Raw genomic sequence first — 57,671 nt, forward strand, 5'->3', positions numbered from 1 at the left:
ATGCGGTTCCCATGAGGGTCATGAGAAAGCGATTTTTCAACCAAGCGCATGCCTGCAATACCATCCACCATCGCGTGATGAATTTTAAAGTACATGGCAAAGCGATTGCCTTCGATCCCTTCAATGATATTACAAGTCCAAAGTGGTTTTGCCCGATCAATTAAAGCGCTGTGTTCTTGAGAAATATAGGTTAATAATTCACGAATTCGACCCGGATGAGGAAGCGCAATATGACGGAAATGATGATCTAAATCAAATTCTTCATCTTCATCCCAAAAAAAACCATTGAGTTTATTATTAAAAGGAGGCACTGGGATAGATTTAGAGTTACGAATATCGGCAACTAAATCTTGAATAAAAGTTTCAGGGGCATTGTCAGGGATTTGAAATAGAAAAAGTCCCCCAACATGCATGGGTTGTTGTCTTTTTTCTAGTGATAGAAAAATAAAATCAATCGGATGTAAAGGACGCATAGCGTGGAATGCCTCACTGCAATTTCATAGGTCGTTCTTATATGAACAAACTTGTTAGAATTATAAAAACCGTTTTTCAAGTATAACTTTTTTCAAATAGAAAGAAACAGGTTTCTGTATAATCGGTTAAAGGTGAAAACCAGAAACCACCATGATCGATGGTTTCTTAAAAGTTATTATTTTAAGTTACCCGCATGCAAACCGCATTCTTTATGGGTCGCTTCTTCCCACCACCAACGACCTTCACGTTCATGCTGATTTGGAAGAACAGGGCGAGTGCAAGGCTCGCAACCAATTGAAATAAAACCACGTTCATGTAATGGATTATAAGGAATTTCCATCATGCGAATATAACTCCAGACATCTGCACTTGACCAGTTTGCCAATGGATTATATTTAATCAGCTGTTTACCCAAGCCAGAAAATCCAGCATCGGCTTGTACCACAGGAATTTCATTACGCGTACCCGGGCTTTGATCTTTACGTTGTCCCGTAATCCAGCCATCTAGAGTCGCCAATTTTTTGCGTAAAGGCTGAACTTTACGAATACCACAACATTCCTGATGGCCATCTTCAAAGAAACTGAATAATCCTTTTTGTTGAACCAGATTTTCAATCGCTTGAGTTTCAGGAAAACAAATTTCGATATCAATTTTATAGTGTTTACGCACTTGTTCAATAAATTGATAGGTCTCTGCATGTAATCGTCCTGTATCTAGGCTGAAAACACGAAAAGGCTTACCCAAATTTGATGCCATATCAATCAACACTACATCTTCAGCACCAGAAAATGAAATAGCAATTTCACCATCTTGGTTTAACGCCAATTCTAAAATTTCACTGGGTGATTTATCGGCATATTCAGATGCGAGCGCATCGACAAGGTCAATGGTGGGGATTGTAGTCATGATCGTTCCTGGCTAATAGGCTTGGACACTTAAAAACCTATATTAATTTAATTCACAACAATTTTAATAGAATTAGAATAATCTGCTTAGCACTAAAAAATAAATACTTATGAATTAAATAGATTTAAAAAACAACATTTCATTGACCTATTTTTAAGCTATGATAACGCAAAATTTATTACTGACGTTGGGAGAACCCATGGAAATCGTATGTCTTGATCTTGAAGGTGTGTTAGTTCCAGAAATTTGGATTAACTTTGCCAAAAAAACTGGCATAAAAGCATTGGAAGCGACCACACGTGATATCCCTGATTACGATGTGTTGATGACCCAACGCCTCAATATTTTAAAAGAGCATGGTTTAGGGTTAAACGATATTCAAGCTGTGATTGCAGATATGGGGCCTTTTCCGGGTGCTAAAGAATTTATAAAATGGGTCAGTACTCATTTTCAATTGATTATTCTTTCCGATACTTTCTATGAATTTGCTCATCCGTTAATGCGACAGTTGGATTGGCCAACCATTTTTTGTCATAAATTGGAAACTGATGAAAATGGGATGATCTCGGCTTATAAATTGCGTCAACCTGATCAAAAGCGCCAAGCTGTGAAAGCATTACATGGTTTAAACTTCCGCGTTATTGCAGCAGGTGATTCATATAATGATACAACTATGCTTGCTGAGGCAGATCATGGTTTCCTCTTTGATGCACCTGATAATGTCATTGCCGAATTTCCGCAATTTCCACCTATTCATGGCTATGAAGCATTAAAAGAAGCGATTCGTAATGCCTCAGTGCGCGATATTCCAGCTTAATCTTTAAGTCTATAGAATAAAAAAGGCGCTCATAAAGCGCCTTTTTTAATTAAACTAAATTTATATTTCATACAAAATTAGAAACGGTAACCGATTTTCATACCATAACCAAATGCAGTATTGTCTTCAAATTCGGCGACTTTATTTCCGCCCGTTTGTGCAGTTGCATCACCTAGCCAGAAATATTTAACACCCGCTTGAATAAAATAGTTTTCAGCAGGGCTGTATTGGCCACCTAATCCTACGCTCCAATAGCCTTCAGTTGGCCCAAGAGTCGTCACGGGATTTCCTGCACCAGAATCATATCCAATGGCTGCTGTACCTGACCATTGACTGTTAAATTTATGACCTAAACCGACGGTTGCAGACCATTGATCATCAGAATAATCAATGAGATTTTGTGCTTTGCCTCGAGCTTGTTGTGACAGTTGCGCGAGTAAAGGCGGAGTTACCACAAAGTTATCCCAGTGTACCCAACGAATATTGGCGAAGGCTAAAGTGTTTTGAGCAATACCTGTTTGTAAATCAAGATTGACAGATTGTGGCGTAATGGCTTCAGTTTTACCTACTAAACTGAATGGAACAGTAACGATACCACCACCCATTGATGGTGGGAGGGTAATCAACGGTGATGCAGTTTCATGAGAATCTGCATCATGTTTGATTTCTGATCTATAGGTCATTGCCGCTTTTAATGCTATTTCTGGAACTTGATAAGCAAAACCAGCAATCCAGCCAAATGCAGCTTCTTCCTCAACTTTAATATTATAAGTGCCCAGTGCGGCTTTTCCACCATACGCTAGACCACGTAATTTAATGTCTGCTTCTACAGTTTGGTACACTGGACCTGCATAAAAGTTCCAGTTTTTATGAGGTTGATAGCCAATTAAAGCCGTAATATTTTGTGTCTTTACTTCTACACGGGTGCCTTCTATTTGGTCACCAAACATCAAACTATCTTCTGAATATTGAGCATCTGCGCCATAGGGTTGATCGTACAATAAGCCTAAAGAAATTTTATCTGAAGCTTGAACTTTAATCGCTGCAGAAGGGAAATAGTAATCTTCAGCCATATCATCGACTTGATTACCCAATAAATCCGTACCTTCAACACTCGGGTCTAATACAGAAATACCCGCTTCAGCATAATTTTCTGGTTGTAAAAAAGCTGAAATTGACTGGCCTGAACGGTCTAAACCACCCGCAAAAGTTGCTGTCGCTGGAAATAAACTGAGTAAAATAGCGGTTTGAATAGAATTAAACTTCATGGATACTTTTCCCTGATATCACTTTGTAACTTAAAGTGGGTGAAAAGTAACATAAATAAAAAAAGAGTAAATACTCGGTTAAGATAATTTAATGAACTGGCTCATTCAAAAAAAATAATTTGACTGGACTTAATACTTAAATAATATTCATAAATATTATTTGATTGCATGAATTAAATAACATGATAACTTTTTAAATTAAGGGGCTTTATTGTTTATTCCTTTTGGTTGAATTTGAGACATATAAAGAGAAGAGCATAAAAAATTTTATTAGAATCTGATAATAAAAAACCCTAGAAAGCTAGGGTTTTTTTGAAAAATATTGGGCATTAAATTAGAATTTATAACCCATTTTTAAGCCATACGCGATAGCATCATTATCTTCAAAATTTGCTACATAAGAAGCTGTACCAAAGTCCGAAGCAACTTGAGCTTTGGCATCACCTAACCAGAAGTATTTAACACCACCAGCAATGAAAGTTTGTGGTGTTGGGCTAAATTGAGCACCCAAACCAACATTCCAGTAACCTTCAGTTGGACCCAATGTAGATACAGGATTGCCCGCACCAGAGTCCCAACCTATAGAAATATTACCAGCCCATTGTTCACTTAACTTACGACCTATACCAACAGTTGCTGAGATTTGATCATCTGTGTATGCAACTAAATCAAATCCTTGAGATTTACCAGGAATGAATTTTGATGCATGACCAAAATCATTTGGACGAATAGAGAAATCTTTCCAGTTCACCCAACGAACATTTGCGAATGCTACTGTATTTGCCATTACACCTGTTTGAAAATCTAAATTTACAGATTGAGGTGTTGTTATTTCAGTTTGACCTGGTGTGTATCCAAGAACAGGATTAATTGTTGCAGCTAACCCACTAGTACCTAAACTTTCAGTTACTTGTACTTCGTGTTCAATTTCAGAACGATAGGTAACAGATGTTTTTAAAGCAATTTCAGGAATTTGATATGCAAAACCTGCAAGCCAACCAGTAGCACCATCTTCACCAATATTGGCATTGTAATCACCAAATGCTGCTAAGCCACCGTATGCAACACCACGTAATTGAACATCACCTTTTACAGTTTGATAAACGCCACCACCATAAATGTTCCAGTTTTCAGTCGGTTGAAAGCCTAAAATTACTGAAATATTCTGGGATTTTACTTCGACAGCTGTTCCTTCTGTACCATTATGAAATGCACCTTGATTAGCAAATGGAGCTAATGGGCCAGGTAAAGCAGCTGTTTTTTTTGTATCTGTTTTATATTCAGCATCAGCACCAAATGGTTGGTCGTAAATTAAACCAAAAGAAAAGTGATCAGTAAGCTGTAGTTTTAGTGCAGCGCTAGGAAAGTAATAATCACCAGCCATTTCACCAACACTTGTATTTTCAAGCCCGATAGCTACTGCTGGTGCTGCAGGATTTGGAGTCCATCCACTTTTTACATTACCCGAAACATTAGGGTCTAAAACTGAAATACCTGCTTCAAAATAGTTGCCTGGCTGTAAAAAAGCGGCAATTGATTGACCTGAACGATCAAGAGCGGCTGCGAATGCACCTGTCATGGGTACTGTTGCAAGAATAATCGCGGTAGTTAGTGTTTTTAATTTCATTCTTTATCTTCCCTAGAACGATACATATGTTATGACATTTTTTGTGAATGCTTTTTTAATATCTGGAGAAATTAACTTTAAAAGCTAAGATCGATTGTTACTCCATGTGACAAAAATAGCACAATTAAATAAAGAGTAAATGCTCTAGAAAAATAAAAAAATATGAAAAGTTATTTTATTACTTTTTTAAAGTTAATTTTATATAATAAATTTATATCAAATATTTGAAATATAATAAAAAAATATAAATAATTTAAAATATTTTTACACTTTTGATTGGTTAAAAATTACCCAAATTTTATGTGAATACTTAACAATAATTTGTGATTTTAATCACGTTTTATATTTTCTTTAACTTAAAAAAACAGAAATAATTATTTTAAGACATTGAATTTGTATTTTTTTGAAAATTAAATTTTAAATAAATTGGAAAGTCCGACTATCGCCTAGGGCGAATGATGCACTCTATACCAGTTAAAATATTTAAACAGGTTCGTATTGTTATACATTAGTTCTAACAAAAGTATTGGTTAAGGTATTTGCCTACACTTTTTTTAAAATACTGAAACAGCATTGATATAAAGAATTTCTTTTTTTTCTTCACGCTTTATTCACAGCCAGATAAGCTATTTTATAAAAATAAATTTCCAAGGTCACAAAAATGACAAATGTATTTAAATCTTTATGTGCGGGTAGTGTATTGAGTTTGAGTATTTTTACTTTATCTTTTCATACGCAGGCAGAGACTGGAGTACTGAAGGCAGTTGAAAAAATTGACGTGAATCAATACGCGGGTCAATGGTATGAAATTGCGCATTTGCCCATGTTTTTTCAGCGAAAATGTGTCAGTGATACAACAGCTCAATATACGGTTAATTCAGATCAGACCATAGGTGTACTGAATAGTTGTCGCACAGAAACAAATGAAATGATCAGTTCTAAAGGTGTGGCTTATGCTCAAAATGCAGGTAACAGTAAACTGAAAGTGAGTTTTTTGCCTTCAGGCCTAAGATGGCTACCTTTTACTAAAGGTGATTATTGGGTATTAAGAGTGGATCCAAACTATAAAGTTGCCTTGGTTGGTGGTCCAAGCCATAAATATTTATGGATTCTGTCACGTGATTCAAAGCTTGACCAAGCAACGTATCAATCTTATTTGCAGACAGCCCGTGAATATGGCTACGATGTATCAAAGTTAGTTCAAACACCTCATCAACCCTGATATTTCTAATCTGCGGAGCGACTATTTTTCGTGGCTCCATTAAAAAAACTCTGCTTCACATAAATTTCATTCTGACTCGATTAAACTATGTAAAAGAAAATCAAATCATTTATCGATTAGGATTATCCATGTTTAAAAGTCTGATGCGATGGTTGGATAGTTGGTCCACTCCTATTGGGGCGCAGGGCATTTCATCTGAAAATAAGCAAATTCAATGGGTCCGTATTCTCCCTTTTATTCTTTTGCACATTGCTTGTCTTGCCGTATTTTGGGTGGGTATCTCTTGGTTTGCTGTGGTTTTTATGCTGCTGTTTTATCTGATTCGCATGTTTTCAATTACTGCATTTTTTCATCGCTACTTATCACATAAGACTTTTCAAACTTCACGTGTAGTGCAATTTATTTTTATATTGATTGGGACTATGAGCGCGCAAAGAGGCCCTTTATGGTGGGCAGCGCATCATCGTTATCATCATCGATTTACGGATACCGATCAAGATCCACATTCATCAACACATGGGTTTTGGTATAGCCATATTGGCTGGTTTTTAAATGAATACAATTTCGCTCTTCGTAAAGACGTGATTAAGGATTGGCTTAAATATCCTGAATTGGTTTGGCTAGATCGTTTTTGCGTCATTATTGTGTTACTGACGGCAACAGCAATTTATTTTTTAGGCGAATGGGTGGCGATTGTACAACCCCAATTAGGAACATCGGGTTTGCAACTTCTAGTCTGGGGGTTTGTTGTTTCCACGGTCTTGTTAATTCACGCCACTTTATGTATTAATTCACTGGCACATCTGTATGGCAGTCGAGATTTTGATACTGATGACCAAAGTCGAAATAACTTATTTTTATCGATCATTACTTTAGGTGAAGGTTGGCATAACAACCATCATTATTATGCGGGAAGTGTGCGTCAAGGCTTTTATTGGTGGCAGATTGATGTCACTTATTATGTTTTAAAAATAATGTCTTGGTTGGGATTGGTCTGGGGGCTAAAACCGATTCCACAACGGGTCTATGCGGTGAGTAAAATTGCTCAATCCTCCGATAAAGTAAAAAAATTAATCAAAACAAAGCGCAAGAATAGCTCAACTGGAGAGTCTTCATGAAAATTGCGATTATTGGTTCAGGTATTTCTGGATTGTATGCCGCATGGAAACTTTCAAAGCATCATCAAGTGACTGTTTTTGAGAAAAATACTTATTTGGGTGGGCATACTGATACACATGATTTAATCATTGACGGTCAAAAAGTCGCTGTAGATAGTGGTTTTATTGTTTTTAATGATTATAACTATCCACTGTTTAGTCAAATGATTGCTGAGCTTGGGGTAAAGTCACAAAGTAGTGATATGGGATTTTCTGTGAATAATCAGGTCACAGGGCTACAATATAATCCGTCGAAAAAGATCTCTTTACTGAGCAGACCACAAAATTTTTTAAACTCTCAGTTTAGAGCCATGCTGGCTGACCTTTTTAAGTTTTATTCTGCCAACAAAGACATCAATGTCGATGATATCAATACAACGTTAAGCATCGAAGAATATTTAAATCAAAATGGTTATTCCGAAGCTTTTCGCCAAGAACATTTGTATCCAATGTGCGGCGCTTTATGGTCATGTCCAATAGAGCAAGCGGGACAAATTCCCTATAAATTCGTGGTGAGCTTTTTTCAGCATCATCGTATGTTGCAGCTCAAAGATCGCCCACAATGGCAAACGGTAAAAGGCGGTTCTGCGCAATACGTTCAAGCCATTCAGCAACAGTCAACTAATATTGAATTTAAAAACCTTGCTGTAATTAGTGTGTCACGTTTAGCTGATGAGGTGATTGTCAAAACACAACGCGATACTCAACAATTTGATTGGGTGATTTTTGCAAGTCATGCCGATGACAGTTTAAAAATGTTAAGTGATGCGACACCACTTGAACAATCCGTATTGTCCCAATTTTCATATCAAGACAATAAAATGGTGGTGCACAGTGATGTAAGTATTATGCCGAAGCAGAAATCTCAGTGGGCAAGCTGGCATGTGCATGTCACCGCAGATCAGGCTAAATCTAATCCAAAAAAGCACATCCCTGAGGTTCATTATGCCTTTAGCTACTGGATGAACAAACTGCAAAATTTGTCCTGTAAATCTCAAGTTTTTGCCACGTTGAACCCAAATTTTCAGATTAATCCACAACATATTTTAGTCGAGCGACAATATCGCCATCCTGTATTTAATGCAAAAGCGATTGAAGCGCAAAATCGATGGCATGAAATTAATGGGCAATATCGAACCTCATTTTGTGGGGCATATTGGGGTTGGGGTTTCCATGAAGATGGCGCGCGCAGTGCAGCCAACGTGGTCAATCAATTGACACAGCTTTTAGCCGAGCCCGCTTAGGAGCATGTTATGTGGATGAGCTCACTTGCCGTCGCACCCGTGACGATTCGGCATCGACGCTATTTACCCAAACAGCATGAATTTGACGCAAAATTAAATTATTTATGGTTCGATCCCGATCAGATTGAATCCATCACTCAAAAATCTTGTTTATGGTCATCAAATCGGTGGAATTTACTTCAACTTGATGCTGATGACTTTTTAACGATGCAACAGGGTTCAATTCGGCAAAAAGTCCAAAAAATAATCCTAGAACACAGCAATATTCAATTGACCTCAGATACTCAAATTCGAGTTCTTGCATTGCCGCGCACTCTAAGCTTTCGCTTTAACTCTGTGGTTTTCTATATGGTGTTTGATGCCACTGAACAGCCATTATTTATCTTAAGTGAAATAACCAATACGCCATGGAATGAACGCAAAGTCTATGTACATGACTGTCGAGAGAAAGCAGTTCAGCATTCACAGTTTCAGGGCTATCAATTCAAGTTTAAAAAATCATTTCATGTTTCTCCATTTATGCCGATGGAGATGGATTATCGTTGGAATTTTAATTTTTCGGAGCAGCAACAAGTCATTCATATGCAATTGTATCAACAAGATGTACTGCAATTTGATGCCACAATGCGCTTTTCATTGCGCCCCATCACAGTTCCTTCACAACAGCATCGCTATGCTATTTCCAGTGTCTTTGAACCTTTTAAAATGATGGCAGGAATTTATCTGAATGCTTTTCGTTTATGGAAGAAAAAAGTGCCATTTTATCGACACCCAAAGAAAGATAAGGGAAATACCAAATCATGAAAACACTCATTTCCAATGAACAAGATGCGTTACCCTTGGTTTTACGTAGTTTATTTAAATTACGTCACGGTCAAATTATATTTCAAGGGGAATGGAATGGTTTTGTTGGAGACAGTATTGAACTGTGTGCTGTTGTTCAGGTTCATGATAAAAAACTGATGGATTTGGTTTTTAAAAGTGGTGTATTGGGTGCGGCAGAAGGGTATATTCGAGGCTATTGGAGCAGTGATCATCTGGTCGAGCTGATTCAAATTTTAGCCCGTAATCGAGATGTACTTGATAAAATTAATCAAAATGTGATTTCTCAAGCCAGTCAAATTTTTTTAAAGGCATGGCACAAATCTCGTCAAAATTCAATTGAAGGCAGTCGTAAAAACATCGCAGATCATTATGATTTGAGTAATGATTTCTTTAAGTTATTTCTCGATCCCTCCATGATGTATTCCAGTGCTGTGTTTAAAGATGCTGACATGACTTTGCAGCAAGCATCTGAATACAAAAAAGAACTGATTTGTCAAAAACTACAGCTTAAACCGATGGATCATCTGGTTGAAATTGGCAGTGGTTGGGGGGGCTTTGCAATTTATGCCGCACAAAATTACGGTTGTAAAGTCACCACGATTACCATTTCACAAGCACAGTATGATGAAGCGGTTACGCGGATTCAAGCAGCAGGATTAGCGCATCGGGTAGATGTGCAATTAAAAGATTATCGCTTGCTAGACGGTAAGTTTGACAAATTAGTTTCGATTGAAATGATTGAAGCAGTGGGCGAACAATATTTATCGACCTATTTTAAACAATGTCGTCATTTGCTTAAACCAAATGGCTTAGGGCTCATTCAAGCCATCACCATCGAAGATGCACGTTATAAAAAAGCATTAAAAACGGTAGATTATATTAAGCGTTATATTTTCCCCGGCAGTTTTATCCCCTGCATCAGTGTGCTTACCCAAACAGCATCCGAACAGAAATTGCGTTTAAAACACTTAGAAGATATTGGTCAAAGTTATGCCCAAACCTTACATTTTTGGCGAAAAAACTTTTTGGCTGAGCGTGAACAAGTCCTTGCACTGGGATTTGATGAAAACTTTATTCGGATGTGGGACTTTTATTTGTGTTATTGCGAAGGGGGCTTTAAAGAAGGCGTGATTAGCGATGTGCATATGTTATTTGAAGCCAGCGCTTATTAAGTGTTAAACATTCATGAATAGACCAAGGAGCGAGCAAAATGTTACTCAATTTCTTGTTGCTTGATGTTGTGATTATGGCAATGTGTTGGCTGATTGTGACTTATAACCAACGTGCCGGTTTAGTCGATGTCGCATGGAGCTTCTGTATTGCACTTAATGTGATGATTGCTGCATTTTGGTTAGATACTGCACCCATATCAGTACGTATTTTTATCGGATGTGCGAGCAGCATTTGGTTTCTACGATTGACTTGGCATTTATTGCGTCGTTATTGGCATGAATCAGAAGAAGATCGTCGTTACGCCAATATGCGCCGTGCAATGGGACAGTTTAAACACTTGGGTTTCTTGGCTTTTTTTATGTTTCAAGCGGGGTTGGCGATTTTATTTTCCTACCCGATGCTGTCTTTACTGAGCACGACTGTCATACAGTGGAGTGAATGGACCCATTGGGCACTGATTGCTGCTGCCATCATGATGCTGTTGGCATTTATCGGTGAAAGCACGGCTGATCAGCAACTGTATCGTTTTAAACAAAAACCTGAACATCACGGCAAAACCATGGATCAAGGTTTATGGAAATATTCACGACACCCCAATTATTTTTTTGAATGGTTACATTGGTTTGCCTATCCTATTTTAGGTTTAGCCGCAGGGCAATATTTGTTATGGATTTATCCATTGTTGATGTGGGCATTTCTATATTACATCACCGGTATTCCGTTTAGCGAACAACAAGCATTGCGTCATCGTGGGCAAAACTATCGAGATTATCAACAACGCACGTCAATGTTTATTCCGTGGCAACCTAAAGAGTAGATCACACTATGGATTTTATGATTCAACAGTCGTTAAAACTGGTCGAAAGTGGATTGCTTCCCGATCAGGCAATCCGCGTGGCAATCCGCAGCTTAAGTAAAAAACGCTTAATTCAGGAAGGGCGCTATGATCCTGAACACGGTGCCCAGCGTTATATGGATGTTTTGCGCATGCTGAAAAGCAGTGAAATTGCGATTGAAACGGATAAAGCCAATGAACAACATTATGAGCTTCCCACTGAGTTTTTTCAGGCAGTACTGGGCAAACGCTTAAAGTACAGTGCCAGTTTATTTAATGAAGCGCAAACCACGTTAGATGAAGCAGAAGAGTTGGCTTTGGCCAGTTATTGTGAACGCGCACAATTAAAAGATGGTCAACACATTTTGGAAGTCGGTTGTGGTTGGGGATCTTTAAGTTTATGGATGGCGGAGCATTATCCGAATGCCACCATCACTGTGGTCTCCAACTCGGCAACTCAACGTGCGCATATTCAACAACAAGCCAAATTACGACAGTTTAATCATTTGACTGTCATCACTTGTGATGTCAACGTGCTGGAACTTGAAGCCGCATCATTTGATCGTGTCGTTTCAGTAGAAATGTTTGAGCATGTGCGTAATTATCAAAAATTATTTGAAAAAATAAATACTTGGCTTAAACCCGAAGGATTGTTGTGGTGTCATATTTTTTGTCATCGCTTTTTGCATTATCCATTTGAAATCAAAAATGAATATGACTGGATGTCGAAATACTTTTTCAGTGGTGGACTGATGCCATCTGCATCCACTTTTTTACATTTTCAAGACCATTTAAAATTACAACAGCATTGGCAGTGGTCAGGTACGCAATATGAAAGAACGGCGAATGCTTGGCTTGAAAACATGGATCGGCATGAAAAAAGGTTAAAACCATTATTTGAAAAAACCTATGGTCAAGATGCCGCTGCATGGTGGCAACGTTGGCGCATATTTTTTATGGCTTGCGCTGAACTGTTTGGTTTTGAACAAGGACAAGAGTGGGTGATTGGGCACTTTTTGTTTCATAAAAATGCCGTATAAGTTAAATTGAAACTGATAGGTTAAAGATGAGCGAGTGAATCTCAAGCGTTGAAATCATCATTCAGTCATCATACAAGGGATAAGTTTATGATGAGGCTATTTAAGGGCAACCGCGCTCATCCCTTGGGTGAAGTCTTTAATCGTTATTATTGGCTGCAAATTGGACTGATCGCCTTGTCAATTGTGATTGGCATTGCATGCAGTGCTTGGGTGATTAAAGGGACATTACTAAAAACTGCGCTTGAACAGGAAATGGAGCACTATTGGCAGCGTGTGGAGCGTAATCCGAATGCAGATTTGCCTGACACAAAAAATTTATATGGTTACCGATGGAACAGTGTGACCCCGAAAAATTTTCAAAATATGCATTTAAGCTCTGGAATTGGCCGTCATTTTGTGGATGGTAAAGAGCGCATGACGGTTTATGGTGAACGTAACGGACAACATGTACTTTTGGTTTTTGGGGAAAGTAATGTCAATAAACTGATCTGGTTGTTTGGTTTAGCACCATTAATGCTAAGTTTGTTCGTACTGTATAGTGTGCTGTGGTGGTGGAATCGTCGTGCGCGTCGCTATTTTTCTCCGATTACCCGACTGGCCAATGCCTTGGAAAATATTGATTGGGAACATCAGAATAAAGAAGCCTCACCCTTTAAGGACATCAGCACTGAGGCCAATATGGAGGCAGAATATTTAAAACAAGCCTTAGAAAAATATCATCAAGTATTAAGCGACTTTATTTATCGAGAACGTGAATTTAGTGGTGATGTCAGTCATGAGCTGCGCACGCCACTCACGATTTTAAAGGGCAATGTACAATTGTGCCAATCACGTTATGGCGAGAATAAAGTTTTCACCCGTTTGGATAACACCATTGAAGATATGCAGTTGTTGGTTGATACTTTACTCGCAATTGCACGTAATACCACCAATACGCTTACGCCAGAACATCGATCAATTTTCGATATTTTACATGAACTACAAGTTGATTTAGAGAGTGTTGGTCAGGTCAAAGGAATACATATTAATCTTCAACAGCATGGAGATGATCAGATACGTCAATTGTATCCGTCTATGACCAAAATGGTTTTTGGTAATATTTTACGTAATGCTTTGAATTATTCTCAAGGTTCAGCAATTGATATTAGGATAGAAAAAAATAAAGTCCTGATTGCCGATAATGGGATCGGGATTAATTTACCCAATGATGTCAAAGTGCAAGAGTTATCCAGCCCACAATTAAAATTACAAACCAAAGGGCATGGGATTGGGCTGCAATTGGTCAAGAAACTGTGTAAGCAATTGGGATGGCGTGTTGAATTATTTGATCGTCAATATTATTTAACGGTTCATCGCGATATTGATTTAATGCCTTCAACGGGATTGGTCGTGGTGGTATATCTTAATTAAGTGAATCGGATTCAAGCGAAATTTTTAAGCCGATTCCAGACACGGTATGAATTAATTTCTGATTAAAAGGCTTATCAATCATTTTACGTAAGTTATAAATATGACTGCGTAAAGCATCACTCTCGGGTTCTGAATCTCCCCATAATTCCATGACGATTTCTTGTTTACTCATCACTTTGGGTGAGTTTCGCATGAGCAGTTTTAATAGTTTAAATTGAATAGGCGGCAGCTCTATATTTTGGCCTGCACGATTAATATGTTGTCTGGCTGTGTCTAAAATGAGGTCATGAATTTGTAGTTGGCTTTTAGAAACCTCACCCATTGAGCGTTTAATTAAAGCTCGAACCCGCATAACTAACTCGTTAAAGTCAAACGGTTTGACCAAGTAATCATCAGTTCCTGAAGCAAAACCTTTCAATTTATCATCTAAAGTATCGCGTGCTGTCAGCATTAATACGGGCAGGTCTAAGCCTTGTTCTGTCCTAAGCCATTCACATAAATCGTAACCTGAGCCATCAGGTAAATTAATATCCAATAACAGAATGTGATAAGGATGTTGTTTTAAGAAATTTCGCGCTGCATCTAAATTACGGGCATGATCTACGACAAAACCGTGTTCTTCTAAAAACTCACATAGGGTGGATGCCAGTTCGTAATGGTCTTCAACCATGAGAATAAAATGCTTGGTCATTAGAATAAGTTCTGATTTTAATTTAAAAGTTGTTGTTTTAATTTAGCATTAAAAGGCTGTGAACCTAACCAAATTTTAAAATATTGATTGGCTTGATCATTTTGAATCTGTCCTAATGTTTTTTGATTGAGTGAAAGGGTCAGGGTTTGCGAAGAATGTACATAATTTAAAGTATATAAATCACCATTTTTAACGGGTTTATACAGCTGTGTAATACGGTTTAAGACCGATTTTTCGTTAAAATCAGGAATGTTTTTCTTTAAAAAATGTGTGGCTGCACGTTTAAACGCCCATTCTGGAATATCTTGACTATAAGCAAAACGCATTTGAATATTTTGGCTATCCCATGACTGTTTACAAGATTCAGCAAAATAGCTTGCTTGCCCCACTTGTTTTTGAGCAACCAAAATGGGGGCTTGACTACAGGGCTGTATAGGTGCGGCAGAAGTAAAAGTACTGACGGAAAAAACCGTCAGACACATTATACTCAAGGCGATTTTTTGAATGGTAATATCCATGAATAGCCTCCTCCTACATAAGGCAATGAACGATATAGACCATTTGCAGGATCCCAGAAATCTTGTTGGAAAATAATTTGCTTATTTGCATTGATTTTAATTTCACTGATGCCGTAAGACGCCATTTTTTTAGACGTACCAAACATTTTAAAATCATAGGCCATATGCCAATGGATATAGGCAGAGTCTTGATGATGGGTCGCACTCAATAATTTTACGGTCACATTCGAAACACGTTTATTCATGCCTTTGAAATGTTCAACCAGATTTTGTCGCGATGAAAACTGGGACAACGTGTCATTAATAAAAAGCTGGTCTGCATAGAGTGAACTTGCTTTATTGACAAATTCAGGTGTACCTAAAGTATTGAATGTAGTGGTGAAACGTGTACCAATCTCCAAAGCTTGTGCATCTGTTAAGGTGACACCAGTAATGTTGTTTTTGGCGGTACTATAATCGGAAGAATAACTTGGAACACTTTTACATCCAGATAAACATAGAACTGCCAATATAGAGGCAGTGATTGTTTTGGGGTATTTCATGATCATGGTCCGTCTTCAATCTTATTTTTATACTTTAGTGAGTGAGGTGTGAACGAGATGTGAAGATAGCTGAAACCCAATTTTCCTGCTCCTGAGTAGGGTTTTTAAATTCTTTCATCATGAGTTTGGCTATATTAATTTGTATCAGGTCTAGAATAGTGATGTATATCTACTCAAATTCAATGGAATAAGATGTATTTTAAAGCGACAAAAATTACATCTAAAAATCATAATTAAAAGCGGCATAATCACAAAAATTATGCAGGAGATATCAAGAAAGCATGCATACTTTCCCGATATCGAAAAGGATTAAAGAATTATTTTAAATTATTGTTAAAGAACGATGCCAATTTTTCAAATGGAATTAGATCAGTACGGTCATACAAATCAACATGGCCTGCGCCTTTAACGTAATACAGTTCTTTCGATTGTCCTGCACGTTTATATGCCTCTTCACTAAACTCTTTTGAATGTGCCTGATCACCAGTAATAAACAGCATTGGACGTGGTGAAATGGTTTCAATGTCATTGAATGGATAGAAGTTCATAAATTTCACATTACTGGTCAACGTAGGATGTGTGGTCGTTTTTGAGTCGGCACCTTTCGGGGTAAATTCACCGCGTGCTGTACGATAAAAGTCAAAAAACTCACGTTGAATCGGATGCGTATCTGCTGCTAATTCATGAACTGTGCCACTGGTATATTCAGTTTTCCCACCTTTAAATTCAACATAACGTTGTTCTGCTGCATCTGCAATGATTTGTTTTCTCTGCGCTAAAGTCTGAGAATGGTTTAGGGCATTACGGTTTGCAGCACCCATATCGTACATACTGACGGTTGCAATTGCTTTCATACGTGGATCGATTTTAGCTGCGCTAATCACGAAACTGCCACTTCCACAAATACCCAAAGCACCAATTCGGTTACGATCAATAAAATCACGTGTCCCTAAATAATCCACCGCTGCACTAAACGCTTCTGCATAAATATCGGGTGCAACCACATTACGAGCTTGTCCGTCGCTTTCACCCCAAAAAGATTGATCAATCGCCAAAGTGACAAAACCTTGTTCAGCCAGCTTTTGCGCATACAGCATCGAACTTTGCTCTTTTACTGCACCCATTGGATGTCCGATCACAATTGCAGGTGCTTTGCTATTTTTCTTTAAATTTTTCGGAATGATTAAATTACCTACAGTATTCATATTGTACTGGTTTTTAAAGGTCACTTTTTGAATGGTAACTTGAGTGCTTTGGTAAAAGTTATTCGCACCATTTGACATATCTGCTGCCATTGTTGAGGGGATAGAAAATAGACCGATGGTTGCGACTAAGAGTGTACTCGCTGTAGAAACGCGAAGTTTCTGTGTAAATGTTAAAAGTTGCATGATGATTTCCAAGAAACATAAAATTAATAAAAGGACAGTTGAGGCTCTATTTCACTTGGATGATGAAAATCTTCAGCTCATTTTTTTGAGAAAAATCGTTGGGTAATATGTCCATTTTTCCAAGGAAGATTAATCCGTTGGCATATCCAACATCAGAATCTTTATAGAAAAATGCAAGATTGCCCCACGGTGCGAAATAGGTAAGATCACCTGATTTTCCTGCATAGCCTTTAGGTGCGCTTTGAGTTGATAATTTTTGAGGAAGATGAGTAATTTTTTCTGATGCTGCATAGTCTTTTAAGGTCAAAGTTAGAGGCAGTTGTTGAATGAAATCTTGCGTCGTAGGTGAATCAATTAAGGTCACCGAAACGGGCTGTTTTGATCCTTCAATCTGAATTCGAATATTCATGTTTAGACGCTTCTTTTGCAAATGATGATTGACTCGGTTTTTGGCTTTGGCATTTACTACAGTTAAACTGAAAAGAACACAGAGCAAGCTTAAACAGCCAAAAATAACGAAGGAATACTGTGTTTTATTCATGATTGAGATCATCTCAATGTCATTAAACTGAAGGATTCGAATACTTTTAAATCGGTTTTTAACGCATCTAAAATAGCAACTCAAAGAACTTCAATGAATTGAGTGTAAGTGCTTTCAAGAAAAATGATTAGACTAAAAAACAGACATAAACTTATGAGTAAATTTCATCAATTAAGCTAAAATCGCTTTGATTAAGCGATATACTGAAACGTAGACCGGCTTTAATCTTGAGTGGAATACACGGATGATCACCAAAGAAAATTATAATGATTTGTATGCCTTTCTCATGGTGACTCGGGAAGGAAGCTTTACTAAAGCTGCGGGTAAACTGGGGGTGTCCCAATCTGCATTAAGCCATACCATTCGCGGACTAGAAGAACGACTCGGAATTTTATTGCTCACGCGTACCACACGGAGTGTTTCAGTCACTGAAGCGGGTGAGCGGTTACGACAAACCATTAGTCCCAATTTTGACCAAATTGACAATGAACTTTCACTGTTGACCAAATTGAGAGATACCCCAGCAGGTACAATTAGAATTAATGCCAGTAGTCATGCCATCCGACAAATTTTATTACCTAAACTCAAAAATTTGAGTCTGCTTTATCCCGATGTCCATGTTGAATTAACAGCAAACAGTGGCATGGTCGATATTGTAGCGGAACGTTTTGATGCAGGCGTGCGTTTTGGTAGCCGCGTTGCAGATGGAATGATTGCAGTACGTATCGGTCAAGATGTCAATATGGTGGTGGTCGCGACACCCGAATATTTTGAAAAAAATGGGATACCACAAATACCGCAAGAATTGATCCAGCATCAATGTATTGGTTTTAGACTCACCACACAGGGCGGAATTTATGCGTGGGAATTTGTTAAAGATGGTCTAGAGATTAAAATTAAAATACAAGGGCAGTGGGTTTTTAACGAGTCTTACCATAGTGTGGATGCGGTGCGACTCGGCTTAGGAATGGCGTATATTCCTGAAGATATGGTGCAAGACGATTTGGAACAAGGCCGTTTAATTAAAGTCCTCGAACAGTACAGCATTACATTTCCCGGCTATCATTTATATTATCCACATAGAAGACAGCAATCGCCCGCTTTAAAACTGGTTATTGATACTTTACGTGTAACAGATGACGCCAAGTAAATAATGAAAATATTGCACTTAAGACTAGAATCGACGCGCTAAAGATGAATGTGGACTGGTAGCCTTGAGCATCAAACAATACTCCGCCGAGTGTCGCGCCCAATGTAATTGCCAGTTGTATAATGGCCACCATTAAACCCCCACCTAACTCTGCATCATGGGGCAAAGTATGTGTCAGCCATGTATTCCAAGCTACAGGTGCTGAAGTCCCAATAAAGCCCCAGATTGCCATCAACAAAGCGACGATCCAAATTTGATGCCCAAAAAAAACAAGAGCTGTTGCAACCAGAGCCATGCCCATTGGAATAAAGAACAGGTAGCGATATACATGGGCATGTAAAATATGGCTAATCACAAAGGTTCCAACCAATCCTGCTAGACCCAAAACTAGAAGTAGAGTTGAAAGCATATTGGTATTGACCATGGTTACATTTTCGAAGAATGGACGTAAATAAGTAAACAGTGCAAATTGACCCATAAATAAGAACAAAACACCGAGCATGCCTAAAAGAACAATAGGTCTTTTTAACAGTGAAAATGCATGTCCAGATTTTTGTTGCGTATTCAAGGCTGGCAAAGATGGCATACTTTTGAGTTGCCAAAGCAAAGCCATGATTGCAATAGGCACAATACAAAAAAAGGCACCACGCCAGCCAATGATTGAACCTAAAAAACTTCCAAGCGGCGCAGCCACAGTCATGGCCAAAGCATTGCCACCATTTAAAAGTCCCAATGCTTTGGGTACATGGTTAAAAGGTACCAATCGCATCACAATTGCAGTGGAGATGGCCCAAAAGCCACCAATCACAATCCCGAGTAAGGCACGTCCAGTCATAAATAATACGGCATTGTGCGCCAAGGTCACCAAGAGGCCTGAAATAATCATCAGGATGGTCAAAGCAAGAATCACATGACGTCGATCCCAGTGTTTGGTGATTTTGCTGATGGTTAAACTGCTCATCACTGCAAAAATCCCTGAAATGGCAATCGCTTGTCCGACTTGTCCTTCGCGCATATTTAAATCGAAAGCAATCGGTGTAAGTAAACTGACTGGCATAAACTCAGAGGCAATCAAAACAGCGCAGCATAAAGACATCACCCAGACTGCCCCCCAAGCAGGAGGGCTTGATGGTGCCATGACTGGATCAATTTGATGGGGAGAAATAGACATATGACTTCCTGCTTTAAGAACAACAAAGCATTGAGGTGTTCGAAGAAGTCAGCAGATTAACAAAAATTGGGGAAATAGATTAGATTCTGAAAAGCGAATAGAGTTATGAGTTTTATGCATTAATCTTTTGAAAAGTGAATGCATTAAAGTAAATGCACTCTGAATAATAGATTGTGATTTTTTATTGAATCTGCTTGCTAGATCTTGATCTAGCAAGATGAATGCCTTTACTTAGCGTGAAAGATAAAGAACCTGTTTTATTTAACTTTAAAATAATGTTTTTCAGTAATCAGGCTAATTTTTATTTTCTTATAAAGTCGATCTTTAGAATTTTCCATCGATTTTGTGACTTTTTCTGCAAATTTTTGATCTGACATTAATGCTGCATAGGTTTTATAACCTATTTCCAAACGGTCTACTTTATTGCCTTGATGTTCAAATTCTTCAATGAGTTTATTGATCTTTTTAACGCTAATATCATTCATACAATTCAACCACTCAGTTTTGATTTTTTAATTTAAGCTTAAATTATTTCAATTCTATTAAAGTACAGTTTAATACCTGATAAAGACTGAAAATTTGCACAATAATCAGCCTAATTTAATTAAAAAGTATGATTTAACAAATGCTCTTGCGCAATATAGACTGGTTGACCGAGACTTGGTGAACATTGTGTCCATGTTCCATCTGCTTGAAGTTCCCATGCACGACGGTTATCTTGAAGATAATTATTTAAGCCATCTTCCAAAATTTGTTTCCTCAGTTTTTTATCTTCAATGGGAAAACAGGTCTCGATGCGAGAAAATAAATTGCGTCCCATCCAGTCTGCACTGCCGCAATACAGCTTGCTGTCACCCTGATGGTAAAAATAGTAAACTCGGGTATGTTCTAAATAGCGTCCCACAATTGAGCGTACTCGAATGTTTTCGGAAAGCCCCTTAACTTGTGGACGTAAGCAGCAAATGGAACGAACAATTAAGTCAATTTGTACACCAGCTTGAGAGGCTTTATACAACGCATCAATCAGTTGAGGTTCAGTCAATGCATTGACTTTAATAATAATCTGCGCTTTTTTACCAGCTTTACTATTGATAATTTCATTTTCAATGAGTTCAATTAATTGAGAGTGAAGCGTGAATGGTGCATGAAAAATTTTTTTCAATTTGACCATTTTACCCATGCCAGTCAGCTCTTGAAAAATTTTATGAACATCTTCGCAAATATCTGTATCACTGGTCAGCAATCCATAATCTGTATAAATCTTGGCATTGGTTGCATGATAATTTCCCGTACCCAAATGAACATAACGTTTAATTTTATCCATTTCACGACGCACAATTAGAATCATTTTGGCATGGGTTTTATAACCCACAATTCCGTACACCACCACCGCGCCAGCTTCTTGTAAGACATTTGCAACTTCAATATTAGATTCTTCATCAAAGCGGGCACGTAATTCAATCACAGCAGTGACTTCTTTTCCATTTCGGGCTGCCTCTGCAAGGACTTGTACAATTTCCGAATCTGCACCACTACGATAAAGTGTTTGTTTTATGGCCAAAACATGTGGGTCATGGGCGGCATCTTTGAGGAGTTTAATGACAGGCGCAAATGAATGAAAAGGATGATGCAATAAGACATCCTCATTTTTTAATACATCGAAGATCGATTTTTTGTTATATAAGGCTTTCGGCAGTTTTTGAATAAAAGGTGTAAATCTTAAATCAGGTAAATTAAAGTTGGAGATAAAACGTACAAGATTGAGCGGTCCATCAATACGATAGAGCTGCTCTGGATCAAGATCAAATTGTCCAAGCAGATAATCGGTAATATTTGCTGGACAGTTTTTGTTTACTTCTAGTCTGACAGCACGACCAAAACGTCGCGAGGACAGTTCATCTTTTAAAGCGATCGCTAAGTCTTCAACATCTTCTGATACCGTTAAATCTGCATTGCGTGTTACCCGAAATTGATAACATCCAGTTGTGGTCACCCCAGAAAATAATTCATGAATGTGTTGCTGAATAATCGCTGAAAGTAAAATGTAGTGTTCCGCTTCACCAGAAATACTTTTCGGTAATTTGACTAAGCTGGGTAATGAACGTGGCGCAGGGACTATCGCCAAATCAATTTTCCGTCCAAATGCATCTTTACCTTCTAAAGTCACAATAAAGTTTAAGCTTTTATTGACGAGTCTAGGGAAAGGATGGGCAGGATCCAAACTGATGGGGGTAACCACGGGCTGAACTTCATTATAAAAATATTCTTTGATCCATTCTTTGTGTTTTTGCAGAATGTCGCCATGCTGAATGAAATGAATGCCATGTCCTTGGAGTTGCGGTAACACATTATAATTAAGGATTTTATATTGTTCTTCAACGGCTTCATGCGCAAGTTTGGAAATAGTAGTGACTATATCGGACATCAACAAGTCATCTGGACGTGTTTTGGCGTGATTTGAAAATTCGATTTGTTGCATTAAACTGGCAATTCTGATTTCAAAAAATTCATCTAAATTACGTGAAAAAATAATTAAAAAATTTAATCGTTCAAGTAACGGGTATTCAGTATCTTTTGCCTGTGCCAGCACCCGTTTATGAAACTCAAGTAATGAAAGCTCTCTATTTATATATGTTTTTAACGGATGTGTTAAAGAATTTGAAAGCACATTTAAGGAGTTCATTTATGGCTCTTAGAAAGTTAGAGTGAAGCACTGAAAAACTGAATAAAAATTCCTCAAAACCTTTAGATGAGAGAAATTAATTTTATCTATAAATAAACATGTCTGCAGTGGGGAGAAAATAAGCATTGAACTTTATTTAATTTGGCATTTTGTCGTGATTTGATGACAAATTGATGAAATGGGATTTTGTTGTTGTCTTATCGAATAATATTTAGACTTTTCTAGCTAAATTCATTCTCATTGTGAGGATTGGTTAAGAAATAAGAAATAAGGGGTGGGGTAGTTTGAAGGATGCACAAGCATTTTTATTGGATGTAAAAGGCAAATCTGTGAATAAGCAGCCAAAGCAATATTTTAACTCGCCGTAAAATGCTGAAATCATGAGAAGTTCTCATGTATAGAATTACTTAAAATTTATCGAGAGATTATCTAGAGAGATGACAGCTAATTTAAATAGTTGGATCACACATAATAAAATTTTATTGCTGAAAATGAGCAAACTACTTATAAAAATTCAATCAGATCGAAGACTCTTCTTATTTTTATAAGATTAATTTTCTGCTCCATTGAGAAAGACAGAATTTTTAAATTTTTTGTATCATCTAGAGAGTGAATGTCTTAACGAAATTTAAGTTACTTTGCTTTAAAAATCTCCCTCGTGGAAAAAGATAAAATGTCTAGAATCACTTATTATTTTCAAGTGTAGATAAAATTATTTCATTTGAACCCGCAGAGAATATTCAAGAATGACTGAAGCAGTGACTACTAATAATCACGGGGAGAGAGGGTGAATGATTGTGGTAGAGTAAATATATCTATTATTTAGTCAAAATTAAAAAATAACGATTTTTTGGTTGATCAAGCGCTCAATACATTAGCTTCTTGTTATAAGGTAAATCTTTCATCTATCTATTGAAATATCACTATTGAACATTATGGCGTTGATATGAGATTAAAAGAATCATTTTAAAGTAAATCGATAAATAATTAAAAATTCTTTAAAAGTGTATTTAAATCAATCATTCGTATACCACAAGATTCAACATTTAGTTGTATAAACGTTTATTTGGTATGTCTTGAAAAGCACTCTATTGGCTTTATTGTTCAATTTTTTATCTTGATGTTTAACGTGGGTTCACATTAAACATATGACGATTTATTTTCTTGAATAATAATTTTTGAGGTCAATTCGGCCTTTGATCTTACACCGAGTTTTTTCATCAGATTGGCTTTATGAACCTCTATGGTTCGGTGAGAAAGATCGAGCTTTCTCGCAATTTCCTTACAAGTAAAACCATTCACAATCAGTTGCGTTATTTCAGATTCTCTTTTGGTCAGTTTTTGCTTAGAAAGAGAGTTTTGATTTTTACGTTCAAAATGCCAGACCATTAACTTAAAAGGATCTTCTGGCGTTAATGTACGACCATGAGTCTGCACCCAGAATAATTCACCATTTTTATGTTGCATAAAACGTTGATCTGAATAAAACAGACTATGTTTTTTTGAAAAACTATCTAATGCGTCCTGACCTACTTTTTCATAATCTTCAATACTGGGAAAAATTTTGACAATAGACTGATTCATCAGAGCTTCTCGCTCATATCCGAACATATTTGCAAATGCCGTATTAATTTCCACCATATGTCGGTAACTCAAGACAACAAGCGGTGCCGGACTAAAATCAAATGCTAATTTATTATAATCCACAATAAGTATCCTTACTTAGTTGAATAAGTAATATCTGATTCTCCTAGAATTGGCAAGGGTTTAATATGAAGTCATTCACTTATAAGTATTTAAAAAGAAATGAATCTATTGTGATGAATAGATTAACTAATCAATTAAGTAGTTTATTTTTTTCAAAGGTTTGAATTTAATCTTTAGTGTTATATCAAAATATTAAGTTATTGATTTTAAGTATATTAGTAAATTATCAAAAATACTTAAGTAATTAAGGGTCTTGACTCAATCCCTCTGGTTAATCCACATTAAATACTGATTTAGTTTCAGATGTTGTTATTGAAATGATTTAAGGATGCTAAAAAATAGCGTTATGAATTGTTTAAATAAGAAAGTTTAGAAAATCACTTATTTAGAAATAATCAGGATCGATTATAAATAATGAAGTGAAAATGGATGATAAGACTAAAAAATAGAAGGGATCTATATGGAACCAATGCAAGAAGTAAGCATTCAACCTAAGAAGTCATCTCACCGCTTGGCTGGTATATCCAGCATGGTGGGAACAACGATTGAATGGTACGATTTTTTTATTTACGGTGCAGCCGCGGCATTAATTTTTAACAAACTATTTTTCCCAAATCTAGACCCATTAATGGGTGTGATGGCTGCGTTTGCAACTTACGCGGTGGGTTTCATCGGCCGTCCGCTTGGCGGTATTGTATTTGGTCATTTTGGCGACAAAATTGGCCGTAAAGCAATGCTGTTAACCACTTTAATTATGATGGGTATTCCCACTGTTTTAATTGGATTATTGCCGACCTATGAAAGTATTGGTTATTGGGCGACGGTTTGCCTAGTGATACTACGCTTTGTCCAAGGTATGGCTATGGGAGGAGAATGGGGCGGTGCTGTTTTGATGGCAGTCGAACATGCTCCTGAAGGAGGAAAAGGATTTTGGGGAAGTTTACCCCAAGCCAGTGCAGGTGGTGGATTAGTACTTGCCTCCGTTGCTCTAGGCTTAGTCTCTATGTTACCAGAGGCGAGTTTGTTTAGTTGGGGTTGGCGGATTCCTTTCCTGGCCAGTATCGTACTTTTGGGTGTGGGCTGGTATATCCGTGTGAAAGTGCCAGAGTCTCCAGATTTTGAAAAAGTCAAAGAGCAAGCACAAGAAATTAAAGTACCTGCATTACAGGTTTTCAAAAATCATCCTCGGGTACTTTTGACGATTATTTTTGCCCGTGCCGCAGAAAATGCATGGTTCTATATTGCTTCAACCTTTGCTTTAGCCTATACGACCACAACACTTGGTCTTCCGCGTCAAGATATTCTGTTTGCAACCATTTGTGGTGGTGGTCTTATCATGGTGATGACCCCTTTATTTGGATATTTATCGGATAAAGTCGGTCAAAGAAATATGTTTATGTTTGGACTGGTTGTACTTTTATTTTATTGCTATCCCTTCTTCAGTATGTTGAATACAAAAGATCCACTCTTGGTCTGGACTGCAATTGTATTGGCCATTGGTGTCGTATTTCCCATCATGTATGCACCTCAATCGCAGTTATTTGCTCGACAATTCCCAACCGAAATTCGTTATAGCGGTATCTCGATATCTGTACAGTTTGCCGGAGTCATTGGTGGCGGTTTAGCGCCATTGATTGCGACTAAGCTGCTTAGTATTGGTGGAGGAAGCCCACATTTGATCATTACTTACATCATGGGGATGACCATATTTGCGATTTTCTGCACCTTCTTTATGAAAAGTGACAAGGTCAATCTTCAAGCACTAAACACAACGGTTAAGAGTGAATCCAAAGCTGATTTATCGCGTTCTTAATTCGTATAGATCATATTTAATCCATTAAATACTCGAGTATGAATATGAATATTTCTTTTATTGGTCTTGGAAATATGGGGCTGCCCATGGCCAAAAATCTGATTGATGCGCAGTTCAATGTGACTGGATCAGATTTGTCTCCATCTGCCTTAGAGGCATTTAAAAGTTATGGTGGTACTGTCGCACAAGATCATCAGCAACTCATTCAAAATGCAGATGTCATTATCACCATGTTACCCAGTTCAGAAAGTGTGAAAAGTTTCTATCTAGGTGAATTGGGCATCTTGAAGTCACTTAAATCAGGCACCTTGATTATTGATTGCTCCTCCATTTCAGCTTCTGTTAGTCGTGAGGTCGCTTCAGTCGCTCAAAATCTGGGCATAGATGTCGTGGATGCACCTGTTTCTGGCGGCATTATGGCAGCTCAGGCGGGAACATTAACGTTTATGGTTGGAGGAACTGAGGCGCAATTTAAACAAGCCCATCCTATCCTTGAAAAAATAGGCAAAAATGTCTTTCATGCAGGCGCTTCAGGCTCGGGGCAAATTGCGAAAGCATGTAATAACATGTTGCTGGCAATCAATATGATTGGAACCAGTGAAGCATTAAATTTGGCCATGCAACATGGACTTGATCCGAAAGTTATTTCTGAAATTATTCAAAATAGTACAGGGGCCAACTGGTGTATAGAAAAATATAATCCAGTACCGGATGTACTTGAAAATGTTCCTTCAACTCAGGGATATGTCGCTGGATTTATGACAGATTTGATGCTGAAAGATTTGGGTTTGTCTATGGAAGCCGCCGCAGAAGTGAAAAGTCCCGTTCTTTTAGGAGCATTGGCAAGAAATATTTATACCTTGCATAGCCAAAATGGTCATGGAAAAGCAGATTTCAGTAGTATTTTTAATTTAATTTCAAAAGTATAAAAGGGAAAATTCATATGGATCAGATCATTGGACATTATATTTCAGGTCGTTGTATTACAGAAACTCAGCATTCAGGTCCAGTATTTAATCCCTCAACAGGCGAAGAAATTGCGCGTTGTGCATACGCAGATGCGACCACAGTTGATTTAGCAGTTAAAGCTGCGACTTCACCCAATGCAAAAAAATGGGCCAAAGCATCGCATGCAGCAAGGCTACAAGTTTTATTTAAGATGCGAGAGTTAATGGTATCTAGAACTGCGGAACTGGCTGAAATTATTGGTCGTGAGCATGGTAAAACTATTCCAGATGCCATTGGCGAAATTGGTCGAGCGATTGAAGGGATCGAATTCGCTTGTAATGCTCCTCATGTTACAAAAGGGGAATATGCGCATAATGTTGCTGGTGATATTGACGTATTTTCTATACGAGTACCCGTAGGTGTAGTGGGGTGTATAACCCCATTTAACTTTCCAATCATGATTCCCGCAGTCATGATGTCCATGGCTGTATCCGTTGGTAATTCTATTGTATGGAAGCCTTCTGAAAAAGTTCCTTCAGCGGCCTTGTTTTTTGCAAATTTATGGAAAGAAGCTGGATTACCTGATGATGTATTTAATATTGTGCAGGGTGATAAAGTTGCTGTAGATGCTATTCTTGAGCATCCGGGTATTGCTGCGATTAGCTTTGTGGGATCAACACAAATTGGGGAATATGTGTATCAAAAAGGCACCTCATACAATAAGCGAGTTGCGTCCTTTACGGGTGGTAAAAATCACATGGTGGTCATGCCCGATGCAGATCTTGAAGCGGCAGCTAACGCATTTGTTTCAGCGGGTTTTGGTTCGGCAAGTCAACGTTGTATGGCGGTATCTTTATTGATTCCAGTGGGTGCAGAAACTGCAAATAAATTACGTGAATTAATTATTGAAAAAACCAAAGCACTTAAACTGGGTGCTTATAATGACCCCCAAGCAGATTTTGGCGCAGTGATTTCAGCACAATCAAAACAATCCGTTTTAAAAGCCATTGATCAGTGTGTTGCGGATGGTGCTGAATTAATTTTAGATGGACGTGATTACGAGCATCCTGAATATAAAAATGGTTATTACATTGGACCGACTTTATTTGATCATTTGAGAACGGATATGGATTTTTACAAACAAGAAGTATTTGGCCCTGCACGTGGTATTTTACGTGTAAATACGCTTGATGAAGCCATTGAAGTGACAAATAGCCACGAATTTGGCAATGGTTCAGTTATTTTTACACGTGATGGAAAGTCTTCACATCGTTTCTTTATGGAAGTTGAATCAGGTATGGTCGGGGTAAATGTTCCAGTACCTTTACCTGTGAGTTACTTTAACTTTGGTGGACTGCGTCGTTCTAAATTTGGTGAATCTCATCTGTATGGCCCAGATGCAGCTCGTTTTTATACAAAGCTCAAAACGATTTCACAAAAGTGGCCAGCCCCTGAAGAGAATGATCAGACCATTTCATTGGCATTTAAAATTACTTGATTATAGGTAAGCTTAAATATCCTGTTTAATCTACAGCACAAAAGACATAAAAAGCCACATCAGAAGATGTGGCTTTTTATACAAAAATAATCAATAAAATAAAGAAGTGCATGATGAATATCGTACGGATAGCCATAGCATTATTGTCCATTTATTAAAGAGGAAAATACTCTAGAAAAAGGAATAGTGTGCGAAAATGGCTTAATACTTATAACTATCAATTAGGTGCTGTCAGCATGGATGCTAGTGATTGGCATTACAAACATTAGGATATTCACCAACGTATGTATTTTTACTTCATGTTAGAGCGATTAATCCAGTCTGGTGAGAAGACATAACTCAGCCTTAAATTTTACCTGCTGTTGAAAGTATTATATGGAGTAATGCACAAATTTAGGGTGTTAAAAATTTACCTTATCCAACAGAAGATGCGCCCTATATTATTTTAATTCGTATAAGACTTTTATATTAAATAAATAATCAAAAGCCCCATGAATCTAATTTTTCACTTAAGCCGTATTTTATTAATTTTAGACAATCTTAAAATAAATTACGGACACATATTTTTAATACAAAAGATTGATCGCGATAACCCACATGATTAAGCCTATTAGAAAATCTAATATTTTCCATGAAATAGAATTCTGGAATAGGGGGAGTAGAAATTTTGCGCCATAGCCTAAAGAAAAGAAAAATATCCATGAAGATAGAATTGCTCCTATAGCAAATGTATGCAACTCGTCTGTAAAGTTCGTGGAGATAGAACCTACGAGTACAACAGTATCTAAGTAAACATGAGGGTTGAGCCATGTAAATGCTAAACAAGTACCTAGCACATGATAAATATTAGCTTTTTCAATACGACTAGGATCAAGACGTGTATTTTTTCTAAAAGCTGAATAGAAGCTCCTCAAGCCATAAATGAAGAGGAATAAAGCTCCAAAATATTGAGCAAAAATAGTAATTAAAGGAAATTCCACAACTATCTTGGAGAACCCTGTAATGCCTAAATAAATAAGAATAGAGTCTGACAAAGCGCATATAAGACAAACACTCAAAAGGTATTCACGTTTGAGTCCTTGCTTCAAAACAAAAGCATTTTGAGCACCAATCGCCAAGATGAGAGAAAACCCAACACCTAATCCTGTTAAAAATGTGACCATGTTGATTTATCTGAAGTAGCTATTGATTTGAATTATGTGTATTTCTTTTTTTTATTCATTAAAATTAAGAATATTTTGGTTTGGCTAAATAATTTTTATGTTAGAAAAAAAACAATGTGAAGCCTTCTTAGCTGTAGTTGAGACTGGTAGTTTCGATCAGGCAGGAAAAATGCTCTGCCTCACTCCATCTGCTATAACCTTAAGATTGCAAGCTTTAGAAAAAGAATTAGGACAGTTATTAATCATACGCAGTAAGCCTTGCACATTAACCACATCAGGTCAGCAAGTATTTGAATATTTGAAAAAAAGCCAAAGATTAGAAGAAAATTTTTTACATCATTTAATGAATAAATCACAAGCTGAATTTTTCAAAGTGGTTATTGCATCTAATGCCGATAGCTTAGCAACGTGGTTACTTCCAACGCTTAAAGATGTACTGATAAAAAATAAGATATTGCTGAATCTTATCGTTGATGATCAAGCTCATACATATTCCTTACTAGAAAAGGGGATCGTTAATGCGTGTATCTCAATTGAAGCTAAACCGATGAAAGGATGTGAGTCTCAATATCTTGGTGTGATGAAATATAAAATGATCGCAACAAAAGCATTCACACAAAAATGGTTTCCTCATGGCATAAATAGACACGCTTTATGCTTAGCGCCTGCTGTGATATTTAACGAAAAAGATCATCTTCATTTTGATATTCTAATAAAGCAATTCGGCCTAACCAAGGGAAGTTACCCTTTTCACTTAATACCATCTTCAGAATCTTTTTTGACCGCTATACGACTTGGAATTGGTTATGGAATGGTTCCAGAATTCCAATTGAATACCCTCTATGATCAAGAGGAAATGATTGATTTATGTCCAGAATTAGAAAATAAAGTTCAACTCTACTGGCATCACTGGATTCAGCAACCTTGCCACTTAGAAAGTCTTACAGACCATATAATTAAGTACTCAAAATTTGTCTTAAAATAAAATGCTTGAGTCACACTTCTTAGTTATTGAGCTTATGTTTACCTAAAATTCGATTCATAAAACCTTTTTTCATATAGTTAAAATTTTTGAATCGACCTGAAAAACTGGAAAAAGCTGACTTAAAATAAGTCGGCTTTTTTAATCGAAACTGGAATATTTTACCAATAAAAATGATTATTTTTAATCAATTTTGAGTTTTTTCTATGTTATCAACGCACCGAGATCTTAAATTATCCCCAATTTCTGCGGATAAAACAGGGATAGTTTTTACTCAATTTTGTACGCCAAAGCGTACAGCGATTTAGGGGTTTTGCGGCTATACGACTTCGCACTAACCGCCTATTATGGGGACATAGAGAGCAGGATGCTCCAGATAAGAATAAGAAAACACAGCAACGGAGAATGCAGGTACGACAGGAGTTATACCGAAAGTATCAAATACGTAAAAAAGCCCAACAGAATGTTGGGCTTTTTTATTGCCTAGATAATTTTGGATTATCTATAGAATTTTGAAAATTTTTCCACTTAAGGTGCTTTGGAAAAGCATTTCAAAACTAGGACGAATATCTTCACCATCTACTGTAATATGTTTTACATTAGAATAAGAGTTAGTATTAGCAAAATGCTGATCAACTGTTGCTTGAATAGAGTGTTTAACCCCAAATTGATCTTTCACACTGATACTTTGTTTAAGCATTTATATACCTTTAATAATATTGTTGTAGAGAAAATAGTGAAATAAGAACTTGATATAAAAATTATTATCTAAATAACTCTATGATTTAACTTAAATAGTTGATGCAAAGACGTATAAAAAGTACGACCATCTAAATTTAAATCAACCACAATTCCTGACTGAAGAAGAATTCTTTTACCAACTTCAATTTTTTGTAAACCTTGACGTGTATTTTGCATTTTATTTAAGGGAATTAACGATACGATAATTTCAGTACCATTATGAGATTTTGCAACTAAATTATTTATTTTTAACAACTTAAATCCTATTTTTAGAATATTTTTTCCACTTGGAAAACAACTTCAAAATTTAATTTTAAATGATAAAAAAGCACTAATAAGTGCTTTTTTATTACTGCTTATTATTACTTAGATTGCAATAATATTTACAGCATTCGGTCCTTTTTGACCTTGGGTGATACTAAACTCAACCATTTGGCCTTCAGCCAAAGTTTTGAAACCTGAACTAGCGATTTCGCTGAAATGAGCAAAAACATCTGGTCCTGATTCTTGTTGAATAAAGCCAAAACCTTTAGTTTCGTTGAACCACTTTACAGTACCTTTAACAATATTTGAGTTTGACATAATATATCCTACTAATTTTTAATAATTTTTAGCCATTTTATTGACTGAGTATAACTTTGAAAATAATAAAGAATGGAACTTAAAATCTGAAAAAACGAAGGATTATGACTAAAACTGCGATACTTAAAGAAGATTTACCGAAACAAGACTTTTTTCTAGTTGAGTGAACTATACACTATAAATAAAATTAATCAAGTTTTCTTATATGTATATTTATTTTTTTTATAAAAACAGTAGTTCTTTAAAAAATTTATTTATTTCAATAAATTATAATTTTATAGTAATAATGGAGAAATAAGTTTAAGCTGCTGTCCACTCAGATTGATAAGTAATGAATGCAATTATATAGCTCTGTAATAACAATATTGGCGTTTTTAATTTCCGGAATGATGATTTTTTCCCATATACAAAGCATATCTCACCCTCCAAATTTCACTACATATGAAATTCTCAAATAGTTAGATAGAATATAAAGAACCGCCTAACGAGTTAGTAGTCATTTTTTTAATTCGTGATACTGATAAAATAATACACAATATACCTCTTTATTTAATATAATAATTTTCAATATGAAGTGAAAAATATTGGCTTTAAATTACTATTTTTACTCTGGTTTTTGGAAATTTTTTATAAACATTATTATGTTGAATGGCTTTGATTTAGATAGCAAAAGACACCTTGCGAGGTGTCTTTTAGTTGGCTTATTTCTGTTATGAAATTTGAATCACAATCTTACCAAAGTCATCTTTAGACAGATATTCAAAAGCAGCGATTGCCTCTTCAAATTTACATACATGATCAATAACAGGTTTAATTTGATTCGGATTTAAAAAGTCATTCATTCTTTCAAAAGTAACTCCTGGCGCTACTTCGAGTCCACGAAGCTTTGTTTGACGGAAAGCTAAAAGTTATCAAACTCGTTGGTCTTGGCTTAAAATTATCGAGCCTATTTCCCATGCTATTTAACCTAATCAGCGTTATAAGAAACGAGCAGTATAGATCCTCATTTTTTCACTTCGTAGAAGATTTTTATGTTAAATAAATGATCAAAAGGCCCATGAATCAGGCCTTTTGTATAAGGTGTATTATATTAATTTTAGTAAAATTTAAATTAATATAATTTTGTTATAAGTGCAGGGGTATGTGTTGGTATCATTCTTACGGGATTTACTTTTTCAAAAGCTGTGGCAATTTCAAATAACGTTGGCTCATCAAATTCTCTTGCAATAAATTCAATATTAACGTTCATTGGATAAGCACTACGCTTTTCATAATTTACTGTACCTGCTGGTAGTGATAATGCAGGAAATCCAGAAAATGGGCTCATACGGTTATTACTTCCAGTCGTTGGACTAGAAGGAATATTATTCGTTAAACCTGTGATTGATGGATATGCCAAAGCATCGAATCTTTGACCTTTAGAAATACCATTTAAGTGACTATTTTCTAATGCTGAGTTTAAACGAGAACGCACAAAAGGCGCACGTACTAAAGTGTTTAAGTGATAGCGATTAATAAACTCTGCACTGGTTGAATCAGTATCATAACTTTTGAAAGATTGAATCATTCTTCCACTATTCAATAAGTCGATATAGGATTTATACCCTGTAGTAGCTGTTGCTAAATAATCTGTTAAAGATTGCTTGAATTCAGAATTTGAAAGACTTGAAAAACGTCCTGTATAACCTGAATTACTTGTAATATCAGAACTTCCTAAAATAGTACTGAGATCAGATATCTCTACCTCTTCTACTATTGCACCTGCTTCACGCATTTTATCAGCAGCTTTTGTAAGCACCTCTTGAACTAAAAGACCTTCTTCACTATTTGCATAAACATTTTTTACTAAACCAATGTGTTTCCCGGCTAACGAAGCATTTATTGGAACATAATTTTCAAGTTGATTTATTAAAGCTCGATAAGCAGTCTCAGAATTTAATAATGGTGCATCATGTGCAAAATCACTCCGTTGATTTGAGCTAGAGGATGGGTCATATCCAACCATAGCTGTAAATAATTTTGCGCAATCAACACTCTGACGACACATAGGACCGGCTGTATCTTGTGTTGGTGCTAGTGGAATAATGCCGTCTAAACTAAGAACACGTAGGGAAGGCCGTAAACCAACTAAGCCCTGAACTGCTGATGGGACACGGATAGAGCCACCTGTATCTGTACCAATTCCAACCATAGCTAAACTAGCAGAAATAGCAGTTCCTGTACCCGACGATGAACCACCAGGGCCTTTTGTTAGATCATAAACATTCTTTGCTTGCCCTCCTACTGTAGACTTTCCACCAAAGCCAAAGGCAAATTCATCAAGGTTTGCTTTACCAATAATTAGACCACCTTGCTCTTTAATATTTTTAATAATATACGCATCATCTTGTGGAACGTTATCTAAAAGGGCATCTGAACCTGCTGTATTTGGCATATTAACAACATCTATATTATCTTTGGCTAATACAGTGACACAGTGCAAGTTGCCTTTGAATTTACCTGTTTTTTTATAGTACTCATCAAGTTCAACGGCTTCTTTTAATATATTTGGATTTACTGAAATGACACTATTTAGAGTAGGGCCTTGTTTATCATATGCATTGATACGATCTAAATAACTTTGCACAATATTAATGCAATTTGATCCATTACTTTTTAAAGAAACGTGTAAATCAGAGATAGTGGCCTCTAATGGTTCAAATGGAATTGGTTCAATAGAAGGTTGTGAAACTAATTTTTCATCATTATCGGAGCTTCCGCAGGCTGCAATTAGTGTGAAAAGTGATGTAATTAAGGCTGATTTTGTAAAATTATTCAATTGATAAGTCCTTGCATTAGTAAGTAAATATCTAATTCCAGCAAGATCTATACCAATAAAATTTTTACTGAATTGAAAGTGAAAAATCGAAGAATTTAGCATACTAAAAGCAGACATTTCTATTTGGGGTTTACAATCGAATTTCGTATAAGAGGTTTTATATTAAGTACATGATGAAAAGGCCCATACGAGCCTTTTCTATAATATGTACTAGGTTAATTTTCCTTATCCAATATTTCCAAAGCAGGCTAATTTCACAGTTGGTCGTGTTGATTGTTTAGCTTGGAAATCAATTAATCGATTGAGTCTAAGTTGACTAATCGTTGATAATGGGGGAGCTTCGGCTCCTTAGTTTTTGCTTTAGAACTTAATAGAAACTTAAAACAATTAACTATCAAAATCCTTTAATTACACTATGGGTCATTGGGAGGATAAAGCTATATAAAAGGGTATTGGTGAGTTTTTCCCAATATTCTAGACATGAGATAATTTTTTTGAAGCTTGCGTAAAAAGTTTATAAATTTAATTACTAATTGTAGTTAATCATGATTAAAACTCATGAATCAAATACTTTTTCTCACTTTTTATTAATGTTTATATATGACATTTTATTGCGAAAAGAGTTTTCAGTAAAACTACAAATTTAAAAGCAGGAGGAGAGTAAATTTAAGTAAGGATCAAGATTTGAAACTGATGATAACTTATCACGTTTCTATCTCAGAAATGGAAATGTAGGACAAATTAGGAGTGTCCATGAAAATCAAACCATTGCCACCTATGAATAGCCTTATTGTATTCGAGGCAGCTGCACGCCACCTCAGTTTTACTCAGGCAGCAAACGAATTGAATGTTACACAAGGTGCAATTAGTCGACAGATTCGACAGTTGGAAGACTATTTGGGTAAAGAGTTATTTATTCGAGCAAATAGAAATATTTTTTTAACTCCTACAGGATTGCAATACTATAAAACAATTTATAGCGCTTTATTAGATGTTGCACAGGCAACTGCTGAAATAAAGAAATGGAAGGGTGAACATCAAGTTACAGTCGCAACGACTAATGCGATGGCAGCACTTTGGTTACTACCTAAAATTGCTGCTTTTCAACAAAGTGAAGGCATTGATTTAAGAATCTTGACTACAGAAAATATTCAAGATTTATATAAAATGGATTTTGATTTAGCTTTATTTTATTGTCGAGTACCTCCTGTTGATATGAAAGTTACTACTTTATTTCCAGAGGAAGTATTTCCTGTGTGTAGCCCAAGTTATCTCTCACAATTCAATAAAGAGACTGAATCTGAAAATATATTTGCTAAAAGTTTATTGTATTTAGATGATTCTCAAAAGGATTGGATTACTTGGGCAGAGTGGTTTGAAGCTGTACATTATCCAGTGATCAAACCTAAAAACAGAGTGAATATCAATAATTATCCAATGTTATTACAAGCAGCAATTAATGGGCAGGGGGTTGCATTGGCATGGGGCTCTTTAGTAGATGATTATTTAAAAAGTGGTGTATTAGTCCGGCCAATAGAAACGGTATTACGCACTGAAGCAAATTTCAGTATGCTGGAGCCTACGGATAGAGGCGTAGTTCCTCCAAGTGTGAAACAATTTCGTAGTTGGTTGCTGGAACAGCTTCCAGGACAGATTGGGCAAAAGGGCTTGAATTAATTGGATATCTGTTTTTCTCTTAAAGAGAATGGACGAAGAAAGTTCCATTCTCTTAATTGCCTCTTTAATTAATTAAAATAAGCTGGATAAGCTTTAACGAGATGATTTGAGCTGCGGGGTTGAAAGGGGAAGTATGATAGTGTAGTCACAATGCTTTGATTTAGTTCAGCGGTTGCATGCCATGACCACCGCGGATTATAAGCATTCCACGCTCGATACTGATCACAGCCGCTTACTTAGCTTGTAGAATTTTTTCTGCTTGTTGAGTATCAGTGATCAGACCAACAGCAATAATAATTCTATTGTGCAGTTTTAGATGAACAAATTGAATCGGTTAAAAGAGCAAAGACATTTTATTTGCTGATGTATAAATTTAATATGAGATTAATAAAACAGGAATCTAAATGATCCCTGTTTTATTAACGAATACGATTATTTTTCTGATGTGGTGTTATCTTTTTCTGTTTTAAATTCGTCAGGGCGAAGATGATCTGGCATCATTACCCAAGCTTGGGGGTCTTGACGTAAGCTTTTAATCAGTGAGATACACATAAGACAGAGTAAAATTGAAATTGGAAAACCTGCGATGACACATGCTGTTTTAATGGCCTGAAGTCCCCCTGCTAATAAGAGCCCACCACCAATCAATGGAATAATGATACTCCAAATTAATCGTATCTTGATGGATGGGTTCGGATCCCCATTAGAATCTAGAAAGCACAGTACTAATGTTCCAGAATTAACCAATGTAATCACATGAATTGCCAGTAATAGACAGAGTAATGCACTGAGAAAGACTTGAGTATTATGACTTGGTGTTAAATGATCAAAGAAAACAAATACTGCACGTGCGGGATCTTGTTTGGTTGCTTCGGCAATCGACATTTGATGTGCCGTCGACTTTTCTATAGGAGCAGTAGTTGCTTGAGCTCCCTTCACTACAATTTCCTGTGCAGTGGGTTGATGATTGGCTTTTTCAATATTGAGCGCAGCACCACCAAAAGCGGCAATCCATATAAAAGTCAGTAAGGTGGGTGCCGCAAGTGAACCGAGAATAACTTCACGAATAGTACGGCCTTTGGAAATGCGGGCAATAAATAAACCAACAAAAGGTGCCCAAGTCATCCACCATGGCCAATAATAGGCTGTCCACCAGTTTTGCCAACCTGTATCTTTTTGCGCATCACTCCATAAGCTCATACTTACAATATGCTGTAGATAATCACCAATCCCTTCAAAAAAGGTATTAAAGATATAGCGAGTTGAGCCAATAAAAATAATAATAAAGACTAAAAGGTAAGAAATAATCATATTGCCTTCAGCAATAATCTTAAAACCTTTACTGATTGTTGACATTAATGAAAGAGTTGCCAAGGCGCATAAAATGAATACCATGACCAGCTGAATTTTAACATCAACAGCAATACCAAAAGAGTGATTTAAGCCGACGTTGAGTTCAAGAATCCCCATACTCAGAGATTGAGAGATACCAAAAGCAGTAATAACAATAGTTAAAATATCAACGGTATTACCAATCGGGCCATAAATTTTATTCCCAATAAGAGGGTATAAAACTGATCGCATTGCAAAAGGCAAATCTTTACGGTAGGCAAAATATCCTAAAGCAACGGCTGCAAGTGAAAATAATGCCCACGGATGTAACCCCCAATGGAAGAAAGTGAGTTGCATGGCCATTCGGGCAGACTCATCAGATAGACCTTGAGTAAATGGATTACTTGCATAATGGCTAATTGGCTCAGCAACAGACCAAAACATTAGACCAATACCCATCCCACATGAGAAAAGCATGGAAATCCAAGCGATATTACTGTATTCAGGCTTGTCATTATCTTTACCTAAACGAATATGACCAAAACGGCTCATACACAGGTAAATAAGAAACCCTAATATAAATGTCGCTAAAAAAAGTAGAAACCATTTTGCATTTTGTAATAGAACATTTGCAATGAGCCCAAAGTACTCACCTGCTTGTTTTTCCTGAAAAATACAAAAAGAAATGAAAACAAATAGTAATAATTTTGCGCCAATTGAGACAGTAGGATTCAGTCCGGAGAGGACTCCTGATGTAGTACGCATAACTCCTCCTTGGATGCGTTGCAGCAGCTAACAGCCTGTTAACTGTTTGTGCAGATCACAAAAGAGTAGAGATATACCTTAGGGAGGCTCAACCCATTTATTCTCATCTCCAAGTGAGTTTTTGTAATAAGTCTATATTTTTAACTGCGTACTTTAATGAATAAAAAATACATGATTAAAACTCATGTGTGCCGACCCAAAAAGTCGTTTGTCTATCATCAGGATGTTGAACACAATCTCAATAAAGCAGCACATGGTGCTAACGAGTAGTTAATACCAACGCAGGGAGCACTGCGTTATTCAACGTAAATGGAGATTATCAGATGAATAGTCAAGTTAGCCAGAAACTTATTACAGTTCAGCAAGTCGACAATGTTTTAAACCCGATTACAGAATCAAATGGTATGCCAAATATTGCCTATACCAGCGATGAATATTTTAATTTTGAACGTGACAATATTCTTAGTAAAACTTGGGTTTGTGTAGGTTTTGCTTCAGATCTTCCTAAAAAAAGTTATGTAAAGCCTGTTAATTTTATGGGTATGCCGCTTGTTATGATACGCAACCGTGAAGGTCAGATTCAAGTCTTCCATAATGTTTGTAGCCATCGTGGAATGCAACTCGTTCATGAGGAAGGCAGTATTGAAGGTGTGATTCGTTGCCAATATCACTCATGGAGCTATGATTTAAACGGTAACTTAAAGGGTACTCCACATGTTGGTGGAATTAATCAGCATAAAGATGAACGTTTTAAATGTGAAAAGCATGGATTAAAAGCTCTTCGTTCAGCAATCTGGATGGATATGATTTTCGTTAATATCTCGGGTGATGCCCCAAGTTTTGAAAATCATATTGCACCACTAGTTGAGCGTTGGACACCTTTTTTGGGAGAAAACGGTTTAGAGCTTATTCGTAGTAGCAAAATAGGTTCAACTTTCGAGTTACCTGTAAAAAGTAATTGGAAGCTTACTGTTGAGAACTATTGCGAAGCCTATCATTTGCCGTGGGTACATCCTGCATTAAATACCTACTCAAAATTAGAAGATCATTACAACATCATGTTTGAAGACCGTTTTGCAGGTCAGGGAAGTTATAAATACAACCTTTCTGCAACGGCAGGTACGCATTTACCAAAATTTCCAAGCTGGCCTGAAAATCAATTACGTCATGCGGAATATGTGGCTGTGTTCCCGAATGTATTGCTAGGCATACAGGCTGATCATGCATTTGCCATGATGATTGATCCAATTGCTCCTGAAAAAACCATTGAAAAATTACGTTTGTATTATGTTGGCGATGAATCTTTAAATCCTGAATATGATGCATGTCGTGAAGCAACATTAGAGTCATGGAAAGTTGTTTTCGCTGAGGATATTTTTGCCGTAGAAAATATGCAAAAAGGTCGACATTCTCCTGGTTTTAGTGGAGGTGTTTTCTCTCCTGAAATGGATTTACCAACCCATTTCTTCCAGCAATGGTTGGCAACTCAAGCTAAAGCAGCTTTGGAGGCTTAATATGCAACACTACCTGAATTTTATTGATGGTCAATGGCGAGATTCTTTGCGCCATTTGAAAGTCATTAATCCAGCAACAGCGCAAGTATTTGCTACGGTTGCTCAAGCGAGTATTGAAGATGCAGATGCAGCTATGGCAGCAGCTCATCTATGTGCAGTTAGCGGAGCATTAACCGATGTTCGTCCAGCACAACGTACTACATGGTTATTAAAAGCGGCAAATGCAATACGTGAAATAGCTGCTGAGGGAGCATTAATCCTTTGCCGTGAAAATGGTAAAAACTTAGAGACTGCCCGAGAAGAATTTGATGAAGCCGCGCGTTACTTTGAGTACTACGCAGGAATGGCAGATAAAATTGAAGGAATTTCTGTGCCTTTAGGCAAAGATTACATTGATTTTACATCTTATATTCCAATGGGAGTTTCAGTTCAAATTGTGCCTTGGAATTTTCCAGTTTCAATTTGCGCGCGTTCTTTAGCACCTGCTTTAGCTGCGGGCAACGCAGTTGTCGTGAAGTCGCCTGAAATATCCCCACTAGGCATGATTTTATTATTTAAGGCCCTTGAAAAAGCTGGTTTTCCTCAAGGCGCAATTAATTTGTTGTGTGGCAAAGGCTCAGAAGTCGGTAGTCATTTAGTTAAACACCAATACACCAATCAAATTGTATTTACAGGTTCTGTGCCAACGGGTCAGCGTATTTTAAGAGATGCAGCTGAGCGTGCGACACCATCAGTGATGGAGTTGGGTGGGAAATCAGCAGCAATTGCCTTTGCTGATGTTGATCTTGATCAATTATTGCGTAGCGTAAAAGTCGGTATTTTCTATAACTCAGGACAAGTGTGCTCAGCAATGTCACGTTTGCTTGTACATCGCAGTCGTTATGAAGAGGTAAAAACGGCAGTGGTTGCTTTGGCAAAGGGGCTGAAAGTGGGTGTAGGTGAAAATAATGCTGAACTTACTCCAGTTGTATCACATGAACAGCAACAACAAATCTTAGCGATGATTGAAAAAGCACGACAAGAAGGTGCCAACATTGTTACTGGTGGATGCGCACCAAATTTATCTGGCTATTTTGTTTTACCGACAATCATTGAAGCCACTCCAGAGATGTCGATTGCACAACAAGAGGTTTTTGGTCCTGTCATGGTGATTATGCCATTTGAGACTGAGGATGAAGCTGTAGCTATTGCAAATGGTACCGATTTTGGCTTGGTTGCAGGTGTCTTTGGTGAAAATCTCAATCAAACATTACGTGTAGCGAATCGCTTGATTGCGGGGCAAGTTTTTATTAATGAATGGTTTGCAGGTGGTATCGAAACTCCATTTGGTGGTGTCGGATTATCTGGGTTTGGTCGTGAAAAAGGGCAGGAAGCCATCTTTAGTTATGTTCAAACACGAAATATTGGCATTCGTTTGCAACATAACGTGTAAATAGTAGAAAAGGGAAGTAGACACGATGAGAAAGTGGTTATGTATTGTCTGTGGCTGGATTTACGATGAAGCGAAAGGCTGGCCTGACGACGGAATTGCTCCGGGTACGAAATGGGAAGACATTCCTGAAGATTGGATGTGTCCTGAATGTCAGGTAGGTAAAGCTGACTTTGAAATGCTTGATATCACAGACGATGTTCTTGAAGAACCTGCAATTGCTGGTTTAAATGTGATTGAACCTATTGTGATTATTGGAAGTGGTCATGCTGGGTACCAATTGGCTACAGCATTACGTAACCAATCTAAAAATGTGTCTATTACCCTATTTACAGCAGATGATGGTGGAATTTATAGCAAACCTTCTTTGTCGAATGCTTTGGCATTAGGTAGGGATGGGGAAAGTTTGGTAAGAGAGACAGCTTTGAGTTGGGAGCAACGTTTAAATGTACGTGTTTATGCTCACACGTATGTTAAGCATATTGATCGTGTGAATAAAAAAATTCATACCTCCATTGGTGAATATCCATATGGACGTTTAGTTTTAGCCACTGGTGCAAGTCCAATAACCATTCCAATTCAGGGGGATACCTCTGATGTATATAGCGTAAATGATTTAGCTGATTACCGTCTTTTCCGAGAGAAGTTAGTAGATAAGCATCACGTCACTATTTTAGGTGATGGATTAATCGGATGTGAATTTGCTAATGACCTTGCTGCTCATGGTCTTAAGGTGACTGTAGTCGGGTTAGGTCAATCAGCTATGGGGCGTCTAATTCCCGAAGAATTAGGTCATGCCTTACAAAATGCGCTTAGCCGAATTGGGGTTGAATGGAAATTACAAAATAGTATTCAGTCAATCCAGAGTGTTAATAACCGTTATCAAGTTCAGTTACAAGATGGGCAGTTATTAGAGACAGACTTGATTTTGAGTGCGATAGGTCTACGTCCAAATATTAATTTGGCGCAAGCTACAGGCTTAAATACGTCACGCGGAATATGCACGAGTCTAGATCACCGTACCAGTGATGTGTCTATTTTTGCTTTAGGGGACTGTGCTGAAGTAGAGGGGCAATGGATGCCTTACATTAGCCCGATTAATCAAGCTATTCCAGCCTTGACGGATAACTTATTGGGTAAAGCTCAAAAGACTCAATTACAAGAAAGCCCTGTGATTGTAAAAACGCCAATTTTACCGCTTTCGCTGCTACCACCAATGGGTGATGGGAAATGGCTTGTTGAGCAGCATGATGGTGAATGGAGTGCAGGTTTTTATGATGCTACAGGTAAATTAACTGGCTTTGCATTATTGGGGCGTCAGTTGCAACAAACTCGTAGTCAATGGCTTGCAAAACTGAACTCCCATCAACCATCAATAGTTTAAGGAAGAACAAGATGATTGCTTTACCGAATGATGATAATACTTGCGGATGGTATGCAGCATTACCATCAGCAGCACCAGCTAAGAAGTTAGTTGGTACACAAAAAGCCGATTATGCAATTATTGGTGCAGGTTTTGCGGGCTTAGCGGCGGCGCGTCGCCTTGCTGAGTTAAAACCAAATGCGCGTATTATTTTAATTGATGCACAACGTGTTGCAGAAGGTGCATCTGGTCGTAACTCAGGATTTGTGATTGATCTACCTCATAAATTTGCATTAGGGCATCCAGATCCAGCGCATAAGCAAAAGCTATTAAGTTTGAACCGAGCAGCAATTTCTCAATTACAAGGTTTGGTGGAAAAACACCATATTGAATGCCAATGGTCTGCTGCGGGTAAATATCAGGGAGCTATAGGTGAACGAGGTGAAGCACATCTTAATCACTTTGAACACTTGATGAAAGATCTCGGCGAGCCATTTCGCTGGGTGGAAAAAGAAGAGCTGAAAAAGGTTCTAGGAACTGATTATTACAGCCGAGCGATTTTCACCCCTGGTTCTTATTTAATGCAGCCAGCGGCTTTAGTCCAAGGTATGGGCGAGCATTTACCTGAAAATGTTGAATTATTAGAGCAATCTCCCGTTCGTAGTTTGAGCAAAGAGAGTGGACAATGGGTACTCCAAGGTGATCATGGCTCAATAACCACCCCAAAATTGCTCTTGGCCACCAGTATTTTTACTAAAGAATTTGGCTATTTAAAGAATCGTTTGTTACCTGTTATGACATTCGCCAGTTGGACCCGTCCACTAAACGATGAGGAAATGAAGCGTTATCACGGTCAATTGGATTGGGGTCTTACACCAGCTGATCATGCAGGTACAACCTTACGTATGACTGCTGATCGCCGTATCTTAATTCGAAATACCTATAAACATGTACCAAAGTATGGTGCAAATGCGAGTGACGAAATCCGTCGCTGGATTCAAGAAGATCATCGTAAGGCCTACTTAGCACGTTATCCAGAATTGGCAGATGTTCCATTTACCCATACGTGGGGTGGTGTTTATGCTATTTCTCGTAATTTCACCAATTTCTTTGGTCAGCTGGAAGATGGTGTTTATGCCAGTGCTTGTGACAATGGTGTCGGTGCTGCATGGGGAACTATTTCAGGAACCTTACTTGCAGATTTAGTTGTCGGTACAGACTCTGAAGCCTTAAAAGATATCCAGTATGTGACAGGTATGCCGAGTTTAAATCCCCCAGAACCATTTTTAGGAATTGGGGTAAAAACGCGTATTGCATTTGAAAAGTGGCGCAGTCGTAGTGAATTGTAAGTAGGATAAAGATATGAAAGAAGTGAAGTTAGTTGATAGTGCCAAACTCGATTTTAATTTACGTGGCGAAACTCCAGATGGGACAGCTTATGTTGCAAGAGCAGTCGGTGCGGATGTTTCACCCAATATGGGGATTGGATTTGCACGTTGGGAAGGGGCGGAAGTCACTTGGAAATTGCTCTATGACGAAGTAATTTTCGTGATAGAGGGATGTTTTGAGTTAACTGCTAACGGTCATAAATATGAAGTAAAGCCTGGGCAAATGTTGTGGATACCAGAAGGGACAGAGCTCATATATGGCGGGCATGCCTTATTTGGTTATGTGGTGCACCCAGGAAATTGGAAAGAATTGCACGGCTTAGCATAAATACTGGAGTAAGCGTTTCGTTAAATAATACCTAGTACCACTGTTATGTAATCTTTTTACGTTATAGATCGAAATCAGGCCTATAACGATGAATTCATAAAAAATAAAATTCGGGAGTTTCACTTGAAGGGAGACATATTGTCTGAAAAAATTAGAAAGCAAGAAGAGCTTTCGATTAAATCTTCATTTAAACAAGGATATGTAAATGAGAAAGACTTTTTTTAAAATTGGGTTTGGCCTACTGAGCTGTGGGATGATATTGCCTACTTTTGCTGGTGTAACTTTTGGTGATCCGCAAAGCGAATTGGGGGCATGGACGATCTCAGGTGCAGTTCGTGCCAACTACCAAGATAAACATTATGGTGAATCTGTATCTGATCAAAAAATAAAATTTGATGCTGCAATTCTACGATTAGGTTACGAATCCCCAGATTGGTTTGGGCAGGCTGAATATCGTTGCTATCAGTATGATACTTTCTGTGACTTTTCAACGCTGGTTTCAGGGTATGTAGGTTATCGTTTAAATCCGACAGATAACATTACTGTAGGTTTACAAGCGATTCCATTTGGTCCGGGACGTTATTGGGATAGTAGTTTCTATGCCGGTATTAACAATACCATGGGGCTTCAGGATGCATTAGATTTAGGATTGAACTATCACTTTGAAATGCCTACAGCAACTAAAGTTGATCTCGCCTATTTCGCTACTGATGGCGGGAACTATCATGGTACAAGTAAAGATGCTGCACGTTATACCGCCAATGTAGTGTCATCTTCCGATCCACTAAAAACAGATTTAAATGAAAAAAATATGTGGATGGCTCGTGTAGACCAAGAACTAAAATTTTTAACTACAGATGACTTTAAAGTCTCTTTAGGTGGGAGTTACTGGTATTCAGAAATTGAAAATGAAAAGGCTTCAGCAGATGGAACAAGAAATGCTTGGGCACTGTTCAACCGAATTAATTATAAAAATTTAAATGTTGTTCTTACAGCCGGTAAGCAGTCGATTCATAATAAAGATGCATTGAGTCCACATAGCTCAACTTTTGGTTCTTTCGATGGAGAATATGATATTGCCAATAAAGGTTATTTCTACACTTTAGACACAAACTATGTCTTTAAAAATGTCCGAGATTCGCTCAACGTAACCCCGTATATGGTGTTTAGTGGGTTCAACAAAAAAGAGCAAGGTTTTGATGACTCGCAGCGAAATATTTTTGGCGTTGCTTTTGACTATAAAAACGTCACGTTATATACCGAATACCTAATGAGTAAGAATGATCCATTTGTAGGAGGTACAACTACCTCATTGGCAGCAGGTGATGATGGCAAGTGGAATAAGTTTTTGAATGTGATGTTGGTTTATAGTTTCTAGAAATTAGTCAACTATTTTAAGACCTCAAGCAGCTACATGATTTTTTAAATTTTTCAGGAAGTTACTAACTTCCTGAACTTGTTTTAAGTATATCCAATAATGACCTCATCTTATTTAACGACTTTTATTCTTTTCTTTATTAAATCCATTCCTAATGAGTATCTACATGATTGGGTTGATTAGACATACTGAAGCCAAGGTATTTAATCGAGTAATCATACAAAGGTAGCCTAATTGAATACGTTGTTTTTCTTCTTTTTGCATGGAGCGGAGAAGCTATCTTTAGTCAGTATCTAAATGTACGGTTCGAATCCTTTTTAATTTTTGGAGGGTTAATCTTTTTAGTGATTGGCTATCGATTTGTCTTTCCATGCGCTAAAACGATCGGAGAAATGCGTGGCGCACCTGAGCACCTTGCTGGAACCGTAACGATGCCTTTTATGATTGGGTCAGGGACAATCAGTGCAGCAGTCGTCACAGGGATGAGTATGTCGATTGGCGAAGCTGCTCTTATTATTGCTTTCACATTATTTTTAACTTGTAGTGTATTGATCATCATGAAACTGTCGCATGAACATTTAAAGTCTAGCCATGCAAAATATATTGATCGTTATTTTGATATTGTAGGAAGGCTTGCAGCATTGCTAATTGGGACAATTGCAATCGATATGATTGTGAGCGGAATTACTAAATTAGTCGAGAAGGCTTAGCAAGTAAAAAGCCAAAGAAATTCTTTGGCTTTTTAGAGAAAATTAGGTGGCTAGTTTTGGTTGTTGAACTTGATTTTTACGAATTGAAAGCCAGCAAATAATTGATCCAATGGTTACTGTAATTGCACCATACCAGAAATTCGTTGATAGGCTTGAATGTAAAACAATAACTGAAAATGCTGAAGAGAGCATGGGTGAAAAATAGGAAAGCATTACCAAGATAGGCATATTGCCTTTAATAATGCCAATATTCCATGCTAAATATCCCATTGCAAAAAAGAATGCATTAATCAAGATGAAGAGATAACTTGTCATAGCACTAACATTCGGTAGGTGAATACCTTGGGTTGAAAGTGTGATAATCCACAAGGCAATCGCAGTTAATATAAAATAAAGTGATACTGCATTCGTACCATTACTATGCTTTTTGGTATAAATACAATATATAGCCCAAAGTAATGATGCTAAAAATATTAATAAATAACTGATGGGATTCTTATAAAAATTATCAATAAAATTAAGGCCCGGATGATAATTAATCAGCACGATACCAGAGAAGCTAACAAGTACTCCTATGATGGTTATAAAATTTACTTTTTCTTCTTTTAAAAATGCGAGCATTAAAATGATTAATGTAGGCCATAAACTAAAAATGATATTCATTTCAATCGATTTTTCAGATGACTGAGCTAAGGTGATTGAGAATGCGAAGCACAATTCAAAAACAACAAAGAGTAAACTAGAGAAGAATAAAAACTTTTTAGAAACTTTTTTAAAATCAGGTAGTCCGTAAGAAAAATATAAAATTACAGCGCTTAAGGTATAGACGTAAGTTACCGTATAGATGGGGCCAAATATTTCAGTCGATAGTCGTAACAAACCGACTAAGGTGGACCACAGTAAGAGCGCTAAAATACCTATGCTGGTTGCAATCTGACGGTTCATGGAGTTTGTCTGATTTAAATAAGGTTAATAATAATTTTTTAATTCGCAGTTGAGAAGTTCTATTCACATGATGATTTTTCATAGACCAATGAGTTTTTATTATGGGTTTTATCTTATTAAAGTTTAAGATTATTTTTAGAAAAGTGATCATCATTAAATTTAGTATACAGTCAATCCATTGTATTAAATTTAAATGCTCGTCTAAAAACAATATTGCTAAAAAAATAGTTAAAATTGGGCCACCGGATCAAATGATGGAAGATTTAGAGGTTGTAAGCATTCAATGCTAAGTATAAGTAAAATAGTGGGTAAAACAGTAGCAAATATTCCCAGTCCTATTGCATACCAAACAATACGATGAGGAAGCTCATTTAAGAATATAAGAGGTTCAGGTACTGTTACAAAATAATGTATAAAAATACAAAACAGGAAATAGATAAAGCTCGTTCTTTAAGAAAAAATAATAACCCATCCTTTATATTAAAAATCTATTTTCCATGGATGTAACTTTAGTTTTTGTTGTAAAAATTCAATAAAACATTTAATTCTAGGGCTTTGTAATTTACGGTTAGCATAAATGACATATAGCGGTTCTTTAATTTTAGATTTGTATTCAGTTAGAATTGGAACCAATTTACCTAGTCGAATATCATTACCTATATGGTAATCTGCTAATCGTATTATTCCTTCTCCTTGAAGCGCTAAATCTCTTAAAAAATCACCTTGAGAAAAAGATGCCAAAGGCTTTATAGGAGTGATGAAACTTTCATTATTCTCGACAAAATCCCATTTATTCCAACTACTAGCAAAATTAAAATGAAAACATCTGTGCTTTAATAAATCTTGTGGGTGAATCGGATTGCCAAATTTTTTTAAATATGTTGGTGATGCACAGGTAATCCATTCACTTTCCCCAATTCTTGTTGCTATTCTAGAAGAAGAGGGAAGAACACCCCCATAAATTGCAATATCAACGCCACGATCAAAATCATCTTGATAAACCGCATTTAATTCAAAATCTATATTGATTAAGGGGTATTTGTCTAGAAATTCTGCTAGCCAAGGTAAAATTTGATATCTAGCAAAAGTGGGCATCGTTCTTATCTTTAAATTGCCACTAATTGTTGTCGGTAGCCCTTCGGCTAAGGAGTCTGCTTCTGCCATTGCTGAAACAACATTTTTTGCACTATTTAAATAGGCTAAACCTTCTTCAGTTAAGGTGATTTGCCGAGCACCTCGCAGGATCAATCTCACACCGAGTCTATTTTCTAATCGACTGATTAACTTACTCATTGCAGAAGGGGTTAAATCATGTGCTCTTGCCGCAGCTGAAAAGCTACCATGCTCATAAGCCCACATAAACGCCATCATTTGTCGATAGTTATCCATGGTGTGACCTCGAAAAAAGATATGAACTGCTTGGAATGAATTTCATCATAGCAAATTTGAATACTTATTCCCTTGCCTAAGGTTCACATATGTTTTGAATTGTATGCAATCAACGTCCATTTTTCTTTTGCTAAGATCTTGTCTATTCAAGATTCATATTCAAGGAGAATAATATGACTGCACAAAGAAACCCTGAACCGACAGATAACGAAGAGTTAATGCCTTTTCAGCTTCCACAAGTTCCTTATATGTCTGCCGACTTGGTTCTTCCTGGGGTATTAGATAAATACTTGGAAGATGATAACTTATGGGTTCCAACTTCAGATTCGGTGAGTTTTAAACCACTATTGCTGAATACGAGTGCGGGTTATTACGTAAATTTATTACGTGTACGTAAAAGCGGTGTCTTATCTCGTCATCGTCATACAGGGACTGTGCATGCTGTGGTTTTAAAAGGTCGTTGGTTTTATTTAGAACATGATTGGGTTGCAGAAGAAAAATCCTTTGCATTTGAACCCCCTGGTGAAACACATACCTTATTTGTTCCTGAAGATGTTACAGAAATGATTACTTTATTTATCGTGCATGGCGGTTATACCTATGTTGATCCATATGGTAAAGCGACGGGTTACGAAGATGTATTTACAAAGCTTGAAAGTACACGTGCTCACTATAAGAATATAGGTATTCCAGAGTCAGAACTCGAAAAAATTATTCGATAAGCCTTTATCTTTTATTACAAAAAATGCCGATCATCAATGGATTTGGCATTTTTTGTTTCTCATTATTCAAAATATAAAAAGTCTCAATTGAATGACTTAGATGAGCAAGTTTTGATAAGGAAATAAGATGTTAAAAATTATGGGTTTTCCAGGTGAATATGTTCAAGGACCCAATGCTTTATCGAGTATTGGTCAAATTCTTAAACGACATCAATTTCAGAATGTTGCCATCATTTATGATCAGGCGACTGAAGGAAGTATTTTAAAGAAAGCCAGTGACTCTCTCGAAGCGGAATGTATTCAATATTCAAGTTTTAAATTCAGTGGGGAATGCTCATATGCAATCATCAACGCATTGAATGAAGAAATATTAAAATATTCTCCAAATGCCATCATCGGTTTGGGGGGAGGGAAAGCGATGGATACAGCAAAAGCTGTTGCAAAATCGATGAATATTCCCATCATCATTTGTCCAACAATTGCCTCAAATGATGCACCTACCAGTCGTTTAATTATTATCTACGATGAGTTTCATAAAGTCCAAGCCGTTGAAAAAACTAAATCAAATCCTGAAATTGTAATAGTTGATACCGAAATTATTGTACAAGCGCCAGCCCGATTTTTTTCTGCAGGTATTGGAGATGCGATTAGTAAAATGTTTGAAGCGAATCAATGTCACGATTCAAATGGCTTAAACTCATTTGGGACGCCACCTTTGGAAACGGCATTACTCCTTGCGAATAGCACTTATCGTAATTTATTGAAATGGGGCAAACTCGCACTGGATGATGTCAAACTCAAAAAGAATACCAGTATTGTTGAAAAAGTAGTGGAATCAACCGTCTTGCTGAGTGGTTTAGGCTTTGAAAGTGGTGGGTTATCATTAGCCCATGCACTTATTCGTGGCTTAACAGCAGTACCTCAGCTCTCTTTACAATTGCATGGTGAATTAGTTGCCTATGGAACTGTTGTTCAAGCAATTTTAGAGAAAAGAGAGCCCATTTTTATTGAAGAATTAAGACGTTTTTTAAAGTCAGTTGATTTACCCACCACAATTTATGATTTAGGTTATGCGCATGAATTGAAAGAAGATGATCTAAACACCATTATTTCAAATACGTTAAGTAATTCTTATAGTGAAAATTTTGTACCTAAAATTACACCTGAAGCTTTAAAACAAGCATTAATTCAATCAAATCAATTCTAGTCTTAAAACTAAAAAATAATGGGGTTAAACCCCCATTATTTTTATCGCATAAGCCAACCACCTGAGACATCAATGACTTGTCCCGTCACAAAATGACTTTGGTCTGAGGCTAAGAACTCGATAACATCAGCAACTTCTTGAGGTGTACCTAGACGTCCTAAAGGCGTATCTGCGATAAACATACTATTGACCTCTTCACCCACTGCTGTAACCATCGGTGTTTCAATACGTCCAGGTGCAACTGCATTTACATTAATATTGAAAGAACCCAATTCTCCTGCAAGATGACGAGTTAATCCCGTAATTGCAGCTTTAGTGGCACTGTAATGACAAGAGACAATAGGTAAAAATGCGTGAGCGGCTACAGATGATGTATTAATAATTTTTCCAAATTTATTGTTGATCATTTCTGGTACTAAAATACGTATAAAATTAAAAGTTCCATTTAAATTTACATTGACGACAGTATTCCATTCCTCTGGTGGTAAGTCCCATATTTTATAAGGTTTACCGTCATGCTTAGGAGAAATTCCAGCATTGTTGATTAACGTATCTATAAATCCAATTTCATTATAAAAATAAGCGTATGCTTTTTTGCAGCTTTCATAGTTAGAAATATCAGCACAATAGGCCAGAGCATTAATCCCTTTTGCTAAAAGCTCATTTTTTTTAGCTTCTAACACTACATTATTCAAATCTACAATCGCGACAGTTGCACCCAATAAGCCAAAATGCTCTGCAATTTTTGCTCCAATTCCACTACCTGCACCAGTCACGAGAACCGTTCTATCTTTAAATTTGCTACTTTGCATATTTACCTCATTAAAAAAGAGGTTATGAAGACATAACCTCTTTGTAAGTATTTAAATTATTTGATTTTATTTAAATCAATACCTGTGTTGTTTTTCCATGTCAGCACGGCAAGGGTCGCTATAATTGAAACGCTAATCAGATAGGTATTAAATACCCATCCTTTATCAATAGAATATAACCAGGTGCTTACGTAAGAAGCTGTACCACCAAAAATAGTGACAGCTAATGACATAAAGACTCCAAAAAATTTTGTTCTATATTTTGTTGGAACTTGTTCTGACATTGCAGCAGGTTTACATGACATTAAAAACCCCATCGTTAAGAGGCCAATAGTTTGTGCAACTAATAGGGTCCAAGGTTCGTTGCTAATTAAAGACCATAGAGGAAAAAGCAATAAAGAAGAACCGATGTATGTGATTAAAGTATTGTTTTTTCTTCCAATATAGTCTGATAACAACCCCTGAAATGGTAAGCAAATGAGGTAGATGACTTGCGCGATACAACTCATAATGAATGCATCTTTTGCAGGCATTTTTTGAATACCGATCGCGTATATAGCCGCACATGAAACCCAAGTATAAAAAGTTAAAGTAGAACCTGCTTCATACCAAAACAGTTTAAATCCTGAAGTTAGAATTTTTGAAAGTGGCCAATTGACCTCATCTACCTGTTCATTGTTATCACTTTCAATATGTGTTTCGAGCATATTTCGGCGTAAATAAATTGCAAAAAAAGCCAATACACCCCCAATCGCAAAAGGGATACGCCAGACCCATTCATACATTTGTGCTTCTGAATAAATAACGTTTAGTATGGCAACAAATAAAGTTGCAACAAGTGAGCCTGCACCGACAGCAAAAAAAGACATACTTGACCATAAGCCACGTCGCTTCGGTGGTGCTATTTCTGCAATATATGCATAAGAGGTTGCTGTTTCACCACCATGTGCAAAACCTTGAACGAGTCGAGCCATTAATAGTAATGCTGAAGCCCATGCACCAATTTTTTCATAAGATGGTATGAATGCAATCATTAAGCTTGCTAGGGCCATCATGACCATAGTAACGAGCATGATATTTTTTCGACCATACTTATTTGCTAATGGACCAAATACAAAACCACCTATCGGTCTAGAAATAAATCCTACTGCAAAAACTGCTAGGGTATTAAGTAAGGCTGATGTTGGATCAGCTTTATCGAAAAGAGCTGATGCAATATAGATAGAAGCTACGGCATAGATTGTCCAATCATACCATTCCAATAAATTTCCAACGCCACTCGCAATTAATGATTTTCTTATATCCTTTCGTGATGGTTGTGCTGTTTTCCCTTCAATTTCGGTAAAGCTAGACATATAAATTAATCCTTTATCAATCTCTAATCATTCGTCCATGACCATCCAGTAGTTAACTCTTAACTCGTGGTCAGAGACATATCCATGTTTTATAAGTCATCGCTATTTTTTCATATTTATGAGAACTGAATGTTGAAGTAGATTCATAGAGGTTATGAATAGATATCAATGCACTCTTCAGCAAATTGTCTTTACAGATGCTTGAAGTGATTATGATAATTAATCAGGAAACAGCGGAACATCCTTGGATATTGTCTGATTTATACCGATTGGTGAAAGCCAGTTCAGAAAGCCCTGTAGTTTGATTAGATGAGCTGGATAACTTCATATTTATAATCATAGGCTTTAAAGCGAAAGGGCTTTTGCAGCCCGATTATCTTATTATTACGCTACATCGAATGCTTTGCTGTCGTGTTTGCTATGGCAGCTGATACTCTGAGAAAAACCTAGGAATCAAAGCTAACGAATGGTTGTGTATTATCTGATTAAAATCAGTGTCTAATCGATCTAAATTAGAGATAAAACAGTATTTGTTAAAGCAAATGATTAAGCGATAAATGTTTTGTGGACATAGATTCTAAGTTTCTTGAGCTTTCTATTTTTTCATACAAAATATTGACGAAATAATGCTGCTGCGAATATTCCTGCTGCAATCGCCAACAGCGGTTTCTTAACCGCTAGCATAACGATTAACGTCGTGAGTAAGGCTAAACGTGCTCCATTATCGCCTTCAACAGCTATAGGTGCTAAAAGTGCAACCAGCACAGATCCAGACATCGCATTAATGAAACGCTGTACGCGATCACTAATAGGAACATATGACATAATTAGAACACCACCCCAACGAGTGGCTAATGTCACAATGGTCATAATTAAAATAATAATCAATGGATAAGTGGTGCTAATTTCTAGGTTCATACTTGTTTCTCTTTCCAGAAAATCCCTACGATTCCGCCAAATAAGGCACCCACAACGACATGACTATTTTCTGGTAAATACCAATAAGCCAATAATGAACTACAGGCTGCGATTGCCCAGATCACCAGTATTCTTAGATTTTTTTGTCCGCCCACAACCATTGCCAGTAGAAAACAAGCCATGACCATATCTAATCCTAGCAATGCAGGATTATGAATGACATTACCAAAATAGAAACCAAGTCCTGTGCCTAAAACCCACGCGAGCCAAAGAGCAATGCCTCCTCCAAACAATAACCCCATCCCTGATTCACCACGATTAAATGCTTGGAGTGAGAGTGCCCAATTTGCATCAGAAATAACCAGTAAGATACTGTATCGTTTGATGGGAGGGAGGTGGCGTAGCCAAGGATAAAGAGATGCGCCCATTAAAAGATGCCGAGCATTGATAAAAAAAACTGTGATTATTAAGGGAATGAGTGATATTTGTGCACCCCATAGTTCTAAAATCGCAAATTGAGATGCCCCCGCAAAAACAAAGGTACTCATTAACATGATGGAGCTATTGTCTAGTCCAGTTTGAGTTGCAGCTAAGCCGAAAGCAGCCCCAAAAATTACCACGAAACATGAAATTGGAAGAAGGCTTTTAAAGCCAGACCAAACTTGGGAATAGCTTAAACTGTAAATATCTTGGTCAGCATTCGACAAAATAACGTCCTTATTTTTAAAACTTACTGGTGATTTATATACTTAATGATAGCTGATGAAGATTAGAGGATTTTTCACTTATTTTGTAATAAATTATGGTCTTATAAAGATAAAATGAAAAGCGTATAATTCTTGCATATCTTATTCGAAAATCGAATGCTTAAAGATAATTATAAATCTACAAAATCTTCAGATTGGTTGAAATGTTGTGTCGCAGTTGTTGAGATCGATTGTCTTTCAAGTACGGTATTGGAATTATATTGGTCAAAATCTGCTGTAAGTATGCAGCTAAAAAATTGGGAAAAGCTTTAAAATGCCATTTTTAATTAGAATTTATAGACAAATTTAACTCACTTTGAAAGGGCACTTCCTTTTATGCTGAGCAAGCTGGCTACTGGATTTACATCATGAAGGATGAATGGCATTTCATAGTGAAGAATGAACTGGTCTCCTCGATAATTAAGCTGCTAAATATTCAACCAGCTGTTTTAAAAATTTTTCATCTTATTAGATTGCTATTGAAATAGAATAGATTTGCGAAAAATCTACTAAAATCCTTCTTAATTTGATCACACTAATTCGACCATTTCTGCATCATTAATCTTCTCTTTTCTAAATGCTTGGTTCTATTATAAGCCCGACCATGCATGTTTTTGACTTGATGAGCCAGTTGTTGTTGCTCAATTAGTTCAATTGGAAAATCCAAACCCTCTTCTAAAATTCTACTTTTAAATTTTGGCTAACATCACGTTCACATAATCCGATTGAAACTGCATAGCGGAGGATTTGACTGCATTTTACTTTGAGCTTTTGGGCTGCCTCTAGTTTTTCTTGCTTTTCATAAATATGACAAAACTTAAAGATATCCGTTGGTTTAATTTCATGGATAGCAATTTGAAAACTAATAGTATTGCGCTTTTTCATGTATGGCCAATTGTAGTAAAATTTCCAATATTTATAACCATTTTTGTGAATAAATAAAGACCAAGACCATCTGAAGTTCGTTGATGTTTATTAGGATTTGCTTTGAGACTTTTATCTTACTATCAGTGAGACTTTTGATGATTTTTGGCATTTTTACAGCACAAGGTTTTGCGTATAAAAGTTTGTACTGTAAAAAATATTAGTCTACAAGAGATTTAATAAGATCAATTTAGACTTTAAATATTATAAAAAATTGATTTTATTATTATTTTAAAAATGAGTGAATTGAAAAAGTTGAAAATAAACCATAAAATGGTGCGCCCTGCGGGAGTCGAACCCGCGTCGGTCACTTAGGAGGCAACTGCTCTATCCAATTAAGCTAAGGGCACCATGCGCAGCTAATTTAGCGTAAATACACATAAAAAAAAAGTTATTGTCGAAACAATAACTTTTTAAAAGACAGATCTTTATCATTTTGCTTAAGATTTATTCAACTTCATTATTTTAAACAAGCCTAACATTACGACAATCCAGATTGGAATCATTAGTACTGACTCTTTAAAGCCTTGCATCCACATAATATAAAGTACGGTTGCAATAAAAATCAGCACTACATAATTACTGATTGGTGCCCAAAGTGCAGGGAACTTGGTTTGAATCGCCGCTTGTTTAATCGCTTGTCTAAATTTCAAATGTGTCAAGGTAATCATGGCCCAGTTCAGTACCAATGCACCCACCACCACATACATCAAATGGCTTAAAGCATCTTCTGGAACAAAATAGTTTAATAGAACACAACCAAAAATTAATAAAGCCGAGAATAAAACTGCTGGAATTGGTACACCTTGTTTATTTACCTGCGTAAATACTTTGGGTGCATTGCCTTGTTGCGCCAAGCCAAACAGCATACGGCTATTGGCATACATACCACTGTTATAAACAGATAAGGCCGCAGTTAAAATAATAAAATTCAATAAATGTGCTGCCCAGCCAATACCGAGTTGACTGAAAATCATCACAAATGGACTTTTATCTAAACCACCCAAATCAAGCTGATTCCACGGAACCAATGCCAAAAGAATGGTCAGTGAACCGATATAAAACAGCAAAATACGAAACACCACTTGGTTAATCGCTTTCGGAATAGTTTTTTCAGGATCTTTGGCCTCTGCTGCAGCCATCCCAATCAACTCAATTCCCCCAAATGCGAACATCAGGAAGGCCAGCATATAAAATAACCCTTCAAAGCCATTCGGGAAGAATCCACCATGTGCCCAAAGATTACTAAATGAAGAGGTTGAGTTGGCATCAGCGGTAAGCAATAAATACAAACCGAACACAATCATAGAAACAATTGCTGTGACTTTAATAATGGAAAGCCAGAACTCTGATTCTCCGTAAAATTTCACATTGCCAAGATTGACCAAAGTAATCACAACGAAAAAGAAAAATACCGATGCCCATGCAGGAATATGCGGCCACCAATAGTTGATATATTTAGCGACGGCTGTCAGCTCGGTCATTGCCACTAAAATATATAAAATCCAATAATTCCAACCTGCTAAAAAGCCTGGAAATTTTCCCCAATATTTAAAAGCAAAATGACTGAATGATCCTGCAACAGGCTCATGTACAATCATTTCACCCAGTTGACGCATGATTAAAAATGCAATCAAACCACCAATGGCATAACCCAAAATGATGGAAGGACCTGCAGATTGAATCACCTGTGCGGAACCTAAGAATAAGCCTGTACCAATTGCGCCGCCCATGGCGATGAGTTGGATATGACGGTTCTTTAAGCCACGCTGAAGTGTAGACGACTCGTTGTTCAAAGTACTCAGCCCGACAATGGATAAGTCGATGATTGTAA

The 57,671-nt window shown here is 36.9% G+C and carries 51 protein-coding genes, 1 tRNA gene and 4 pseudogenes (1 of these 56 only partly in view); 26 read left to right on the forward strand and 30 right to left on the reverse strand.

The genetic code is table 11. From position 1 onward, the window contains the following. Together GA0116959_RS06015 and GA0116959_RS06020 are read right to left on the reverse strand one after the other, a co-directional pair. Positions 1-473, reverse strand: the 5' portion of a protein-coding gene (locus tag GA0116959_RS06015; RefSeq protein WP_053579758.1) for a WS/DGAT/MGAT family O-acyltransferase. 907 nt of this gene lie to the left of the window's left edge; the window shows 473 of its 1,380 coding nt (coding positions 1-473); its start codon is at positions 471-473; the stop codon falls past the left edge of the window. A gap of 176 nt (positions 474-649) precedes the next feature. Further along, a complete protein-coding gene (locus GA0116959_RS06020; RefSeq protein WP_053579759.1) occupies positions 650-1,381 on the reverse strand; it encodes a phosphoadenylyl-sulfate reductase in 732 nt (243 codons plus the stop codon). 199 nt (positions 1,382-1,580) lie between these two features. On the opposite strand from GA0116959_RS06020, the gene thrH reads away from it, so the two are divergent. Then, positions 1,581-2,198, forward strand: coding sequence for a bifunctional phosphoserine phosphatase/homoserine phosphotransferase ThrH (gene thrH, locus GA0116959_RS06025; RefSeq protein ID WP_092719412.1), 618 nt, complete (start codon positions 1,581-1,583; stop codon positions 2,196-2,198). A 77-nt stretch (positions 2,199-2,275) separates the two neighbouring features. Here the strand turns inward: thrH and GA0116959_RS06030 are convergent, their stop codons facing one another. Together GA0116959_RS06030 and GA0116959_RS06035 are read right to left on the reverse strand one after the other, a co-directional pair. After that, positions 2,276-3,466, reverse strand: coding sequence for an OmpP1/FadL family transporter (locus tag GA0116959_RS06030; RefSeq protein WP_092719415.1), 1,191 nt, complete (start codon positions 3,464-3,466; stop codon positions 2,276-2,278). Between the two features lie 334 nt (positions 3,467-3,800). Continuing rightward, a complete protein-coding gene (locus GA0116959_RS06035; RefSeq protein WP_092719417.1) occupies positions 3,801-5,093 on the reverse strand; it encodes an OmpP1/FadL family transporter in 1,293 nt (430 codons plus the stop codon). 661 nt (positions 5,094-5,754) lie between these two features. Between GA0116959_RS06035 and GA0116959_RS06040 the strand changes: the two genes are divergently transcribed. From GA0116959_RS06040 to GA0116959_RS06075, 8 genes are all read left to right on the forward strand, one after another. Beyond that, positions 5,755-6,315, forward strand: a complete 561-nt coding sequence (locus GA0116959_RS06040; protein ID WP_092719420.1) for a lipocalin family protein — start codon at positions 5,755-5,757, stop codon at positions 6,313-6,315. Between the two features lie 128 nt (positions 6,316-6,443). Continuing rightward, entirely contained in the window at positions 6,444-7,433 is a 990-nt protein-coding gene (locus tag GA0116959_RS06045; RefSeq protein ID WP_092719422.1) for an acyl-CoA desaturase, read from the forward strand. Beyond that, positions 7,430-8,716: an NAD(P)/FAD-dependent oxidoreductase gene (locus tag GA0116959_RS06050; protein ID WP_092719425.1), complete on the forward strand. Its 1,287-nt coding sequence runs from the start codon at positions 7,430-7,432 to the stop codon at positions 8,714-8,716. The genes GA0116959_RS06045 and GA0116959_RS06050 overlap by 4 nt, the downstream gene beginning before the upstream one ends. Positions 8,717-8,725: 9 nt before the next feature. Beyond that, entirely contained in the window at positions 8,726-9,520 is a 795-nt protein-coding gene (locus GA0116959_RS06055) for a DUF1365 domain-containing protein (protein WP_092719428.1), read from the forward strand. Beyond that, on the forward strand, positions 9,517-10,713 hold the full coding sequence (locus GA0116959_RS06060) for an SAM-dependent methyltransferase (protein ID WP_411164652.1): 1,197 nt from the start codon (positions 9,517-9,519) through the stop codon (positions 10,711-10,713). The genes GA0116959_RS06055 and GA0116959_RS06060 overlap by 4 nt, the downstream gene beginning before the upstream one ends. Before the next feature lie 38 nt (positions 10,714-10,751). After that, on the forward strand, positions 10,752-11,531 hold the full coding sequence (locus GA0116959_RS06065) for a DUF1295 domain-containing protein (RefSeq protein WP_092719434.1): 780 nt from the start codon (positions 10,752-10,754) through the stop codon (positions 11,529-11,531). Between the two features lie 8 nt (positions 11,532-11,539). Next, positions 11,540-12,589: an SAM-dependent methyltransferase gene (locus GA0116959_RS06070; RefSeq protein WP_092719437.1), complete on the forward strand. Its 1,050-nt coding sequence runs from the start codon at positions 11,540-11,542 to the stop codon at positions 12,587-12,589. Positions 12,590-12,676: 87 nt separating this feature from the next. Beyond that, the gene (locus GA0116959_RS06075) at positions 12,677-13,999 is read left to right on the forward strand and encodes a sensor histidine kinase (RefSeq protein ID WP_092719439.1); all 1,323 of its coding nucleotides are present in this window, start codon (positions 12,677-12,679) and stop codon (positions 13,997-13,999) included. On the opposite strand, the gene GA0116959_RS06080 is transcribed toward GA0116959_RS06075, so the two are convergent. From GA0116959_RS06080 to GA0116959_RS06100, 5 genes are all read right to left on the reverse strand, one after another. Further along, entirely contained in the window at positions 13,992-14,690 is a 699-nt protein-coding gene (locus GA0116959_RS06080) for a response regulator transcription factor (protein WP_092719442.1), read from the reverse strand. The two genes, GA0116959_RS06075 and GA0116959_RS06080, sit on opposite strands and share 8 nt — an antisense overlap. A 17-nt stretch (positions 14,691-14,707) precedes the next feature. Then, entirely contained in the window at positions 14,708-15,208 is a 501-nt protein-coding gene (locus tag GA0116959_RS06085) for a chalcone isomerase family protein (RefSeq protein ID WP_092719445.1), read from the reverse strand. Next, positions 15,178-15,750 carry a DUF2358 domain-containing protein gene (locus tag GA0116959_RS06090; protein ID WP_092719695.1) on the reverse strand — a complete coding sequence of 191 codons (573 nt, stop codon included), beginning with the start codon at positions 15,748-15,750 and terminating at the stop codon, positions 15,178-15,180. Before GA0116959_RS06090 ends, GA0116959_RS06085 begins: the two co-directional genes overlap by 31 nt. A gap of 317 nt (positions 15,751-16,067) precedes the next feature. Continuing rightward, on the reverse strand, positions 16,068-17,138 hold the full coding sequence (locus GA0116959_RS06095; RefSeq protein WP_092719448.1) for an alpha/beta hydrolase: 1,071 nt from the start codon (positions 17,136-17,138) through the stop codon (positions 16,068-16,070). A gap of 46 nt (positions 17,139-17,184) precedes the next feature. Continuing rightward, on the reverse strand, positions 17,185-17,679 hold the full coding sequence (locus tag GA0116959_RS06100) for a cyclophilin-like fold protein (RefSeq protein ID WP_244878573.1): 495 nt from the start codon (positions 17,677-17,679) through the stop codon (positions 17,185-17,187). Positions 17,680-17,923: 244 nt separating this feature from the next. Between GA0116959_RS06100 and GA0116959_RS06105 the strand changes: the two genes are divergently transcribed. After that, a complete protein-coding gene (locus tag GA0116959_RS06105) occupies positions 17,924-18,829 on the forward strand; it encodes a LysR family transcriptional regulator (RefSeq protein ID WP_092719454.1) in 906 nt (301 codons plus the stop codon). Here the strand turns inward: GA0116959_RS06105 and GA0116959_RS06110 are convergent. From GA0116959_RS06110 to GA0116959_RS06125, 4 genes are all read right to left on the reverse strand, one after another. Further along, complete coding sequence (locus GA0116959_RS06110; RefSeq protein WP_092719457.1) at positions 18,792-20,000, reverse strand: MFS transporter; 1,209 nt, start codon at positions 19,998-20,000, stop codon at positions 18,792-18,794. The two genes, GA0116959_RS06105 and GA0116959_RS06110, sit on opposite strands and share 38 nt — an antisense overlap. Before the next feature lie 257 nt (positions 20,001-20,257). After that, positions 20,258-20,485 (reverse strand): hypothetical protein, encoded by a 228-nt coding sequence (locus GA0116959_RS06115; protein WP_092719459.1) that lies wholly within the window; start codon positions 20,483-20,485, stop codon positions 20,258-20,260. Positions 20,486-20,604: 119 nt separating this feature from the next. After that, a complete protein-coding gene (gene ppk1, locus GA0116959_RS06120; protein ID WP_092719462.1) occupies positions 20,605-22,683 on the reverse strand; it encodes a polyphosphate kinase 1 in 2,079 nt (692 codons plus the stop codon). Between the two features lie 1,140 nt (positions 22,684-23,823). Beyond that, on the reverse strand, positions 23,824-24,390 hold the full coding sequence (locus GA0116959_RS06125) for a LuxR C-terminal-related transcriptional regulator (protein ID WP_092719464.1): 567 nt from the start codon (positions 24,388-24,390) through the stop codon (positions 23,824-23,826). A 460-nt stretch (positions 24,391-24,850) separates the two neighbouring features. Here GA0116959_RS06125 and GA0116959_RS06130 point away from each other — a divergent pair, with 460 nt between their 5' ends. The 3 genes from GA0116959_RS06130 to GA0116959_RS06140 are packed head-to-tail and all read left to right on the forward strand — an operon-like array spanning position 24,851 to position 28,649. Next, positions 24,851-26,203: an MFS transporter gene (locus GA0116959_RS06130; protein ID WP_092719467.1), complete on the forward strand. Its 1,353-nt coding sequence runs from the start codon at positions 24,851-24,853 to the stop codon at positions 26,201-26,203. A gap of 44 nt (positions 26,204-26,247) precedes the next feature. Beyond that, positions 26,248-27,132 (forward strand): 3-hydroxyisobutyrate dehydrogenase, encoded by an 885-nt coding sequence (gene mmsB, locus GA0116959_RS06135; protein WP_171256875.1) that lies wholly within the window; start codon positions 26,248-26,250, stop codon positions 27,130-27,132. A 14-nt stretch (positions 27,133-27,146) separates the two neighbouring features. Next, entirely contained in the window at positions 27,147-28,649 is a 1,503-nt protein-coding gene (locus GA0116959_RS06140; RefSeq protein WP_092719472.1) for a CoA-acylating methylmalonate-semialdehyde dehydrogenase, read from the forward strand. Positions 28,650-29,215: 566 nt separating this feature from the next. Here GA0116959_RS06140 and GA0116959_RS06145 read toward each other — a convergent pair. Beyond that, on the reverse strand, positions 29,216-29,812 hold the full coding sequence (locus tag GA0116959_RS06145; RefSeq protein ID WP_092719474.1) for a LysE/ArgO family amino acid transporter: 597 nt from the start codon (positions 29,810-29,812) through the stop codon (positions 29,216-29,218). 97 nt (positions 29,813-29,909) lie between these two features. Between GA0116959_RS06145 and GA0116959_RS06150 the strand changes: the two genes are divergently transcribed. After that, complete coding sequence (locus GA0116959_RS06150) at positions 29,910-30,797, forward strand: LysR family transcriptional regulator ArgP (RefSeq protein WP_092719476.1); 888 nt, start codon at positions 29,910-29,912, stop codon at positions 30,795-30,797. A 499-nt stretch (positions 30,798-31,296) separates the two neighbouring features. On the opposite strand, the gene GA0116959_RS06155 is transcribed toward GA0116959_RS06150, so the two are convergent. The 5 genes from GA0116959_RS06155 to GA0116959_RS06175 form a co-directional block, all read right to left on the reverse strand. Then, a complete protein-coding gene (locus tag GA0116959_RS06155; protein WP_092719479.1) occupies positions 31,297-31,494 on the reverse strand; it encodes a hypothetical protein in 198 nt (65 codons plus the stop codon). Between the two features lie 68 nt (positions 31,495-31,562). Next, a complete protein-coding gene (locus GA0116959_RS06160) occupies positions 31,563-31,790 on the reverse strand; it encodes a hypothetical protein (RefSeq protein ID WP_092719481.1) in 228 nt (75 codons plus the stop codon). Positions 31,791-31,901: 111 nt separating this feature from the next. Next, positions 31,902-32,117 carry a cold-shock protein gene (locus GA0116959_RS06165; protein ID WP_092719484.1) on the reverse strand — a complete coding sequence of 72 codons (216 nt, stop codon included), beginning with the start codon at positions 32,115-32,117 and terminating at the stop codon, positions 31,902-31,904. Positions 32,118-32,827: 710 nt separating this feature from the next. Further along, positions 32,828-32,959 carry a hypothetical protein gene (locus GA0116959_RS14460; protein WP_280513248.1) on the reverse strand — a complete coding sequence of 44 codons (132 nt, stop codon included), beginning with the start codon at positions 32,957-32,959 and terminating at the stop codon, positions 32,828-32,830. Between the two features lie 269 nt (positions 32,960-33,228). After that, positions 33,229-34,935 (reverse strand): amidase family protein, encoded by a 1,707-nt coding sequence (locus tag GA0116959_RS06175; RefSeq protein WP_092719486.1) that lies wholly within the window; start codon positions 34,933-34,935, stop codon positions 33,229-33,231. 753 nt (positions 34,936-35,688) lie between these two features. Here GA0116959_RS06175 and GA0116959_RS06180 point away from each other — a divergent pair. Further along, a complete protein-coding gene (locus GA0116959_RS06180; RefSeq protein ID WP_092719489.1) occupies positions 35,689-36,612 on the forward strand; it encodes a LysR substrate-binding domain-containing protein in 924 nt (307 codons plus the stop codon). A 432-nt stretch (positions 36,613-37,044) separates the two neighbouring features. Here GA0116959_RS06180 and GA0116959_RS06185 read toward each other — a convergent pair whose 3' ends face one another. Beyond that, positions 37,045-38,709, reverse strand: a complete 1,665-nt coding sequence (locus GA0116959_RS06185; protein WP_092719492.1) for a BCCT family transporter — start codon at positions 38,707-38,709, stop codon at positions 37,045-37,047. A 323-nt stretch (positions 38,710-39,032) separates the two neighbouring features. Between GA0116959_RS06185 and GA0116959_RS06190 the strand changes: the two genes are divergently transcribed. From GA0116959_RS06190 to GA0116959_RS06220, 8 genes and pseudogenes are all read left to right on the forward strand, one after another. Then, on the forward strand, positions 39,033-40,223 hold the full coding sequence (locus tag GA0116959_RS06190; RefSeq protein WP_092719494.1) for an aromatic ring-hydroxylating oxygenase subunit alpha: 1,191 nt from the start codon (positions 39,033-39,035) through the stop codon (positions 40,221-40,223). Between the two features lies 1 nt (position 40,224). After that, positions 40,225-41,655 carry an aldehyde dehydrogenase family protein gene (locus GA0116959_RS06195; RefSeq protein ID WP_092719497.1) on the forward strand — a complete coding sequence of 477 codons (1,431 nt, stop codon included), beginning with the start codon at positions 40,225-40,227 and terminating at the stop codon, positions 41,653-41,655. A 25-nt stretch (positions 41,656-41,680) separates the two neighbouring features. Beyond that, positions 41,681-41,842 (forward strand): annotated as a pseudogene (locus GA0116959_RS14405) (rubredoxin); the annotation flags it as partial. Then, a complete protein-coding gene (locus GA0116959_RS06200) occupies positions 41,831-43,036 on the forward strand; it encodes an NAD(P)/FAD-dependent oxidoreductase (RefSeq protein WP_244878576.1) in 1,206 nt (401 codons plus the stop codon). The pseudogene GA0116959_RS14405 and the gene GA0116959_RS06200, both read left to right, overlap by 12 nt. Positions 43,037-43,047: 11 nt before the next feature. Beyond that, positions 43,048-44,364 (forward strand): NAD(P)/FAD-dependent oxidoreductase, encoded by a 1,317-nt coding sequence (locus GA0116959_RS06205; RefSeq protein WP_092719503.1) that lies wholly within the window; start codon positions 43,048-43,050, stop codon positions 44,362-44,364. Between the two features lie 13 nt (positions 44,365-44,377). Then, positions 44,378-44,731, forward strand: a complete 354-nt coding sequence (locus GA0116959_RS06210) for an ethanolamine utilization protein EutQ (RefSeq protein WP_092719506.1) — start codon at positions 44,378-44,380, stop codon at positions 44,729-44,731. 205 nt (positions 44,732-44,936) lie between these two features. Further along, positions 44,937-46,109, forward strand: coding sequence for a hypothetical protein (locus GA0116959_RS06215; protein WP_092719509.1), 1,173 nt, complete (start codon positions 44,937-44,939; stop codon positions 46,107-46,109). 154 nt (positions 46,110-46,263) lie between these two features. Further along, positions 46,264-46,819 (forward strand): annotated as a pseudogene (locus GA0116959_RS06220) (MarC family protein). A 42-nt stretch (positions 46,820-46,861) separates the two neighbouring features. Here the strand turns inward: GA0116959_RS06220 and yddG are convergent. Together yddG and GA0116959_RS06235 are read right to left on the reverse strand one after the other, a co-directional pair. Beyond that, positions 46,862-47,764: an aromatic amino acid DMT transporter YddG gene (gene yddG, locus GA0116959_RS06225; protein ID WP_092719512.1), complete on the reverse strand. Its 903-nt coding sequence runs from the start codon at positions 47,762-47,764 to the stop codon at positions 46,862-46,864. 480 nt (positions 47,765-48,244) lie between these two features. Next, the gene (locus tag GA0116959_RS06235; protein WP_092719517.1) at positions 48,245-49,153 is read right to left on the reverse strand and encodes a LysR family transcriptional regulator; all 909 of its coding nucleotides are present in this window, start codon (positions 49,151-49,153) and stop codon (positions 48,245-48,247) included. A 173-nt stretch (positions 49,154-49,326) separates the two neighbouring features. Here GA0116959_RS06235 and GA0116959_RS06240 point away from each other — a divergent pair, with 173 nt between their 5' ends. Next, positions 49,327-49,875: a 2,4'-dihydroxyacetophenone dioxygenase family protein gene (locus GA0116959_RS06240; RefSeq protein ID WP_092719520.1), complete on the forward strand. Its 549-nt coding sequence runs from the start codon at positions 49,327-49,329 to the stop codon at positions 49,873-49,875. 127 nt (positions 49,876-50,002) lie between these two features. Next, a complete protein-coding gene (locus tag GA0116959_RS06245) occupies positions 50,003-51,082 on the forward strand; it encodes a glycerol dehydrogenase (protein ID WP_092719523.1) in 1,080 nt (359 codons plus the stop codon). Between the two features lie 41 nt (positions 51,083-51,123). On the opposite strand, the gene GA0116959_RS06250 is transcribed toward GA0116959_RS06245, so the two are convergent. Further along, positions 51,124-51,894: an SDR family NAD(P)-dependent oxidoreductase gene (locus GA0116959_RS06250; RefSeq protein ID WP_092719526.1), complete on the reverse strand. Its 771-nt coding sequence runs from the start codon at positions 51,892-51,894 to the stop codon at positions 51,124-51,126. A 56-nt stretch (positions 51,895-51,950) separates the two neighbouring features. Further along, the gene (locus tag GA0116959_RS06255) at positions 51,951-53,249 is read right to left on the reverse strand and encodes an MFS transporter (RefSeq protein ID WP_053579766.1); all 1,299 of its coding nucleotides are present in this window, start codon (positions 53,247-53,249) and stop codon (positions 51,951-51,953) included. 308 nt (positions 53,250-53,557) lie between these two features. On the opposite strand from GA0116959_RS06255, the pseudogene GA0116959_RS14530 reads away from it, so the two are divergent. Beyond that, a pseudogene (locus GA0116959_RS14530) lies at positions 53,558-53,685 on the forward strand (recombination directionality factor); the annotation flags it as partial. 167 nt (positions 53,686-53,852) lie between these two features. Here GA0116959_RS14530 and GA0116959_RS06260 read toward each other — a convergent pair. From GA0116959_RS06260 to GA0116959_RS06280, 6 genes and pseudogenes are all read right to left on the reverse strand, one after another. After that, the gene (locus GA0116959_RS06260; protein WP_092719529.1) at positions 53,853-54,167 is read right to left on the reverse strand and encodes an AzlD family protein; all 315 of its coding nucleotides are present in this window, start codon (positions 54,165-54,167) and stop codon (positions 53,853-53,855) included. After that, a complete protein-coding gene (locus GA0116959_RS06265) occupies positions 54,164-54,874 on the reverse strand; it encodes an AzlC family ABC transporter permease (protein WP_092719532.1) in 711 nt (236 codons plus the stop codon). The genes GA0116959_RS06260 and GA0116959_RS06265 overlap by 4 nt, the downstream gene beginning before the upstream one ends. 574 nt (positions 54,875-55,448) lie before the next feature. Further along, positions 55,449-55,595, reverse strand: a pseudogene (locus GA0116959_RS14505) (integrase); the annotation flags it as partial. After that, positions 55,589-55,798, reverse strand: a complete 210-nt coding sequence (locus tag GA0116959_RS14510; RefSeq protein ID WP_092719534.1) for a phage integrase central domain-containing protein — start codon at positions 55,796-55,798, stop codon at positions 55,589-55,591. The pseudogene GA0116959_RS14505 and the gene GA0116959_RS14510, both read right to left, overlap by 7 nt. Before the next feature lie 313 nt (positions 55,799-56,111). Further along, positions 56,112-56,187 (reverse strand) — tRNA-Arg (locus GA0116959_RS06275). Between the two features lie 90 nt (positions 56,188-56,277). Beyond that, complete coding sequence (locus GA0116959_RS06280) at positions 56,278-57,633, reverse strand: amino acid permease (RefSeq protein WP_053579769.1); 1,356 nt, start codon at positions 57,631-57,633, stop codon at positions 56,278-56,280. Positions 57,634-57,671: the final 38 nt, after the last annotated feature.

The organism is Acinetobacter albensis (genome assembly GCF_900095025.1).
Classification (GTDB): Bacteria; Pseudomonadota; Gammaproteobacteria; order Pseudomonadales; family Moraxellaceae; genus Acinetobacter; species Acinetobacter albensis.

What these genes read in the sequence shown, in the direction of transcription:
- GA0116959_RS06020 (WP_053579759.1), bottom strand. Translation starts at nt 1,381, where the DNA reads ATGACTACAATCCCCACCATTGACCTTGTCGATGCGCTCGCATCTGAA.
- thrH (WP_092719412.1), top strand. Translation starts at nt 1,581, where the DNA reads ATGGAAATCGTATGTCTTGATCTTGAAGGTGTGTTAGTTCCAGAAATT.
- GA0116959_RS06030 (WP_092719415.1), bottom strand. Translation starts at nt 3,466, where the DNA reads ATGAAGTTTAATTCTATTCAAACCGCTATTTTACTCAGTTTATTTCCA.
- GA0116959_RS06035 (WP_092719417.1), bottom strand. Translation starts at nt 5,093, where the DNA reads ATGAAATTAAAAACACTAACTACCGCGATTATTCTTGCAACAGTACCC.
- GA0116959_RS06040 (WP_092719420.1), top strand. Translation starts at nt 5,755, where the DNA reads ATGACAAATGTATTTAAATCTTTATGTGCGGGTAGTGTATTGAGTTTG.
- GA0116959_RS06045 (WP_092719422.1), top strand. Translation starts at nt 6,444, where the DNA reads ATGTTTAAAAGTCTGATGCGATGGTTGGATAGTTGGTCCACTCCTATT.
- GA0116959_RS06050 (WP_092719425.1), top strand. Translation starts at nt 7,430, where the DNA reads ATGAAAATTGCGATTATTGGTTCAGGTATTTCTGGATTGTATGCCGCA.
- GA0116959_RS06055 (WP_092719428.1), top strand. Translation starts at nt 8,726, where the DNA reads ATGTGGATGAGCTCACTTGCCGTCGCACCCGTGACGATTCGGCATCGA.
- GA0116959_RS06060 (WP_411164652.1), top strand. Translation starts at nt 9,517, where the DNA reads ATGAAAACACTCATTTCCAATGAACAAGATGCGTTACCCTTGGTTTTA.
- GA0116959_RS06065 (WP_092719434.1), top strand. Translation starts at nt 10,752, where the DNA reads ATGTTACTCAATTTCTTGTTGCTTGATGTTGTGATTATGGCAATGTGT.
- GA0116959_RS06070 (WP_092719437.1), top strand. Translation starts at nt 11,540, where the DNA reads ATGGATTTTATGATTCAACAGTCGTTAAAACTGGTCGAAAGTGGATTG.
- GA0116959_RS06075 (WP_092719439.1), top strand. Translation starts at nt 12,677, where the DNA reads ATGATGAGGCTATTTAAGGGCAACCGCGCTCATCCCTTGGGTGAAGTC.
- GA0116959_RS06080 (WP_092719442.1), bottom strand. Translation starts at nt 14,690, where the DNA reads ATGACCAAGCATTTTATTCTCATGGTTGAAGACCATTACGAACTGGCA.
- GA0116959_RS06085 (WP_092719445.1), bottom strand. Translation starts at nt 15,208, where the DNA reads ATGGATATTACCATTCAAAAAATCGCCTTGAGTATAATGTGTCTGACG.
- GA0116959_RS06090 (WP_092719695.1), bottom strand. Translation starts at nt 15,750, where the DNA reads ATGAAATACCCCAAAACAATCACTGCCTCTATATTGGCAGTTCTATGT.
- GA0116959_RS06095 (WP_092719448.1), bottom strand. Translation starts at nt 17,138, where the DNA reads ATGCAACTTTTAACATTTACACAGAAACTTCGCGTTTCTACAGCGAGT.
- GA0116959_RS06100 (WP_244878573.1), bottom strand. Translation starts at nt 17,679, where the DNA reads ATGAATAAAACACAGTATTCCTTCGTTATTTTTGGCTGTTTAAGCTTG.
- GA0116959_RS06105 (WP_092719454.1), top strand. Translation starts at nt 17,924, where the DNA reads ATGATCACCAAAGAAAATTATAATGATTTGTATGCCTTTCTCATGGTG.
- GA0116959_RS06110 (WP_092719457.1), bottom strand. Translation starts at nt 20,000, where the DNA reads ATGTCTATTTCTCCCCATCAAATTGATCCAGTCATGGCACCATCAAGC.
- GA0116959_RS06115 (WP_092719459.1), bottom strand. Translation starts at nt 20,485, where the DNA reads ATGAATGATATTAGCGTTAAAAAGATCAATAAACTCATTGAAGAATTT.
- ppk1 (WP_092719462.1), bottom strand. Translation starts at nt 22,683, where the DNA reads ATGAACTCCTTAAATGTGCTTTCAAATTCTTTAACACATCCGTTAAAA.
- GA0116959_RS06130 (WP_092719467.1), top strand. Translation starts at nt 24,851, where the DNA reads ATGGAACCAATGCAAGAAGTAAGCATTCAACCTAAGAAGTCATCTCAC.
- mmsB (WP_171256875.1), top strand. Translation starts at nt 26,248, where the DNA reads ATGAATATTTCTTTTATTGGTCTTGGAAATATGGGGCTGCCCATGGCC.
- GA0116959_RS06140 (WP_092719472.1), top strand. Translation starts at nt 27,147, where the DNA reads ATGGATCAGATCATTGGACATTATATTTCAGGTCGTTGTATTACAGAA.
- GA0116959_RS06145 (WP_092719474.1), bottom strand. Translation starts at nt 29,812, where the DNA reads ATGGTCACATTTTTAACAGGATTAGGTGTTGGGTTTTCTCTCATCTTG.
- GA0116959_RS06150 (WP_092719476.1), top strand. Translation starts at nt 29,910, where the DNA reads ATGTTAGAAAAAAAACAATGTGAAGCCTTCTTAGCTGTAGTTGAGACT.
- GA0116959_RS06155 (WP_092719479.1), bottom strand. Translation starts at nt 31,494, where the DNA reads ATGCTTAAACAAAGTATCAGTGTGAAAGATCAATTTGGGGTTAAACAC.
- GA0116959_RS06165 (WP_092719484.1), bottom strand. Translation starts at nt 32,117, where the DNA reads ATGTCAAACTCAAATATTGTTAAAGGTACTGTAAAGTGGTTCAACGAA.
- GA0116959_RS14460 (WP_280513248.1), bottom strand. Translation starts at nt 32,959, where the DNA reads ATGAATGACTTTTTAAATCCGAATCAAATTAAACCTGTTATTGATCAT.
- GA0116959_RS06180 (WP_092719489.1), top strand. Translation starts at nt 35,689, where the DNA reads ATGAAAATCAAACCATTGCCACCTATGAATAGCCTTATTGTATTCGAG.
- GA0116959_RS06185 (WP_092719492.1), bottom strand. Translation starts at nt 38,709, where the DNA reads ATGCGTACTACATCAGGAGTCCTCTCCGGACTGAATCCTACTGTCTCA.
- GA0116959_RS06190 (WP_092719494.1), top strand. Translation starts at nt 39,033, where the DNA reads ATGAATAGTCAAGTTAGCCAGAAACTTATTACAGTTCAGCAAGTCGAC.
- GA0116959_RS06195 (WP_092719497.1), top strand. Translation starts at nt 40,225, where the DNA reads ATGCAACACTACCTGAATTTTATTGATGGTCAATGGCGAGATTCTTTG.
- GA0116959_RS06200 (WP_244878576.1), top strand. Translation starts at nt 41,831, where the DNA reads ATGCTTGATATCACAGACGATGTTCTTGAAGAACCTGCAATTGCTGGT.
- GA0116959_RS06205 (WP_092719503.1), top strand. Translation starts at nt 43,048, where the DNA reads ATGATTGCTTTACCGAATGATGATAATACTTGCGGATGGTATGCAGCA.
- GA0116959_RS06210 (WP_092719506.1), top strand. Translation starts at nt 44,378, where the DNA reads ATGAAAGAAGTGAAGTTAGTTGATAGTGCCAAACTCGATTTTAATTTA.
- GA0116959_RS06215 (WP_092719509.1), top strand. Translation starts at nt 44,937, where the DNA reads ATGAGAAAGACTTTTTTTAAAATTGGGTTTGGCCTACTGAGCTGTGGG.
- yddG (WP_092719512.1), bottom strand. Translation starts at nt 47,764, where the DNA reads ATGAACCGTCAGATTGCAACCAGCATAGGTATTTTAGCGCTCTTACTG.
- GA0116959_RS06235 (WP_092719517.1), bottom strand. Translation starts at nt 49,153, where the DNA reads ATGGATAACTATCGACAAATGATGGCGTTTATGTGGGCTTATGAGCAT.
- GA0116959_RS06240 (WP_092719520.1), top strand. Translation starts at nt 49,327, where the DNA reads ATGACTGCACAAAGAAACCCTGAACCGACAGATAACGAAGAGTTAATG.
- GA0116959_RS06245 (WP_092719523.1), top strand. Translation starts at nt 50,003, where the DNA reads ATGTTAAAAATTATGGGTTTTCCAGGTGAATATGTTCAAGGACCCAAT.
- GA0116959_RS06250 (WP_092719526.1), bottom strand. Translation starts at nt 51,894, where the DNA reads ATGCAAAGTAGCAAATTTAAAGATAGAACGGTTCTCGTGACTGGTGCA.
- GA0116959_RS06255 (WP_053579766.1), bottom strand. Translation starts at nt 53,249, where the DNA reads ATGTCTAGCTTTACCGAAATTGAAGGGAAAACAGCACAACCATCACGA.
- GA0116959_RS06260 (WP_092719529.1), bottom strand. Translation starts at nt 54,167, where the DNA reads ATGAACCTAGAAATTAGCACCACTTATCCATTGATTATTATTTTAATT.
- GA0116959_RS14510 (WP_092719534.1), bottom strand. Translation starts at nt 55,798, where the DNA reads ATGAAAAAGCGCAATACTATTAGTTTTCAAATTGCTATCCATGAAATT.